Source organism: Paenibacillus sp. J31R109, from assembly GCF_059692055.1.
Genome location: NZ_JCAUAR010000001.1, coordinates 461374 through 517632 on the forward strand (window position 1 = coordinate 461374; position 56259 = coordinate 517632).

Annotated in this window: 61 protein-coding genes, 1 tRNA gene and 1 other annotated feature (2 of these 63 cut by a window edge); of the genes, 37 read left to right on the forward strand and 25 right to left on the reverse strand. The window is 43.6% G+C overall.

The annotated features are described in order from the left end of the window. Nucleotides 1–246, forward strand: the 3' end of a protein-coding gene (locus tag AC58QT_RS01970; protein ID WP_497407484.1) for an alpha/beta hydrolase family protein. Its footprint begins 585 nt before the window's first position; only the last 246 of its 831 coding nucleotides appear in the window; its start codon lies off the left edge, out of view; its stop codon occupies nucleotides 244–246. Between the two features lie 379 nt (nucleotides 247–625). Here AC58QT_RS01970 and AC58QT_RS01975 read toward each other — a convergent pair whose 3' ends face one another. From AC58QT_RS01975 to AC58QT_RS01985, 3 genes are all read right to left on the reverse strand, one after another. Next, a complete protein-coding gene (locus AC58QT_RS01975; protein ID WP_379304201.1) occupies nucleotides 626–712 on the reverse strand; it encodes a putative holin-like toxin in 87 nt (28 codons plus the stop codon). Between the two features lie 479 nt (nucleotides 713–1191). Beyond that, entirely contained in the window at nucleotides 1192–2352 is a 1161-nt protein-coding gene (locus AC58QT_RS01980) for a tyrosine-type recombinase/integrase (RefSeq protein ID WP_497407485.1), read from the reverse strand. Continuing rightward, on the reverse strand, nucleotides 2345–2782 hold the full coding sequence (locus AC58QT_RS01985; protein ID WP_497407486.1) for a helix-turn-helix domain-containing protein: 438 nt from the start codon (nucleotides 2780–2782) through the stop codon (nucleotides 2345–2347). Before AC58QT_RS01985 ends, AC58QT_RS01980 begins: the two co-directional genes overlap by 8 nt. Nucleotides 2783–2911: 129 nt before the next feature. On the opposite strand from AC58QT_RS01985, the gene AC58QT_RS01990 reads away from it, so the two are divergent. The 4 genes from AC58QT_RS01990 to AC58QT_RS02005 all read left to right on the forward strand — a co-directional run bounded on the left by AC58QT_RS01990 (nucleotide 2912) and on the right by AC58QT_RS02005 (nucleotide 5640). Beyond that, nucleotides 2912–3091, forward strand: coding sequence for a helix-turn-helix domain-containing protein (locus tag AC58QT_RS01990; RefSeq protein ID WP_497407487.1), 180 nt, complete (start codon nucleotides 2912–2914; stop codon nucleotides 3089–3091). A gap of 992 nt (nucleotides 3092–4083) precedes the next feature. Then, the gene (locus tag AC58QT_RS01995; protein WP_497407488.1) at nucleotides 4084–4308 is read left to right on the forward strand and encodes a hypothetical protein; all 225 of its coding nucleotides are present in this window, start codon (nucleotides 4084–4086) and stop codon (nucleotides 4306–4308) included. Then, a complete protein-coding gene (locus AC58QT_RS02000; RefSeq protein WP_497407489.1) occupies nucleotides 4305–4547 on the forward strand; it encodes a hypothetical protein in 243 nt (80 codons plus the stop codon). The genes AC58QT_RS01995 and AC58QT_RS02000 overlap by 4 nt, the downstream gene beginning before the upstream one ends. 61 nt (nucleotides 4548–4608) lie before the next feature. Continuing rightward, nucleotides 4609–5640, forward strand: coding sequence for an HNH endonuclease (locus tag AC58QT_RS02005; RefSeq protein WP_497407490.1), 1032 nt, complete (start codon nucleotides 4609–4611; stop codon nucleotides 5638–5640). Nucleotides 5641–5704: 64 nt separating this feature from the next. On the opposite strand, the gene AC58QT_RS02010 is transcribed toward AC58QT_RS02005, so the two are convergent. Then, nucleotides 5705–5953 carry a helix-turn-helix domain-containing protein gene (locus AC58QT_RS02010; protein WP_497407491.1) on the reverse strand — a complete coding sequence of 83 codons (249 nt, stop codon included), beginning with the start codon at nucleotides 5951–5953 and terminating at the stop codon, nucleotides 5705–5707. Between the two features lie 164 nt (nucleotides 5954–6117). Continuing rightward, nucleotides 6118–6190, reverse strand: a tRNA-Val gene (locus tag AC58QT_RS02015). A gap of 359 nt (nucleotides 6191–6549) precedes the next feature. On the opposite strand from AC58QT_RS02015, the gene AC58QT_RS02020 reads away from it, so the two are divergent. Further along, nucleotides 6550–6744, forward strand: coding sequence for a hypothetical protein (locus AC58QT_RS02020; protein ID WP_028558119.1), 195 nt, complete (start codon nucleotides 6550–6552; stop codon nucleotides 6742–6744). Between the two features lie 173 nt (nucleotides 6745–6917). Here the strand turns inward: AC58QT_RS02020 and AC58QT_RS02025 are convergent, their stop codons facing one another. Together AC58QT_RS02025 and AC58QT_RS02030 are read right to left on the reverse strand one after the other, a co-directional pair. Beyond that, on the reverse strand, nucleotides 6918–7127 hold the full coding sequence (locus AC58QT_RS02025; RefSeq protein WP_068670616.1) for an alpha/beta-type small acid-soluble spore protein: 210 nt from the start codon (nucleotides 7125–7127) through the stop codon (nucleotides 6918–6920). A gap of 189 nt (nucleotides 7128–7316) precedes the next feature. Then, on the reverse strand, nucleotides 7317–7487 hold the full coding sequence (locus AC58QT_RS02030; protein WP_310227127.1) for a hypothetical protein: 171 nt from the start codon (nucleotides 7485–7487) through the stop codon (nucleotides 7317–7319). A gap of 287 nt (nucleotides 7488–7774) precedes the next feature. Between AC58QT_RS02030 and AC58QT_RS02035 the strand changes: the two genes are divergently transcribed. The 3 genes from AC58QT_RS02035 to AC58QT_RS02045 all read left to right on the forward strand — a co-directional run bounded on the left by AC58QT_RS02035 (nucleotide 7775) and on the right by AC58QT_RS02045 (nucleotide 9422). Beyond that, entirely contained in the window at nucleotides 7775–8101 is a 327-nt protein-coding gene (locus AC58QT_RS02035; RefSeq protein WP_310227128.1) for a hypothetical protein, read from the forward strand. A gap of 172 nt (nucleotides 8102–8273) precedes the next feature. Continuing rightward, a complete protein-coding gene (locus AC58QT_RS02040; RefSeq protein WP_497407492.1) occupies nucleotides 8274–8825 on the forward strand; it encodes a superoxide dismutase family protein in 552 nt (183 codons plus the stop codon). Nucleotides 8826–8846: 21 nt separating this feature from the next. After that, the gene (locus AC58QT_RS02045; RefSeq protein ID WP_497407493.1) at nucleotides 8847–9422 is read left to right on the forward strand and encodes a hypothetical protein; all 576 of its coding nucleotides are present in this window, start codon (nucleotides 8847–8849) and stop codon (nucleotides 9420–9422) included. A gap of 74 nt (nucleotides 9423–9496) precedes the next feature. On the opposite strand, the gene AC58QT_RS02050 is transcribed toward AC58QT_RS02045, so the two are convergent. Next, nucleotides 9497–9922, reverse strand: a complete 426-nt coding sequence (locus tag AC58QT_RS02050; protein WP_497407494.1) for a CBS domain-containing protein — start codon at nucleotides 9920–9922, stop codon at nucleotides 9497–9499. Nucleotides 9923–10021: 99 nt separating this feature from the next. Between AC58QT_RS02050 and AC58QT_RS02055 the strand changes: the two genes are divergently transcribed. Together AC58QT_RS02055 and AC58QT_RS02060 are read left to right on the forward strand one after the other, a co-directional pair. Further along, a complete protein-coding gene (locus AC58QT_RS02055) occupies nucleotides 10022–10480 on the forward strand; it encodes a divergent PAP2 family protein (RefSeq protein ID WP_497286553.1) in 459 nt (152 codons plus the stop codon). 81 nt (nucleotides 10481–10561) lie between these two features. Then, on the forward strand, nucleotides 10562–10999 hold the full coding sequence (locus AC58QT_RS02060; RefSeq protein WP_497407495.1) for a GNAT family N-acetyltransferase: 438 nt from the start codon (nucleotides 10562–10564) through the stop codon (nucleotides 10997–10999). Here AC58QT_RS02060 and AC58QT_RS02065 read toward each other — a convergent pair. Both AC58QT_RS02065 and AC58QT_RS02070 read right to left on the reverse strand, forming a co-directional pair. Continuing rightward, a complete protein-coding gene (locus tag AC58QT_RS02065) occupies nucleotides 10996–12609 on the reverse strand; it encodes an ATP-binding protein (protein WP_497407496.1) in 1614 nt (537 codons plus the stop codon). The genes AC58QT_RS02060 and AC58QT_RS02065 overlap by 4 nt on opposite strands. Before the next feature lie 169 nt (nucleotides 12610–12778). Then, a complete protein-coding gene (locus AC58QT_RS02070) occupies nucleotides 12779–13531 on the reverse strand; it encodes an MBL fold metallo-hydrolase (RefSeq protein WP_497407497.1) in 753 nt (250 codons plus the stop codon). Nucleotides 13532–13664: 133 nt separating this feature from the next. Between AC58QT_RS02070 and AC58QT_RS02075 the strand changes: the two genes are divergently transcribed. The 3 genes from AC58QT_RS02075 (at nucleotide 13665) to AC58QT_RS02085 (ending at nucleotide 15667) form a co-directional block, all read left to right on the forward strand. Further along, nucleotides 13665–14564: an alpha/beta hydrolase gene (locus tag AC58QT_RS02075; RefSeq protein ID WP_497407498.1), complete on the forward strand. Its 900-nt coding sequence runs from the start codon at nucleotides 13665–13667 to the stop codon at nucleotides 14562–14564. An 80-nt stretch (nucleotides 14565–14644) separates the two neighbouring features. Further along, nucleotides 14645–15262, forward strand: a complete 618-nt coding sequence (locus tag AC58QT_RS02080) for a stalk domain-containing protein (protein WP_497407499.1) — start codon at nucleotides 14645–14647, stop codon at nucleotides 15260–15262. Between the two features lie 90 nt (nucleotides 15263–15352). Beyond that, complete coding sequence (locus AC58QT_RS02085; RefSeq protein ID WP_056612546.1) at nucleotides 15353–15667, forward strand: DUF1292 domain-containing protein; 315 nt, start codon at nucleotides 15353–15355, stop codon at nucleotides 15665–15667. A gap of 61 nt (nucleotides 15668–15728) precedes the next feature. Here the strand turns inward: AC58QT_RS02085 and AC58QT_RS02090 are convergent, their stop codons facing one another. Together AC58QT_RS02090 and AC58QT_RS02095 are read right to left on the reverse strand one after the other, a co-directional pair. Next, a complete protein-coding gene (locus AC58QT_RS02090) occupies nucleotides 15729–16148 on the reverse strand; it encodes a DUF1885 family protein (RefSeq protein ID WP_497286547.1) in 420 nt (139 codons plus the stop codon). Nucleotides 16149–16233: 85 nt separating this feature from the next. Continuing rightward, a complete protein-coding gene (locus tag AC58QT_RS02095) occupies nucleotides 16234–17703 on the reverse strand; it encodes an aminotransferase class I/II-fold pyridoxal phosphate-dependent enzyme (RefSeq protein ID WP_310227151.1) in 1470 nt (489 codons plus the stop codon). A 172-nt stretch (nucleotides 17704–17875) separates the two neighbouring features. Here AC58QT_RS02095 and AC58QT_RS02100 point away from each other — a divergent pair, with 172 nt between their 5' ends. Then, the gene (locus tag AC58QT_RS02100) at nucleotides 17876–19147 is read left to right on the forward strand and encodes an MFS transporter (protein ID WP_497407500.1); all 1272 of its coding nucleotides are present in this window, start codon (nucleotides 17876–17878) and stop codon (nucleotides 19145–19147) included. Between the two features lie 33 nt (nucleotides 19148–19180). After that, on the forward strand, nucleotides 19181–20350 hold the full coding sequence (locus tag AC58QT_RS02105) for an MFS transporter (RefSeq protein ID WP_497407501.1): 1170 nt from the start codon (nucleotides 19181–19183) through the stop codon (nucleotides 20348–20350). Between the two features lie 68 nt (nucleotides 20351–20418). On the opposite strand, the gene AC58QT_RS02110 is transcribed toward AC58QT_RS02105, so the two are convergent. The 5 genes from AC58QT_RS02110 to AC58QT_RS02130 all read right to left on the reverse strand — a co-directional run bounded on the left by AC58QT_RS02110 (nucleotide 20419) and on the right by AC58QT_RS02130 (nucleotide 24470). Continuing rightward, nucleotides 20419–21078 (reverse strand): TetR/AcrR family transcriptional regulator, encoded by a 660-nt coding sequence (locus tag AC58QT_RS02110; protein ID WP_497407502.1) that lies wholly within the window; start codon nucleotides 21076–21078, stop codon nucleotides 20419–20421. A 38-nt stretch (nucleotides 21079–21116) separates the two neighbouring features. Continuing rightward, complete coding sequence (locus AC58QT_RS02115; protein WP_497407503.1) at nucleotides 21117–22148, reverse strand: ABC transporter permease; 1032 nt, start codon at nucleotides 22146–22148, stop codon at nucleotides 21117–21119. Then, nucleotides 22145–22873, reverse strand: coding sequence for an ABC transporter ATP-binding protein (locus tag AC58QT_RS02120; protein ID WP_497407504.1), 729 nt, complete (start codon nucleotides 22871–22873; stop codon nucleotides 22145–22147). Before AC58QT_RS02120 ends, AC58QT_RS02115 begins: the two co-directional genes overlap by 4 nt. Before the next feature lie 164 nt (nucleotides 22874–23037). Beyond that, nucleotides 23038–23721: a hypothetical protein gene (locus AC58QT_RS02125; protein ID WP_497407505.1), complete on the reverse strand. Its 684-nt coding sequence runs from the start codon at nucleotides 23719–23721 to the stop codon at nucleotides 23038–23040. A gap of 110 nt (nucleotides 23722–23831) precedes the next feature. Next, the gene (locus AC58QT_RS02130) at nucleotides 23832–24470 is read right to left on the reverse strand and encodes a YktB family protein (RefSeq protein WP_497407506.1); all 639 of its coding nucleotides are present in this window, start codon (nucleotides 24468–24470) and stop codon (nucleotides 23832–23834) included. A gap of 194 nt (nucleotides 24471–24664) precedes the next feature. Here AC58QT_RS02130 and AC58QT_RS02135 point away from each other — a divergent pair, with 194 nt between their 5' ends. Further along, nucleotides 24665–25510 (forward strand): stalk domain-containing protein, encoded by an 846-nt coding sequence (locus tag AC58QT_RS02135; protein WP_397340616.1) that lies wholly within the window; start codon nucleotides 24665–24667, stop codon nucleotides 25508–25510. A gap of 73 nt (nucleotides 25511–25583) precedes the next feature. Here the strand turns inward: AC58QT_RS02135 and AC58QT_RS02140 are convergent, their stop codons facing one another. Further along, entirely contained in the window at nucleotides 25584–25703 is a 120-nt protein-coding gene (locus tag AC58QT_RS02140) for a YjcZ family sporulation protein (RefSeq protein ID WP_082595333.1), read from the reverse strand. A gap of 192 nt (nucleotides 25704–25895) precedes the next feature. Between AC58QT_RS02140 and AC58QT_RS02145 the strand changes: the two genes are divergently transcribed. The 7 genes from AC58QT_RS02145 to gnd all read left to right on the forward strand — a co-directional run bounded on the left by AC58QT_RS02145 (nucleotide 25896) and on the right by gnd (nucleotide 33239). Beyond that, nucleotides 25896–26126 (forward strand): DUF6953 family protein, encoded by a 231-nt coding sequence (locus AC58QT_RS02145; RefSeq protein WP_497407507.1) that lies wholly within the window; start codon nucleotides 25896–25898, stop codon nucleotides 26124–26126. A gap of 204 nt (nucleotides 26127–26330) precedes the next feature. After that, on the forward strand, nucleotides 26331–26927 hold the full coding sequence (locus AC58QT_RS02150; RefSeq protein ID WP_310227172.1) for a YkzI domain-containing protein: 597 nt from the start codon (nucleotides 26331–26333) through the stop codon (nucleotides 26925–26927). 201 nt (nucleotides 26928–27128) lie between these two features. After that, nucleotides 27129–28133 carry a LacI family DNA-binding transcriptional regulator gene (locus AC58QT_RS02155; protein ID WP_497407508.1) on the forward strand — a complete coding sequence of 335 codons (1005 nt, stop codon included), beginning with the start codon at nucleotides 27129–27131 and terminating at the stop codon, nucleotides 28131–28133. A gap of 17 nt (nucleotides 28134–28150) precedes the next feature. Then, nucleotides 28151–29422, forward strand: a complete 1272-nt coding sequence (locus tag AC58QT_RS02160; protein WP_497407509.1) for a nickel pincer cofactor-dependent isomerase, group 22 — start codon at nucleotides 28151–28153, stop codon at nucleotides 29420–29422. Further along, complete coding sequence (gene gntK, locus AC58QT_RS02165; protein WP_497407510.1) at nucleotides 29419–30981, forward strand: gluconokinase; 1563 nt, start codon at nucleotides 29419–29421, stop codon at nucleotides 30979–30981. The genes AC58QT_RS02160 and gntK overlap by 4 nt, the downstream gene beginning before the upstream one ends. A gap of 42 nt (nucleotides 30982–31023) precedes the next feature. After that, on the forward strand, nucleotides 31024–31791 hold the full coding sequence (locus AC58QT_RS02170; protein WP_310227179.1) for an SDR family oxidoreductase: 768 nt from the start codon (nucleotides 31024–31026) through the stop codon (nucleotides 31789–31791). Nucleotides 31792–31823: 32 nt separating this feature from the next. Beyond that, nucleotides 31824–33239, forward strand: a complete 1416-nt coding sequence (gnd, locus tag AC58QT_RS02175; RefSeq protein WP_310227181.1) for an NADP-dependent phosphogluconate dehydrogenase — start codon at nucleotides 31824–31826, stop codon at nucleotides 33237–33239. A gap of 3 nt (nucleotides 33240–33242) precedes the next feature. Here gnd and AC58QT_RS02180 read toward each other — a convergent pair whose 3' ends face one another. Further along, nucleotides 33243–33563, reverse strand: coding sequence for a hypothetical protein (locus tag AC58QT_RS02180; protein ID WP_497286532.1), 321 nt, complete (start codon nucleotides 33561–33563; stop codon nucleotides 33243–33245). A gap of 99 nt (nucleotides 33564–33662) precedes the next feature. Between AC58QT_RS02180 and AC58QT_RS02185 the strand changes: the two genes are divergently transcribed. Further along, nucleotides 33663–34241 carry a shikimate kinase gene (locus AC58QT_RS02185; protein ID WP_497407511.1) on the forward strand — a complete coding sequence of 193 codons (579 nt, stop codon included), beginning with the start codon at nucleotides 33663–33665 and terminating at the stop codon, nucleotides 34239–34241. A 23-nt stretch (nucleotides 34242–34264) separates the two neighbouring features. Here the strand turns inward: AC58QT_RS02185 and AC58QT_RS02190 are convergent, their stop codons facing one another. Further along, nucleotides 34265–34555 (reverse strand): rhodanese-like domain-containing protein, encoded by a 291-nt coding sequence (locus tag AC58QT_RS02190; protein ID WP_497407512.1) that lies wholly within the window; start codon nucleotides 34553–34555, stop codon nucleotides 34265–34267. A gap of 263 nt (nucleotides 34556–34818) precedes the next feature. On the opposite strand from AC58QT_RS02190, the gene aroA reads away from it, so the two are divergent. The 3 genes from aroA to AC58QT_RS02205 are packed head-to-tail and all read left to right on the forward strand — an operon-like array spanning nucleotide 34819 to nucleotide 37409. Next, nucleotides 34819–36117 carry a 3-phosphoshikimate 1-carboxyvinyltransferase gene (gene aroA / locus AC58QT_RS02195; protein ID WP_497407513.1) on the forward strand — a complete coding sequence of 433 codons (1299 nt, stop codon included), beginning with the start codon at nucleotides 34819–34821 and terminating at the stop codon, nucleotides 36115–36117. A gap of 31 nt (nucleotides 36118–36148) precedes the next feature. Further along, a complete protein-coding gene (locus tag AC58QT_RS02200; RefSeq protein ID WP_497407514.1) occupies nucleotides 36149–36970 on the forward strand; it encodes a C39 family peptidase in 822 nt (273 codons plus the stop codon). A gap of 13 nt (nucleotides 36971–36983) precedes the next feature. Next, complete coding sequence (locus AC58QT_RS02205) at nucleotides 36984–37409, forward strand: CoA-binding protein (protein WP_310227193.1); 426 nt, start codon at nucleotides 36984–36986, stop codon at nucleotides 37407–37409. A gap of 81 nt (nucleotides 37410–37490) precedes the next feature. On the opposite strand, the gene AC58QT_RS02210 is transcribed toward AC58QT_RS02205, so the two are convergent. Then, on the reverse strand, nucleotides 37491–38057 hold the full coding sequence (locus tag AC58QT_RS02210) for an NAD(P)/FAD-dependent oxidoreductase (RefSeq protein WP_310227194.1): 567 nt from the start codon (nucleotides 38055–38057) through the stop codon (nucleotides 37491–37493). 268 nt (nucleotides 38058–38325) lie between these two features. On the opposite strand from AC58QT_RS02210, the gene AC58QT_RS02215 reads away from it, so the two are divergent. From AC58QT_RS02215 to AC58QT_RS02240, 6 genes are all read left to right on the forward strand, one after another. Next, a complete protein-coding gene (locus tag AC58QT_RS02215) occupies nucleotides 38326–40215 on the forward strand; it encodes a glucose PTS transporter subunit IIA (RefSeq protein ID WP_497407515.1) in 1890 nt (629 codons plus the stop codon). Continuing rightward, entirely contained in the window at nucleotides 40212–41960 is a 1749-nt protein-coding gene (gene ptsP, locus AC58QT_RS02220; RefSeq protein ID WP_497407516.1) for a phosphoenolpyruvate--protein phosphotransferase, read from the forward strand. The genes AC58QT_RS02215 and ptsP overlap by 4 nt, the downstream gene beginning before the upstream one ends. Nucleotide 41961: 1 nt before the next feature. Then, complete coding sequence (locus tag AC58QT_RS02225; RefSeq protein WP_497407517.1) at nucleotides 41962–42504, forward strand: type 1 glutamine amidotransferase domain-containing protein; 543 nt, start codon at nucleotides 41962–41964, stop codon at nucleotides 42502–42504. A gap of 124 nt (nucleotides 42505–42628) precedes the next feature. Then, nucleotides 42629–43036, forward strand: a complete 408-nt coding sequence (locus AC58QT_RS02230; protein WP_310227202.1) for a hypothetical protein — start codon at nucleotides 42629–42631, stop codon at nucleotides 43034–43036. 179 nt (nucleotides 43037–43215) lie between these two features. Then, entirely contained in the window at nucleotides 43216–44217 is a 1002-nt protein-coding gene (gene ccpA, locus AC58QT_RS02235; RefSeq protein WP_310227204.1) for a catabolite control protein A, read from the forward strand. 88 nt (nucleotides 44218–44305) lie between these two features. Further along, complete coding sequence (locus AC58QT_RS02240; protein WP_497407518.1) at nucleotides 44306–45007, forward strand: 5'-methylthioadenosine/adenosylhomocysteine nucleosidase; 702 nt, start codon at nucleotides 44306–44308, stop codon at nucleotides 45005–45007. Between the two features lie 310 nt (nucleotides 45008–45317). Here the strand turns inward: AC58QT_RS02240 and AC58QT_RS02245 are convergent, their stop codons facing one another. Then, the gene (locus AC58QT_RS02245; protein ID WP_497407519.1) at nucleotides 45318–46505 is read right to left on the reverse strand and encodes an acetoin utilization protein AcuC; all 1188 of its coding nucleotides are present in this window, start codon (nucleotides 46503–46505) and stop codon (nucleotides 45318–45320) included. A gap of 68 nt (nucleotides 46506–46573) precedes the next feature. Further along, nucleotides 46574–47212, reverse strand: coding sequence for a GNAT family N-acetyltransferase (locus AC58QT_RS02250; RefSeq protein ID WP_497407520.1), 639 nt, complete (start codon nucleotides 47210–47212; stop codon nucleotides 46574–46576). Between the two features lie 221 nt (nucleotides 47213–47433). Between AC58QT_RS02250 and acsA the strand changes: the two genes are divergently transcribed. Continuing rightward, nucleotides 47434–49158: an acetate--CoA ligase gene (gene acsA / locus AC58QT_RS02255; RefSeq protein ID WP_497407521.1), complete on the forward strand. Its 1725-nt coding sequence runs from the start codon at nucleotides 47434–47436 to the stop codon at nucleotides 49156–49158. 103 nt (nucleotides 49159–49261) lie between these two features. On the opposite strand, the gene AC58QT_RS02260 is transcribed toward acsA, so the two are convergent. Beyond that, the gene (locus AC58QT_RS02260) at nucleotides 49262–52399 is read right to left on the reverse strand and encodes a transglycosylase domain-containing protein (RefSeq protein WP_497407522.1); all 3138 of its coding nucleotides are present in this window, start codon (nucleotides 52397–52399) and stop codon (nucleotides 49262–49264) included. A gap of 127 nt (nucleotides 52400–52526) precedes the next feature. After that, nucleotides 52527–52803, forward strand: a binding site (T-box leader). A 51-nt stretch (nucleotides 52804–52854) separates the two neighbouring features. On the opposite strand from AC58QT_RS02260, the gene tyrS reads away from it, so the two are divergent. Further along, nucleotides 52855–54114: a tyrosine--tRNA ligase gene (gene tyrS / locus AC58QT_RS02265; RefSeq protein ID WP_310227216.1), complete on the forward strand. Its 1260-nt coding sequence runs from the start codon at nucleotides 52855–52857 to the stop codon at nucleotides 54112–54114. 53 nt (nucleotides 54115–54167) lie between these two features. On the opposite strand, the gene rpsD is transcribed toward tyrS, so the two are convergent. Continuing rightward, nucleotides 54168–54767 carry a 30S ribosomal protein S4 gene (gene rpsD, locus AC58QT_RS02270; protein ID WP_310227218.1) on the reverse strand — a complete coding sequence of 200 codons (600 nt, stop codon included), beginning with the start codon at nucleotides 54765–54767 and terminating at the stop codon, nucleotides 54168–54170. Nucleotides 54768–55116: 349 nt separating this feature from the next. Between rpsD and AC58QT_RS02275 the strand changes: the two genes are divergently transcribed. Beyond that, a protein-coding gene (locus AC58QT_RS02275) for a diguanylate cyclase (protein WP_497407523.1) crosses the window boundary here: on the forward strand, nucleotides 55117–56259 show its 5' portion. The gene runs 843 nt beyond the window's last position; the window shows 1143 of its 1986 coding nt (coding positions 1–1143); it begins with the start codon at nucleotides 55117–55119; its stop codon lies off the right edge, out of view.

The window sequence follows — 56259 nt, forward strand, 5'->3', positions numbered from 1 at the left end:
GATATTATTGGAAGAATCAGCGGAGCTACTTTTCCAATCACGCTCATACAAGGCACAGCGGATGGAGAGCGGGGGATTCGTGGCTCTGAGCAGTTAGTTGCGAATCATACCGATATCGCGTGGGTGAGGATTCCTGATGGGAACCATACTTTTGGAAGTGTTCATCCTTTTCAGGGTGAGACCCAGCCTTTACGAGAAGCAATTGCTGAGACGAAGCGAGCGATTCGGGGGATGTTGGGGTTGTAGTGGGGGGATTTTGAAAAATAGACTCTGAAAAGAAAACCCGTGAAGCTATAAGCTTTACGGGCTCTTTTCGATGTTCGTTGAAGTATGAATAATTAGGTAACGAATTCTGTTATATCTACAATAAATTCGTTTGCTTTCTCTTTTCGAGATCAAATCCCCGACCTGGATAAGCGACTTTCGCTGCTTCCGCTGGCTCTGTTAAAAGCAGGTTTTGAGCCGTTTACAATCGAAAGTATTATTAGAACTGAACGGGACTCATAGTGGTTACATCTTTGCAAATGCAAAAAGTCAGATCAATGGATATGATCCGACTTGTACGGCGGCTTGTAATTGGCGGATTCTTAGAATGGTTTCAAACCAAACCTAGTGCCAATCTAGATCATTTCCTCTTGTCAATGTAGGTTAACAATGTGAGTATAAACAACCCAAAAGCAAACATGATTGAAAGAGATTGAAATATATCCATGTTCGCAGCTCCACCTTTCCAATAAGGTGTCCGCCTTGTACAAGTCGTCCTATCGTAAAGTTTATATTTAAATGGATAAATGTGGTAGTGTCAAAGGAACCATATATCTTTCTACATTTTTCGATTAGATTGGATAGTTCATTTTAAGAGGAGTACAATTGTGGATATTCGAAAAAAGTGAAATCGTTTGAAGTGGGAATAAATCAATCATTAAGTGGTAATTATTTGGTTGCGAAAAACAAAAAAAACCTTGCTACACAAGGCTTTCTTCATATGACCTGTAGTGGGCTCGAACCACTGACCCCTACCCTGTCAAGATAGGTATATGAGTTTTGTCTAAGCTGTTATAGTGCGGAAAAACTCAGTATTTATAAGGGTTTATATGTTTGCGAGTTGTGGTTAAAAGCGTTGAGCTGTATGTGATTTGCAACAGATTTGCAACTGAATTTGCAACAAAAAAACCGCCCTAAATGGACGGCTTACCCTTGCTTCGAAAACAGACTATCAAATGAGTTTGCCGCTTTCTGATCTGCTTCGGCTAGAACATGTGAATAGATGTTTAATGTTGTTTGAATATTCGAGTGACCGAGTCGCTCGGAAATTATTTTGGCATGGACACCTTCATTCAGAAGTAATGTAGCCGAAGTATGACGTAGTCCATGAAATTTAATGCGTCCGATATTAGGGTGACGCTTATGGAACCTCGCCCACCATGTTTTGACACTGTATGGGTTAAGCGGCTTGCCGTTCCAACCGCTGAACAAGAAAAAGTGTTCTCCATCAGCCCACAAGTCAGCGGCTGCTAGTCGTTCTTTATTGCAAAGCACTTTGTACTTCCGCAATTCCTCAATAACGTGTGAGGGAAGAGATAACTTTCGAACGGACTTACGTGTTTTCAGTTCCTTTATTTCGTAACCCTCTTTAGTAAATGAAACCTGCTGTTTCACATGAATTGTAGCGGCTTCTAAATCAACATGCTTCCATTCGAGCCCTAGCAATTCTCCTCTTCGCAGTCCGCCTGTAAATGCGAGCAAGACAATCATTCGCCACATAGGGTCTTCATGTTCAAGCGCCATGAGTAACAATTGTGTTTGTTCTTTGTTGTAAGCGTCTGCTTCTGATGTTTCCACCTTCGGTTTTTTCAGTCCGATCATTGGATTTGATTTAATTAAGCCCCATTCTGTCGCACGGTTAAATATGGACTTTACTGCCTTGTGAATAGAGGAAATTGTACCGCTCGATATTGTGCCATCTTTACCGTCTAGTCGTTTCCCAGTCTTGATCTCATCAAAAAGTGTTACAAGATGAAATGTTTTGAAACTATCAAGCCGCAAATGACCGATTGAAGGAAAAACTCTGTTTTTGAGATGCGTCATGTACATTTCTAACGTGCCTTTTCCGAGATGCTCCTTTGCGTACTTCGTACGCCAATCCTCAGCGAATTGTTCAAACGTCATTCGCATAGGCTCGAAGAATTTGCCATTTTGGACTTCCTCCGAAAACTTTGCCCATTCCGCCTCTGCTTCTCTTTTAGTACGGCAGCTAACTGTTTTTGTCTTTTTGGGATATTTGCCGTTTGCATCCCTTCCAAGGCTTACAGTTAAAAGCCAACTGTTACCCCTTTTTTGTACGTTAGCCATTGTGATGATTTCTCCTCTTCTCCGATATCAATTCGATTGCAGTCAAAAGGTACTGACGCTCGTCAACAGTTAGCGGCTCACCATATAATGTAAATTTCGTATCATCATTGAACAGTCCGTCCAGTTCAAGCGACACATAAACAGCAGGAGGCGAAGTCTTATCTAACAAGGATTTAACAGCGTGGAATTCTGATGCTGTTATACGCTTCATATAGCCTGCCTTATCCATCAAAACAGCAGGGTGAACACCATAGGCTGTCGCTAATTTCTCCAACAATTCCACTGATGGTTTGATTTCTTTGCCTGTTTTAGGATTAAATCCTTTTTCCAATAGCCTTACATGCTCGTAACTAACTCCTGAAATTGCTTCAATCTCACGCAGTGTGCGCTTTCCTCTTAGGTTCTTCAAATATTCTCCGAACGTTACCATCTCTCATCGCTCTCCTCCAAGGTTCACCGAATCAAATCGATTTGACAACAGCTTATCACTAGTGTACGATAGCAGTCAAGCTTAAAAATCAAATCGATTTGACAAAATAATAGAGGAGCGTTGAATTCAATGCAACAATACGAAACACAAAGAATTGCGTTGGACGCTAGAGGGGTTTCCAAAATGCTTGGTATTTCAATATCGGAAGTATGGAGAAGGACAAGGGAAGGGCAATTGCCACATGTGAAGTTAGGCAGAAGAACCTTGTTCCATAGGGAGGCTCTCGAAGCATGGCTGCGTGGCGAGTAAGTCTCGCACCCTCGTTTAACTTCATTGAGGAAAGTGGTCTGAATTATGACAAAAGGAAAAAAGAAAGACTACGGCTTCAAGCCATGGCAAAAAGCGATTGGAGCAACTGACAAAGGATTCGTCCGATATCATTACTCCCTCATGGATACAGAATTGTATTGGGGCATGAGTTCGAGCGCAAGGGACGTTTATCAGGTAATGTTACGGAAATACAACGGTAGAAACGATGATGAATTGACGTTCCCATTCGATTGTGTAAAGAAAATCATGTCAAAGCCCACGTTCCATAAATGCATAAAGGAATTAATACGGTACGGATTTATTGAATATGTGCAACACAACAAGTTTACAAGGAAATCTAATATATATAAGTTCAGCTCTCAATGGAGAGAGAAAGCAGGGAAATTAATGAAGTTTTAATTATTTAAGGGTGAAAAATCTTTACTCGCAAGAGTCAATAAATTTTACTCAATACGATGGTTTTGGATGTTTTCAGCCTCATTTGAGCCAAAAGTTTTTACTCGAAAAATCAGTGCGAAAAGTGACATAAAGCCTTGCTGTACAAGGAATTTAACGTGCTGATTTTTGAGAAAATATATATTGATTTTTGAGTAAAGCTTTTTTACCCCTTTATATATTTAGCCATACCATAGAGAATTTTAGGGGGCATTCAACATCATCTTCAAAGGGCATCCAAGAAAGGGAGATTCCTTTCATCCCACTATCTGACAGGGCTTCACCAAGCGAAGGTGTAATAACAAAGCACAACAACACATCGCCAGAGGGGTAAAATGGGTTGTTCTAGGCCACTAGTTACGAAATAGGGTTAACTATGGTGATAAATACATAATGCTTTAAATGGGCTTATAGGGGAGTTGTCTTGTTCGAATATATCTAAGTTGTAATATTGAAGAGCATTTAAAGACGTATTTTGTCAATCAAAAAATTAGTTGATGCTAACAAAATCAAAGGAACTCGAAGGAGGGGTCAGTTTGGCAGACACAGAAAAGAATATCCGTATCCATAAGCCACAGCATATTAGGCGGTTACTAAATGAAGTGATTAACGAAATCAGGCATGAGGATTCAATGGATAAAGAGAAACGTGCGAGGGTGCTTGGCTATTTAGCGAATATCACCTTGACTAGCCTTAAGGATGGCGAATTAGAGGAGCGGATAACGAAGTTGGAAGAAAAAACAAAGGAAAGCACAAGATGACACTGTTGAGAAGAATATCGGAACTTGAAAAAATCACCAAGAAGCCTAACGCAGAAAAGACGTTAATGACGATTCCCATTTCTGCCGATGATGTTAGGAGAATATTTTGGTTGAAACATGAAGCAACAGTAAAGGCGAAGGTGGAAATTGAAAATATTTTAGCCAAATATGATAAGCTTCCGTTGATCACAATGAATGACTGGGAATTGAATTTGATTTCAGAATTAAATCGACAATAGGTGATTAATTTATTGAACACCAACTAAGAGTTTTCAATGCGTTCAGAAGAGGAACAATAAGTTGGATGTCGAACACTTCGTATATGCCATTCTTGAGGTGAGAATTATGTATAAATGTATTTATTGTTTAGAAGAAAAACCAAAAGATGCTTACAAGAAAGTAGAGCATGTTTTGCCGCAATCGTTTGGCAGATATAGAAATAATCTTACATTAAAAAATTCAGTATGTGATTCATGTAATAAATTTTTCGGTGACAATCTAGAACCATTTCTTGCTAGAGACACATTTGAGGGATTCACTAGATACAAGCTTAACTTGAAGGAACCCAATGAATTTAAAAATATGGGGAAGAAGAGCAAATCAATAATTCGTTTAAATGAGAGTAAATTTAAGGGGGCATATTCATATCTAAGCTATAACGAGGATAAAAATGAACTTAGCCTCGAACCGCTAAAGCAGATTGGATTCAAGAAAGATTACTTACAAAATTTTGATTTTTTCTTGTTTCCTGATATACCCACTATATCGCAGCTAAAGTCATTAGGGTATAAATTAGAGTATGAAAATTCTATAATAATACTTGGCTGTACACAAGAAGAGGTGCAGCATATATTAAATCAAAAAGGATACGATTTTAAAACAACAGTTATAGACTCCGATTTCATTCAAGAATTGGATGTAGAAATTGAGCGCCAAATAGATACTGATCTACAAAGAGCTATTTCGAAAATTGCTTTTAATTATTTGTGTTATTTTGAAGGTGCAGAATATGTTATGGATAAAAACTTTAATGAGATAAGAAATTTTATCTTACATGGGGTTATTCCTAATCGACCTTACTTCAGTATGAGTGGTGATGACATATTAGGAGATGAGGGCAAGTTAGGTAAAAAGAGGGTTGGACACATTCTGAATATTGATTACGATAGAAATGGGATTTTTGTAGTTGCACAAGTTTCTTTGTATAATATTGCGAAATACTTAGTGATATTTGGAGCTATTCCACAAGGATTGTATAAAACCATAACACGAGGTCATTTCTTTAACCCATATGACGGCATGATACTTCTTCTTCAAAAAGGAAGAAAATAGACTGCATTTCACAGACCACGAAAGTAGTCTGTTTTTTATATATTTAGAAGTTTGTCTGTAGGGCTTAACGAGGTACCAAGTCATTCAAAATTTCCATTAATCGATTTTTGGCTTGTTTTTTAGCCTCTGGGGAAAATTCCGCATTATAAAGTCGTATTAGTTCTTCCTTAGGGACGTAATATCTGCCTTTGTTTTTTTGTTGTGATATCAAATTATTTCGACAATAAAAACGGACAGTTTCAATTTCACAATTTAAATACTCAGCGGCTTCCTTAGATGTGAAATAAAGCTTAATAATTTCTCCATTGCTCATGTGAATTCCCTCTCTATCTTGAAGTCTTAGATATAAGTGCTGTGCTCATTTGCAACAGATTTGCAACAAGACCTTCGAAACGCTGTCTGTACTACAAGTTTCAGCAACCTGTACTAATAAAGAAAAGCCGCATCCCATAAGGGTTTGCGGCTTTCTGTGTTATATGACCTGTAGTGGGCTCGAACCACTGACCCCTACCCTGTCAAGATAGTGCTCTCCCAGCTGAGCTAACAAGTCGTTTATGGATACAGGTAGTAATATACCAAGAAATCGTGAGATTGTCAATTGTTGGAGAGCTTACTTCCGCCAGAAAAAGAGGAGTTTTTTAAAGTTTGAATCAGCTTTTCTCTTCTTTTTGGACCGTGGAAGAAAAGCAGTAGGATCGCTTTCTGCAGTTGGTGAATCGATGGTTTTTCCGAGCAAAAGGGATCGCTCTTCTTCAGTAACACCAAGAGTTGTCATTGCACGTTGTCAGCCTTTCTGGTAATGATTATGAAGTAAATGTAACATATCTATCCGATGTTTCCTAGTATAGCTTTCTTCTTGCGTGAATTTATGGTAACTTGAGATCATTAGAGTTTGGGAGGACTAAGGTTATGACGAAACAACAGCATCGTTGGAATTTGCGTTTGAAGAGTAGTAATGTATATCTAGGAACTGTGTATTTGGGGGATCCGCTTCCGGAAGTGGAAGATGTGATTATGATTGGTGAGAAGAAATATACGATTCTTGAGCTCGGAAGTACACGAGATGCAAGTGACGTATTTGTAGAGGAAGTTAAGAAGAAATAAGGAAGTCATATAGGAAAATAACGAAGGAGCTGATCATTAATGATCAGCTCTTTCTTTTGTAAGGTCAGATCAGTCAGGGAACAATCACAGAGAATAGAAAAAAAGACTGAGGTTCACTCTAAGGAGGATCGAGTGAATCAGTCTTTTTTTGAGCTTGCTCCTACATCAAAGGATTAGCGTTTGTAGCCGCCTAAAGATTGTTCAGCCATTTGCACTAATCTTTTTGTGATGGTGCCACCGATTGAGCCAGCATCACGGGATAACAAATTACCGTTGTAACCAGAAGGGGAGAGAGGAACACCAATTTCCTGAGCGACTTCATACTTCATTTGATCTAGTGCTGCCTTTGCTTGTTGGACAACTAACGTGTTAGATCTAGCCATTCATAATCATCTCCTTTTTTATGGTACACCAGTATTATTTGAATGTTCAGAATATTTATTCGCGAAATTTTAAAAAAACGAAGAAATTTTTCATGCCAATATTTTCTATATAAAATTAGTCATAAAAATCAATAAACCCCCAACGGTTAAGTTGAGGGTGATATGTGATCAGTTATGATAACGGTTTCATTATTCTTCGGATTGTTCAGCTTCTTCAGCTTGTTCCTCTGCAGCAGCTGCTTCTTCAATCGCTTCAGCGATTACTTCCTCAGCTTCAGCCTCTTGACTCACCACTTCTTCAGTGGATTCAGCAGAGATTTCTTCTTCATTTTGTGAAACTACTTCTTCTTCTTGGCTCATTTTTGTCACCTCCTCTGATACGTATAGTAACATTGTAGCACTTCTAATAGGTTATACAAGTAGCTTGGACACCTAACTATCAGATTTAATGTGGAATTGATTGATTTGTCACTTTATAGGCGAAATACGATGCGAAACGCGTCGGATAAGGGTGAGAAAACCACTGTTTTCGCGGCTTTCAGCGATTGTGCATGTTTTATTTTTCTATGAATATAATTGAGCCTAAGCAACAATATTTGTTGAATTACTATGCTGAGTTTCTAGGAAAACTCATAGGGGGAATCCGAATGAATCGGTCGGATGTAATTTTGGAGCTACAACTTGTACCAGAGTTATTGAAACAAGCGGAAGCGATTTATGTGGATGCCGTGTCAGAATTGAATTGGGCTAAACATATGCTTCTAACAAAAGAGTATGAAATCATTGGTGAAGGTCTCGTAACAGGGAAGAATGAGCTTCAACGGCAAGCAGAATTATGGCCACATACGAAGGACTTGCAGAAGCAGGTATTACAAATGGAAGATGCGGTTGAACATACGAAAGTTGAGTTTAACTTTTACAAACGTAAATTAGAAAACCTCCAAATTATTGCCAAGCTCATGACGATTTTATAATCCTAAAGGACGATGATGAAAATGCCTGTGATCGAAAGATTGCAGGCATTTTCTTTGTTGAAACGGAAGTTTTTTTAAATTTAATAGCTGTCACGCGGTTATCAGTAAGGGCAGTTGTGCATCCTAAGGGTAGAATATACCAATGTGTGGTTTTACAGGAGGATTGTACACGATGAAATCAATGCAAATTATGGTGACAGCGAGCTTGGGTCTAATGCTATTGTCTGGTTGCCAAACCGTCAGGAGTACGTCAGTTGCTGAACCCACTGCGCCCCCTGAGACGGTTCGTGTTACGCTCATAGGTGCCGACAATCAATCTGTTGGTTCAGCGCAATTAACCGCTGTCAGTGACGGTGTACAAATGGATGTGCAGGTTAGTGGGCTTTCACCCGGTGTTCATGGTCTCCACATTCATGAGAAAGCGATATGTGAAGCGCCGACGTTTGATTCTGCAGGTAGTCATTTCAATCCCCATCAGAAGGAGCATGGCTTTTTAAATCCGAAAGGAGCACATGCGGGTGATCTGCCCAATCTCGTTGTGGATGCCCAAGGCAATGGACGATTTAGTGGTGTTACAAAGGTAGTAGTCCTAGACAGAGGAAAGCCTAATTCGCTGTTTAAGCCTGATGGGACAAGCTTAGTCATTCATGAGAAGGCTGACGATTTAAAAACGGATCCATCAGGCAACTCGGGTAAACGGATTGCTTGCGGTGCTGTGAAATAAAGGAAGGAAGGTTTCGACAACATGATCAAAACACAGGATCTCAAGCTCCAAATGGATGAATTAACGAAACAAAACGATATGGTACTTATTGAATTAGAATCAGTGAAGAAAATGTTGATGTCAAGTAGCCAGGGCTCTCAAGACACGCAGGGGCATCAACAGGCTTCTTCGAGTAATGGGAATAACACACAGCAGGGATCAGCAATGAATAGTACGCAAAGTCAAGGTCAAAGTCAAGATCAAGATAATGGCCAAAATCAATCACAAGCTCAAAGCCAAAATCAAGATCAGGGGCAGCAAACAAGCAATGGTCAAAATAATAATCAAGATCAATCACAGCAAACGAAAGCTGGTCAAGGAAATGCAGGCAACTCGAATAACCAGCAAGTAACTGATTTAGCGAATGAGCTTTTGAAAATTAAAGATTTAGTTGTAAAGCTGGAGCAAAAGACGTCGCAGTATGTCAGCAGTCAGTCAAATGGCTCGTTAACGGAAAAAGATGCGGTTAATCTGGTTTTGACGCTAATGAACGGGATGGTAGACTGGGCAAGCGAATTTGTCTCATCCAAAGCCTCCTCTAATGGTCAAGTGCAATAACGTCGCCCCCATAATAAAAAGCAAAAAGGCTGATATCAATCAGCCTTTTTGCTTTTTATGAAAAGGTATATCAATTAGGGCTGTACAGCTTCAGTTTTAAAATTCATTTGCTTAGCACAATATTCAATGATTTCACTCCGCCGCACGATACCAATAAATTTATCAGAATCATCCACGACAGGTACGAAGTTTTGTACTTTTGCTAAATCAATGAGATCGATCATTTCTGCATGAATATGAACGGGTTTATTTTTAACGCGAAGAGGAACCTCGTCGAGCACATGCCGGTGAGCATTCTCGAAGCCGATATGCTCGGAATTTTTAAGAAACCACAAGAGGTCACCTTCCGTTACAGTTCCAACATAATGGCCATCATCCGAAAGAATAGGGACAGCCGTATATCGATGATACTCCATTCGTTCCAGTGTTTGGCGAAGGGTAGCTTGTGGAGTCGCGGTAATAACTTCGGATTTAGGTAAAAGGAAAAAAGCGATGTTCATCAGTTACACTCCTTACATAAGAATCAATGTGTCTAGTATAACAAACTTTGCGCATAGAATCTAAACCTGTGTTGGATGCTAGTAGTGAGGTGAACGGAAATGAATCGAGCATTAACTACAGCGTTGGTCGGTATCGGCGCTGCTCAAGCCATCAAATTACCATTAACTTATGTGTTCAGTAAAAAATGGGACTGGTCGCAATTGGTTCAAACAGGCGGAATGCCAAGTTCCCATTCTTCCGGTGTTACAGCATTAGCTACCTATATCGGAATGAAAAGAGGCTTTTCAGCCATCGATTTTGCTGTGAGCTCCGTATTCGGGGCTGTCGTCATGTATGATGCGATGGGCATTCGAAGATCAGCTGGCGAGATTGCAGTGGAAGTGAATGATTTAGACGAGCAGGTCGAACGAATCGCTAGAGAGCACCCCGGACTCTACCATGCCAGAAGAAGAAAGGCATTGAAAGAACGATTAGGTCATTTGCCACGTGAAGTTGCGGCCGGCGCATTGTTAGGGCTTGCCATCGGGACATGCAGTTATTTACTGGAGAGAAAATAAAGCCGAGATCATTGTAAATGTGGACAACATTTCCGGAATGGGATAAGATCAAGAAACGATCTTAGAGAGGAAGAAGCCCACATGGAAACGATTCGTGTTACGACAATGGAACAATTGAAAGCTTGTTTTGCTGTGCGATTTAATGTGTTTGTTGATGAACAACAAGTACCCGCACACTTGGAGATGGATGAGAAGGATGAGTCCCCAGAAGCCTGTCATCATTTACTCATCATGGACGATGCAAGACCCATTGCTACATCCAGATGGTATGAATATCAAGAAGCAACAGCCAAACTACAGCGTGTTGCTGTCTTGAAGGACTACAGAGGACGCTCATTAGGGAAACAACTTATTCTAGCTATGGAACAACAGGCCTTTGAGCTTGGTTGTAAATATGCCATTCTAGACGCCCAATGCCAAGCAGAAGGTTTTTATAGCCAGTTAGGTTACCAAGTGATTTCCGATGAGCCATTCTACGACGCTGGCATTCTTCATGTCAGAATGAAAAAAACACTTTAACTCACAGAGACACTGTCATGTGCAGTAGTCACTGCTGCCGCGAGTGGGAAAGTAAGAATAAATCGGGTGCCAATCCCGAGCTCACTTTCGACTTCTAGTGTGCCATGATGATCCTGTACAATTTTATAGCAAATGGATAATCCTAGACCTGTACCCGTTTCCTTGGTTGTGAAGAATGGATGGAAAATCTTATCCAACTGATCACTCGGAATACCAGGACCATTATCCGCAATGATTAAAGTCGCGTTCTTCTGATCGCGGCTTAATTTCATGTGGATAGAGCCGTTTGCTTCCATCGCCTCGCAAGCATTTTTCATCATGTTAAGTAAGAGTTGAATCATCTTATCTTGATCCATTAGCATATGAACCCCATAGGCAGCTTCATGAAAATGAATCTCATGTCCAGAGCTGGTAGCTTCGGATTCAATAAGGGAAATGACTTTGAGAACGCATTCATTTAACGAGTGATTTTGAAAGACGGTTTGGTGCGGCTTAGAGAATTGAAGAAACTCACCGGTCAAATCACTCATCCGATCAATCTCATCCATAATTAGTCCATACCAATTCTCAATGTTGTAATCGCTTGCTTTTGATAATTGCAAAAAACCTTTCACCGTTGTTAAGGGATTGCGAATTTCATGTGCCATGCCAGAGGCAAGTTCACCGACAACACGGAGTTTCTCTGAGCGTTGCATTTGTTCCTCGCGTTTTAACCAAGATTCACGTTTCTTCATAAATAGGTTATGCTCCGCGTGCAAAATAAGATCATCTTTCGTCAAAGCATCTTGTGGAAATATCGCTATACCATATGTATTTTGTATACCAGTCAGCTTGGGAAGTTCAGAATCGAGCTTTTGTTGATACGACGCGGTAGTCAGAAAATCTTTATGAAGAGGCATGACCACTGCAAATTCATCACCGCCATATCGAGCTATGAACAGTGCATCTTTAAATAGAATTTGAATGAGATCCGCCATTTGCTTGAGTACGAAATTACCTGCCTGGAACCCGCCAGAGGTATTCATTGCTTTTAGATCCGTACAGTCTATAAGAAACAGTACAAGGGGCTGATGATGCTTGATTTGTTGTTCGAGTCTGCGATGACATTCTTCATAATTATAAAGACCAGTAAGGGAGTCTTTTTGCGTTAGTAGATGGCGTTCGTTGCGATTGCGATCCATTTTACCAGTACGAAGATGGGCAGTTCTTGTAAGCCAAGTAACAGCAGAGAAGTCAAGGATACTCATGAATCCATACATCGTGCTTTGAGAGGCAGAATGGGTAATGAAATTAACCGTAGTCACATAAGTAATCATGGAAGCAAAAGTCATGGCCCATGATTTGATCTTGTCTTCTTCCTTGTAAGCATGATGTGAGAGTGCTAATAAGTATAAGGGATAGCAGAGACTAGATTGTCCAAGCGCATGAAGCGAAGCAATGAGGAGAAGTTGAACCCAAGGCATAGCAGGATGAAGATTGGCAAAGCGAACAGCTAAAGCAAAAAGAATGATGGCTAGAACGAATGAAGGGATGTTCAATACTGACTGCAGATAAATTGTATATAGGCCATATAATAGTACATAAACATAATAAACCCCATTAATAATCACCGTATCAGCTCCCGATTGGAATTTCCGCCGTTCACCTACTCATGTGACAATTTCTATACCTGTCATAAAATCCCTGCTGTTGCTCAAAAAAAAATGAGAAAAATAGGGACTTTTGTATGAAAAGAAGCCTTGAGAAGGAGCACTCAAAGGCTTCAGATTAACAGATCGTCTAATCGGGGATTTGGATGATATCATGTTTGTGGATAAAGGTCATCTGACCTGTATGGCCTATGTAATCAGGCATGTGATCGTCGTAATGCATTAAATAAATGAGTTTTTGAATAGGGTCGGGTAATGTAAGAAGGTCATCTAACGTGGTATGCACATATCCCGGACCACTTAATTGACAATCGTGGAAAATGGTGTGACAATCTCTTGTATCTATAACTTCATCAAGGAGCAAGTCTTTATTAAATTGCAAATCTGCACTATAAAACGTTCTGTGATTAATAAAAATGGAATAGTTGAGCTTATGAGCAATATGTAGTGTTGGGATAATTTCGAGCGTTAACGCAGGTGAAACGGCAAAGGGCTGTCGTTCTTGGAGATAGACGATTTCGAAGTAATCCTGAAGTTGATGAAAGCTTTCATCTGGATTATAGAGACCACCTTTAAGACTGTTCTCCCAAAGCGTATCTGCTAATGCTTCCGTCACATAAAGTTTTACGCGCTTGCGGTTATATTGATAGAATAAACGAAAAGCAACTTCTTCAAGCCCGCCTACATGGTCAGCATGAATATGTGATATGAGAATACCATCGATTTGATCGAGCTCTATACCGAGTTCATGAAGTGATTTAGGCGTTGTAGGCCCGCAATCAATTAATATATGGGCATCCGCTGATCGGACTAATGCACTTGTATTGTAATATAATTTGGAAAAGGCACTGCCGGTTCCCAACATTTGAATTTGCAAACTCATTCAGCTGCCTCCATTTTTCGACAAATTCCATCTTTTTCTAATGTATCATGGAGGTTGCCGACTTTCAACCACTTATGTTGAAATAAAGATTCAGCAAGCTTAAAGTATCGAATAAGAAGGTGTTGATTTCATAATGAATTGGTTAGTAGCATGTATCCTTTTTTTGCTTATTTTGTTTTGTTTAGTTGGGATTTCGACCTATGTTGGTTGGCAGTTAACGCACCCAGAGCGGAAATTAGTCGATGACACGCCAAAGAATTATCAGCTTGAACACGTGGATGTGACGTTCCCAAGTCGAACAGCAGGAGTGCTGTTAGATGGCTGGTACTTGAAGTCGCCTAACGCGCCATCCACGTCCATGGCAACGACGGTAATTATGTCTCATGGCTATGCGGGCACAAGGCTGGAAAAGGGACTACCCGCACTATCATTAGCTCAGCAGCTGGTGCAGGCAGGTCACCATGTTCTCATGTACGATTTTCGAAATTCAGGGCGCTCAGAAGGGAATACAACAACAATAGGATTCCTAGAAAAGGAAGACATTCTTGGTGCCATTGATTGGGTGAAGTCCTCAACTAGTCATCCGACGAAGATTATATTACTAGGATTCTCAATGGGAGGAACTTCATCCCTATTAGCGGCTGCTGAAGAGAAAGCGGTGGCTGGCGTCATTACAGACAGTGCGTTTGGTCAATTAATTCCTTATCTAAAGGAAAATCTGCCTGTATGGTCTAAGTTGCCTCGGATACCTTTTACGCCACTGATTCTATTTATTTTGCCAAAAATAATAGGTGTAAATCCTTATGCAGTTGATGCGTTAGCTGCTGTTGATCGGATTGCACCAAGGCCAATTTTGTTCATCCACAGTAAAGCTGATCAAGCTATCCCTTATACCAATAGTGTAGAAATGTATGAGCGGCATCCGGAACAATTTGAGATATGGCTAACAGAACGTGGGGGGCATGTTGGCTCCTATCAGTTGGAAGCAGATGTGTATGTGCAGCGTGTTCTAAAATTTATTGCAAAAAGTTAAATTCATCGCAACTCTTCTAAACCAACGGCGTATAATGATGCAGACAAACAGATGACTAACGAGGTTGGAGGCTAAGAGTGATGAAAGTTCAGCGCATTTTTATGTTGATGGTGATGTTTTTTGTTTTAAGTACGGCTGCGGTGGTAGCCTCTTCGATATGGGGGGAATATAAAGGATTTAATATCGCTAGATTGGTCGTAAACAATGAAACGAAGGAATTCCCAGATTCAGAAGTACCACCACTTATTGTAGATGGCAAGACAGTTTTGCCTTTACGTGCAATGAGCGATGCTTTACAGGCATTACTGAAGTGGGACGATGCAAGTAAAACGGCCTACTTATTCAAGCCCAATGTACATATGTTTTTTACATCGGAAGTTCGTAAAGATTCGTCTATTATCCCTTTCAGCGTTGTAGCACGCGGAGATGAAGTGAACTTTACCGTATTCACGCAGGTGGACAATTTGAAAACGAGCATTAATTCGGTTCGCGTGTCCGTTGTTTCTCCTAGTGGACGCAATGTGATCACACCAATTGAGAAATCAATTGCAGATTCCAAAGAATCGTTTTGGTTAAAAGTACCTTTATATGGCGTGTCATTTTCGGAATCAGGTACATATGTCGTGAAATTTGCGATGCAGCAAAGTGGCAGCGCCGATTATACGGTTGTTTCGGAGAAACAAATTCAAGCGGAATAAGCCATGTGGTAATGAACTGGTTTGACCTCTTATAACGAAAATGTTAGGATATTCAAGTAACTTATTACTTTATGAAATGAGGTTCTGCCTGTGAGCGATGAGAAGCATGATCATGTGCACGGCCCGGACTGTGACCACGATCACGACGAGCAAGGGGAAGACGTTTTTATCGTAACGGACGAGAACGGTGTAGAACATGAAATGGTCATGGTATATACCTTCCAATCTCAGGAGCAAGCTTACGCTGTTCTACTAGATCGAAATGATCCTGAAGCAGACGGTGTCATTTTCCGTGTTGAAGAAGAGGACGAAGATGCATTCCTTGTCAACATTGAAGATGAAGAAGAGTGGGAACGTGTCGTAACGATTTACAATGAAATCGTGGCTCAAGAAGGCGAAGAATAAGAGCTATACATAAGAACCCCCTAGCAGAGTGATCTGTTAGGGGGTTTCTGTTTGTGTTGATTCATTTTCTAGGATTGAAATACATGATTCTACCGTTAAATAGATGAAGTTCAGCTTTCAGAAGTTTGCCCAAATATTTGCAGAATTCATTGCCTTTGCTCTTGTCACCATGTGTGGCATTGTCAGGTAATACGAATTGTACGAACTGGCGTTCTTGCTCTTGGTTTTGTTCAGAACCGACCCCAACGACGATCGTATGATATAAAGCGTTGGTGCCTTTCAGATAAAACCATTTGCCTTCGCCTTCCGGTTTCGTCTCAATCGTATAAGGGAATCCGGCTTCATCATACTCCCAACCAAGTTGTTTGGCTGTTTGGCTGAGTTGATCGCGATAATGCAACAGCTTGTCCTTGATTTCATCCAAGGTAAGTGAGGCAACAGCCGATCCTGTTACGAATTTAATATAAGCGCTTTGAGCCATTCCTTGATCACCTCATTCGCAAAACATCACCCATATCATAGCATCATGTAAACGGTTTTACAATATATCCCTACGGGTGAAACTACTAGAAGATAGCTTGTGTTTCTACGATGACTTTCACTTGTTGGACACTACGATCCTCAGGTCCTTTGACAGGTAATCCAACTTCCACATGCTCAACAATATAGTCGATTAATTCTTGTGTGATGACTTCGCCAGGGAGCAAAATAGGAATGCCAGGCGGGTATACATAAATGAACTCAGCAATAATTCGATCAGCGGAGTCTTTAAACGGCAGAATTTCCGTTTCTCCGTAGAAAGCGTCACGCGGTGTTAACGTTAATTGCGGTATCGCCGGAACCTTGATGACAACTTCTTTAACTTCTACAACATCATCATTGATGTGGGATAGTTCTCGTAACGCTGTTAGCAAGATTTCCACATTCTCTGGCGTATCTCCTGGTGTGAAGAGACAGAGGATGTTGTACATGTCACTCATCTCGACTTCGATATTGTAGTGATCACGCAGCCAGTTCTCTACTTCAAAGCCCGTGATGCCTAGCTTACGGACGTGAACGCAGATTTTGGTAGGATCATAGGCATAAGTAGCTTCATCCCCGAGAATTTCTTCGCCGAAGCAGTACAGGTTAGGGATCTCGTTGATTTGCTTTCTCGCATAGTGAGCAAGCTCAATTGTGCGTTCAGCCATCTCACGTCCATTCAAAGCGAGATGGCGACGAGATGTATCCAAGGAGCCGAGTAAAATGTACGAAGTCGACGTCGTAGTCAGCATCGAGATAATCGTCTGAATACGTTTCGGATTGACACGATTTCCTTTGACATTGAGGACCGAACTTTGCGTCATGGAACCGCCAAGCTTATGTACACTCGTAGCCGCCATATCAGCGCCAGCTTCCATAGCAGACATCGGCAGCTTTTCGTGGAAATGGATGAGCACACCATGCGCTTCATCAACAAGTACTGGCATGTTGTAGCTATGAACCAGATCGACGATTTCTTTGAGGTTCGTACATACGCCATAATACGTAGGGTTGATGACAAGCACGGCTTTCGCATCAGGATGCTTCTCAAGTGCTCGACGAACGGAGCGGGTAGGGATGCCGTGGTCAATTCCCAGATTTTTATCACGTGCAGGTTGGATAAAGACGGGTTTAGCGCCAACGAAAATAATCGCGGCTAGGACGGATTTATGAACATTCCGAGGAACGATAATTTTATCCCCCTCGGAACAGACTGTCATGATCATCGTCATAATGGCGCCACTGGTCCCTTGTACAGAGAAGAATGTATGATCCGCGCCAAACGCATGTGCAGCCAGTTTCTGGGCTTCTTCAATGACCCCCATTGGTTGGTGGAGATCATCTAGCGGTGCTATATTGATGAGATCGATGGAAAGGGCGTTGTCGCCAATGAAAGCACGAAACTCCGGGTCCATGCCGACTCCTTTTTTATGGCCAGGAATATGAAACTGAATAGGATTTCTTTCCGCATGCGCTAGCAATGCAGAGAACAGGGGTGTACGGGTATGATCCACCTGATTATCGCTTCCCTTCTATCGTGGATTGCTTGTGCTATAGTTGCAACAAACAAAATGAGTATATCAAACTAGAGATTTGATGCAAGTTAATTTTTTCAAAATAGTTTGCACAAAATGGGGTCAAACTAACACTATGATGAATAAATAGGCAAAATAAAGGAGAAATCGGATGATTTGGCTGCAAAAATGGCGGAAAAACCGGTTGTTTTCCCCATTTGTGATGGAACTGTTAATTATTATGTTTGTTGTCGAATTTGTAAAGGGCGCATTGCTTTTAACCATTTTGCCGGTATATATGACAACAGCGTTAGGAGCTTCTGCATTTGTGATCGGATGGACATTAGCTGCTCAATATATTGGCGATAATGTATTACGTACACCTGTTGGGTGGATTATCGATCGGCTAGGTTATCGTGTGACGATGCTAACAGGGGTATTGCTGACGTTCCTATCGGTTATCATTATGGCGATTACAACACAATACCTGTGGATGATAGTCGGGTGTGCGCTGCTTGGCTTTGGGACAGCTCCTTTGTGGCCTTGTGTCATTACGGGAACGACAGAGGTAGCAGGTGATGAGGGAAAAGCAACAATCATGAGTGTCGTGTATATGGCTTGGCTGTCAGGGGTAGGACTAGGTCCTGTTGTGATTAATTTTTTCGTTGGTGAAGATAGTTATACGTTTGCTTTCCGATTGTTAATCGGCTGCATGACGGTAGTTGTGCTCGTTGCGCTTATGCTTCCACGTAAAGAAAAGGGGAGTATAGTCAAAAGTGGTGGAGAAAAGGAGAGTGTCAATGTTCACTCGCAATCTCAGCCAATGAAAAGGCGCAATTGGTTGCAGAGTGTTTCTACCTATTTAAGCGAAGTTCGGAAGTCGATGTCCGTGAGTCCGCTGATGTTTCCAGCTATGTTCGCACAAACATTTGCACTTGGCATATTAACGCCGATTCTAACGCTCTATGCCAAGGAAGTCTTGCTGCTGTCTTCTTTTCAATACAGCCTCTTTTTGGTTGCTGGAGGAGCGGTTACGGTGCTGTGTCTGGTTCCCATGGGGAAAATGGTGGACCGTCTGGGAATTCGCCCGTTCCTGTTCATCGGGTTTTCACTTAGTGCAGCATCGCTGCTGCTCTTTACATTTGTGAAATCAATGGGGCTGCTGTATATCTTGGTCGTGATACTTGGCGTGGGCTATGCGTTTATTATCCCTTCGTGGAATGCGTTAATTGCTTCAGCGATTCCACCAGAGAAAAGGGGGGCAGTCTGGGGGTTTTTCCTCACGATTGAAGGGTTCGGAATGATTGTTGGCCCCATTGTTTCTGGGAAGCTCTGGGATGTATACGGGTATCACGCGCCATTCCTGACAAGTGGATTTGTGCTTATCGGTCTACTTGTTCTTCAAATGTTCATTTCCATCCCCAAAAAAGGTATGGTACGATAAGGAAAAAGAATTGGTTTGGAGGCTTAACGCATCATGAATAAACAGATTGGAATCATCATGTTGTTGCTGATGACGATCTTTATCGGATTCGGAATTATCATTCCTGTGTTGCCCGAAGTAGTGAATGGAGCAGGAGCGAAGTTTCATAACGCCTTACTATTGTCGGTGTATTCCGCCGCTTCCTTCTTGATGTCTCCCATATGGGGAGGCCTATCGGATCGCATCGGTCGTAGACCGATTATCCTAATCGGACTTCTGGGATTTAGTATTAGTTTCTTGATTTTCGGCTTTGCTAATGATGAATTATGGATTATGTACGTATCCCGTATCCTAGGCGGTTTATTCTCAGGAGCAGCTACGGCATGTGCTGTCGCTTATGTTGCGGATATTACAACCGCAGAGAATCGAACGAAGGGCATGGGCATGGTCGGAATGTCCATTGGCCTAGGTTTTATCTTTGGACCCGCAGTAGGCGGAATTGTTAGCAAATGGGGAACGTACACGCCATTCTTCGTAGCCGCTGCGATATCCTTTGCTTCATTCTTACTTGCTGCAGCGATTCTTAAAGAATCCCTAACAGCGGACAAGCGCAGATCCTCGATAGAAAAAGCGCCTTCGCGTTGGAGCGCTTTCGATGGAGCTTCGAAATATTTGTACGTGCTATCGTTTTTCGTCTCGTTCACGTTGGCAGGACTTGAAGCCACGCTGCAGTATTATCAAATGGACAAAATCGGCGCTACGCCCTTTGACATTGGCATGATGTTCCTCGCCAGCGGCATCGTCGGGGCTTTGATCCAAGGAGGCGTCGTACGCCGCCTAGTGAAACAAGGTGCCGAACAGTTCGTCATCGGCATCGGTTTATTGCTTTCAGCAGCTGGCTTCTTCCTGCTGCTGTACTCCAGCAGCGTCGTAACCGCTGCGATTTACTTATCGGTCTTCGGCGCAGGGAATGCGCTGATCAGACCGTGTGTGACGTCGCTGATTACGCAGCGCACGAAGGTTGGACAAGGCGTCGCGACAGGACTCAGCTCCTCCATGGACAGCTTGGGCCGCATCGCAGGCCCATTGCTTGGCGGAGCGGTGTTCGCGATCGCGCACTCGCTGCCGTTCATCATCGGCGGCGTGCTCTGCCTAGCTGCGATCTTGCTGCTGCAGCGCTTCATTTTGGTTGATCGCCAAACTTCCGCGCAACGAGCGGCTTAGCATAACGTAAAAAGCTGCACATCCATTTCTCCAGAAGGAGAAGGATGTGCAGCTTTTTTTGTTACGACTTATGGACGAGGCGTTAAGCCGTACAAGATGAAATTGATCGTGTAGTCAACTTCTTTCTCTTCCTGCCAATCGCCATCTGGAATTAGCAGAAAACGGGTGATCAGAAACCCCATAATGGTAGAAATAATCATCCGTAAGGCTGCGGGAGGAGGGAGGTCTATGATCTGACCTTGCTCTTGAAAATGTCGTATGGCTTTATAAGCCTTTTCCAACACTTGAACGGCAACCTTCTCTTTAAATTGTTCCCGCAGCTCGTTGTGAAAAGGGATCTCGTGAATAAAGATTTTAATAATGGGGAAATGCTTGCGAGCAAATTCCAAGCGGTTCAAAGTAACCGCGCGTAAGAAGGTCTCCACACTGGGGTAATCAGCTTCCAATACCTTAGTAAAATCTTTGACAGCAAACGGAGCAATGAGTTTGGTCATCATGGGTGCTACGATCGAAAGGAGGAGCTCCTTTTTCGTTTTGTAATGACGGAATATCGTCCCCTCGGCTACGCCAGCTTTCTGCGCAATCTCACTCGTAGAGGAGCCTGCAAAACCTTTCTCAGAGAAAATCTCCACAGCGGCCTGAACAATCTTTATCTGTTTATCGGTCATTTTCTCTTCTTCGTCGTTCAGACGCAGCAGCTCAGTTAACCATGGCTCGATTTCGGACATTGCATTCACCTCTTTATCCCTTCCTTGACATCCATCCATTATAACTTACGATGCTTCTTCAATGCCACAATATTCAAGAACATAAAGACGATTGTAAATGCCGCTAATACGAGCACATCAAGCCAGATGCGATCCCAACCAGCGCCGCGAATCATTATATTTCGCAAGGCGTCAGCTCCGTAATATAGCGGCATCAAATGACCGATCCACCGAAGATAAACCGACATCGTATCCAAGCTGAACAATCCAGAGAAGAATACTTGCGGAACAATGATGAGAGGGATGAACTGAATCATTTGGAATTCATTGTTGGCGAATGCAGAAATGAGTGTACCTAAGGATAAGGCGGCTAACGCAAGCAATAATGTTATTAGAAGGACATACCAGAAGGAGCCGACCATCATCAGACCAAGGACACTCGTTGCGAACCAAGCAATGAGCGTTGCTTGCAAAGTAGTGAAGATCCCGAAGCCGAGGATGTAGCCAACGACGATCTCCCAACGGCGAAGCGGCGTTGCAAGTAAGCGTTCCAAAGTACCTCCCGTCCGTTCTCTGAGGAAAGAAACCCCCGAAAGCAGGAATACGAAAAAGAAGACGAAAAACCCAATGAGTACTGGTCCGAAATTATCAAAAGCAGCCATATCAGCCGCGCCGTGTAAATATGTGATGGCAGGTGTCTGAGCAGGTGCAGTGCCTGCGGGGGCAGCACTTTGTAACGCCTTTTGCAATAAGAAGAGGACAGCTTTGTTTTTACTTGGATCACTACCTTCTAAGGTCAATTGCGGTGTGGTTCCGTTCATCACCAGTACTGCATCTAATTGTACATTTTCTAGCTTCGTTTGAGCCTCCTCGGCGGTGTATACCGTGACCTCGGCATTCAAATCTTGTAATTTCTGAATGAGCGGGGCAGGGACATTGACGGCTCCGAGTTTAGGGGTATAGGTATTGCCATTGAAAACTAACGACATCATAAACAAGATGAGCATGGGAGCAATAAGCATCATCATTAGCGTGCGTTTATCATGAAAAAATTGGCGAAGGATACGAATGACTATGGCTCGAATTCTCATGCTTCAGCACCTCCATAAACTAGGAATGCTTCTTCAATCGTGGAGGAGGAGGTTGCACTCTTTAACTCCTCTGGTGTACCCATTGCGGTGAGTTGACCATCACGAATCATGCCAAGCTGATGGCATTTGTCTGCTTCATCCATGACATGTGTCGTCAGAAGAATGGTGGTTCCCTTAAGGCTCAGATTGGTCAGTTCCTGCCAAATGGATTTGCGCAAGACAGGATCTATTCCGACTGTAGGCTCATCGAGAATGAGAATGCTGGGTTCATGCAGCAAGGAGATGGCCAATGATAAACGCCGTTTCATTCCTCCTGAATAATTGCTAACTTGCTTCTTCAAGTGGTCAGTTAAATCAACGAGTTCCATGACGGCCTGAATCCGCTGCTTGCATTTGGCTCCTTGGAGTCCATACAAGGCTGCGAAGAATGCCAGGTTCTCGTACGCAGTTAATTCGGTGTATAAGGCGTCTGATTGTGCCATGTAGCCGATCTGAGAGAGCATCGCAAGCTGTGGCATCTTTTGGCCAAGTACGTGCACCTGACCGGTTGTAGGGGCTTCAATGCCTGCAATCATGCGAACGAGAGTCGTCTTACCCGAGCCGGATGGACCTAGCAGACCGAATATCTTTGCGCTAGGTACAGCAAGCGTAATGTCTTTCAGCACGGTTTTATCACCAAATTGTTTACTGACCCCTTGCACGTGAATCGATGTGTTGGACGTCATAGCTTGCACCTCTTTCTGATTTTAAAAGTGAGTAATCACTCATTATTGAATCTAGACTTATCATACGTCATATGTATGAGATTGAGAAGTGAGTAATCACTCATTTTTCTAAAAAAATAAAAAAGAGACATTCAAATGAATGCCCCTCTTGTAATGCCACATCGTTACTTCTTCGCCTTCGGTTCCATTTTATGATCTACCCATTTCTCGATGGAAGGGGTTAATTGATCCTTAATGGATACCACTAGCTTGTCTTTGGAAATACCTTTTGCTTGGGCAATTTCAGTTAACGACTTCCCTGCATGCAGTTGTGTGCGAAGCTCGTCTTTACTCATGCCGAGTGATTGTGCGAGTTTTTCAGTATCGGGTTTTAGACCGAATTTGTGTTTACCGTGACCCGCAGGGTGGTGAGCCAGCAAGTTCTTCTCGTTGAGGATGAACTTGAGATGTTCGCCAAGCTTTTGCTTCATGTGATCGCCTTGGTCAGCAGTTAGCTTGCCGTCTTTCACGGCTGTTTCGATCTTCGTTGTCCGCAGTTGTTGGAGTTTTGCTGTTAGATCAGCTTCCGAGATGCCTTTTTCGGCTGCGACTTCAACAATGCTTTTACCGCTCTTCAGCGATTTGAAGAGAACTTCTTTGTCTACACCAATAACAGTGGCTGATTCTTCAATAATCGGCCATTTCCGTTTATGATGTCCGCCTTGTCCCTTCTCATCAGCTTGTTGCCACCCTACGGTAGGCTGTTCGTCCAAATCAGGATTCTGCGCGAGGGCAGTTAGGCTTCCACCTAAGATGCAGGAGAGTGCGATCGAGCTGATGAGAAGCTTTCTAAGTTTCGTTGTTTCCAATGGTTTCGAGGCCTCCTTCCTGTGTGATTGGGAATTACAGGATTAGTCTGCGCAGGAAAGCCTCGTTTTAGTTGAAATCAACCTTAATTTAACATAAATTTTTCATGAAATTAGAGCGATGGCGTGTCTACGGCAAGCTTGTACAAAGGAAGCAGCTGCTGGAAGGTTTCCTCAATCAGTTGTTCCAATGCAGCAGGATTCGCTAATACAGGATCATTGAAGCTGAGATTGCGACCGATAAGCAGCTCCGCCTTTTTGACATCACGGAATCGGATAAGTGCGTCATTCCAACCCGTGGTGTCGAGGGAAGACACAGGTGTTGTATCTTTTTTCATATGGTCAAAAGAGATCAGGAAGTCTTTCGGGATTTCAGCCTGAATTTTTTTCAAATTGTTCATGTACGTTGTCGCAATGTTTCCTTTGTTCGGTAGTTCATAGATAAGGGCAAGCCAGATGAATACACGATCATCGAAAAGTCCAACTTGGAAATGGGGGACTTGCTTATAGCCACGTTTATAAGGGCAAATCGCCATCCAAGTGTCGACTGGCGGATTGATTGTACGTCGTAAATGTTTGGCAATATGTAGGTACATCTCAGTTCCAGATTGAACGGATAAGTCAGCAGCTAATTTGTCGCCTAACGCTTTGAATTTAGGTTGAATCCGTTCGCGAATGGCAGCCATACGCCCATCTAAGCCGTCAATAGCAAAGGTATCAAAATCATGTTGTGTAAATCCAGTAAAACTCATGGTATATGGTCCTCATTTCAATCCTATTTTTCAACTATTCTAAAGTAATTTTCTACTTCTCGCAATAAATCGCAAGTTTCTTCGATGTTTGCGTATAGGTCCTAAGATCGATATTGTCGAAATAAGCAGGGAAAATTAGACATTTGTCGAAAGTTATAGTTACAAGCACGGAAGGTACAGGAGGAAGAAATTTTATGAAGAAAATGCCGAAGTGGTCAAAAATAACAATCATCGGAACGTTGATGGGAACTTGCTTTGGGGCAGGTGTATACGCACAGGATGTGCTTCAGCGTGTCGATGCGTATCTGAGAAGTGATTATAAGGTTGTTGTGAATGGACAAGCCGTTCAGTTAGCGAATCCGCCATTAATCTATAATAATTCGAGTTATTTGCCAGTCAAAGAATTAGGCGGTCATTTGGGTGCTATTGTTAATTGGGAGGAAAGTACGAAAACAATCTTTATTAATCCACGTGTGAATGCCAATCAACCTGCGGAGGGAACGGCAACGAATTACCTGGACATTAAGCTGCAATTTCCCTATGCGCAATATATGGATTACCGTGGGGCTACCTATCCCATGCTAATAAATAATACAGATCAAGCGTATTACCGCTTAATTGATGTGGAGCGAATGGGGATCCGCACAGATGGCTTGCGTAAGGCGAAAGATAAATTTACTGGTCAACTGTACGTAAGTGAGGCCGAATTGAAAAATGTATGGGGGAACGAACCACCGCAAATCTCCTATACGAATTACGAAACCATCGTGATAACCGAAGAGAAGGATCCGCTCAAACTCGAGGAATTAAGGAAATATGTAAATGATTTTCAATACTTACCGATTAATGGCGTTATCATAGCTTCAAATCCGATCATCATCGATAAATTACCTGAAGAAAATACATATAGCTATTTGACCAATGATAATGGTCATTTCTATCGAACTAAACTTACCTTGACCCAATCAACAGGATGGAATAATAAAATTCTTTATTTCGTTGGAAGTTCTTCAAAAGAAGACATTGAGGCTGGGAAGTAAACGAGGATAGTTATAAAAAAGGCAGCTCCCGCAAATGAATGCAGAGGGGCTGCCTTTTCTTATCTGGAGAAGATTAGATTACAAAAGCGCTAGTGATAATAACCAACAAGATGAAAAGAACCAAGATTGCTGCAGAAGATCCATAACCGCCGCCACAACCAACTCCACCAACACCTGCTACGCCATAACCCATTTGATTCACCCTCTCTTTCTAAGACCTGTCATTGACTTTCGACATAGCATATGGAGCAGGGAGCCTTATGGCATGGGCTAAAAGAGGCAACTTGAATGATTGTGCTGGTGTCCCTAGTCAGGTGCGGATTTTACATGTATTTATGGTATAATAATGAGATGGACAAGGATTGAAAAGGAGAATGGTTAGAGGATGAAAGAGAATGAAATTGCAGAGTGGATGCTGAATGAATTGAAATCGGCAGGTATTTTGTATCAAAAAGATGCTGTTGACTATATTCTTAACAATTTTGGGGAATCCTTTATTTATGTGAACGAGAATGGTAATCAAGCCATTTCCAAAGAGGTTAAAAAAATCTTCAAGAAATTGCATGCTGGAAGAGCAGCCTGGGAGCGCGATGGATTTTTCTGGGGTTGGCATTAATTAATGAATTAATTATAGACTGGCCGATTCATGGACTGTAGCTGATGGCAAACAGGCATCGGCTTTTTTTGTACGCTTTCTTTTAAAAAAATATCCATAATCCAAGTTGCTAAAACATAGAATTCATAATAAGATAACTGTAAGAACACAAGTTGTCTGAATATTTAAATAAATGATTATGCACCAATTATGGAGGGGATTGCCGTGAGTAAGAGTCATGAAGTGGAGTATTGCAACCTAGAGTTACGATTTGATCGCCGGCTAATCCGGAACTTCATTAAAGCGCTCATTCAAGAAGGATACTCACTCTATTGGAATGAAAGTGAACTGCAGTTTATCATTTCTATTCGAACAGGCCGCAAGCTGATTAAGCTGAAATTTGAACGGATTGGCGAGAAGTATAAGATTGTTGGCAATTATTCATTTAAGGATGAGAAACTCGCTGAAATGATGGAGAAGCTGATCGGGGATACACGCGGTCATGCAGTAGTTAAAAGATTTAAGGATCGGCAAATTCTCATTGAGAATATTATGTTCGGAGAGATCATCCGCATGGTAGAGATTAGCGGAATTGAACATAAGGTGCTGTATCAGAAGGAGCCTGCTGTGACCGTAGAAGAAGTCATGCAAGCACTAAGATCGAAGAGGACGGATGAACGCATCCCTATTTTGCGAATGGAGCTTGATTATGAATTAGCTACGCTGCAAGATGCAATCGCGTCTGGGGATACCAAAGCCGCGATGGAAAGTAAAGCGAAATTGATCGAGCTGAGACAAGAAATGCTTCTATTGGAGATGTGAGAATGAATAGTGTGCTGGGATGAAAGAGAGCCTGTATGAACGTATACGGGACTCTCTTTTGTGTGTTTAGAGGGGGATATTCGAGATGAAATATACAAAAAATAAGTGAAAGACTCCTGGAGAAGGGAGTTTTTTTGCCCTATAAAAAGAGTATTGTTAACGTGTGCATAGATGTGATATGCTTCAGATAGAGGTGATGGCATGAGCGTAACGATTAAGGATATTGCGAAGCTCGCAGGTGTATCGCATACCACCGTTTCCAGAGCGCTGAACAACAGTCCGCTCATCCAAGAGGAGACCAAGGAGCGCATTCGCATCATCGCTAATCAACTGGATTACACGCCGAATTATAATGCGAAGAGCTTAGTTTTGGATCGCTCGTATAACTTGGGGCTATTTTTCACCACACTAAGCAATGGTACTTCCGCAGGATTCTTTTACGAAGCTATTCGTGGGGTTAACTCCGTGATAAGAGATCGCTATCAGCTGATCGTCAAGGGAATTGATGATTACACGAGCTTTCATTCCATTACGAAGAAAAGCTTCGACGGCATCATCATTGTTAGTCAAAGTGATGACGATCAACCGATTATTGAACACATTGCACAAAAGGGGATTCCCTTGGTTGTGCTGAATCGCCCTGTGGACACCGCTGGTGTACTGAATGTGTTGTCCGATGAGGAGCAAGGTGCTTTTCATGCAGGCGCTTACCTTGTGAAGCAAGGACATAAGAAAATTGCACTAATTGAAGGACGTAAAGGATTCAAATCCGCACAAAATCGGAAAGATGGTTTTGAACGAGCTATGGCTCATTACGGGATCTCGGTTCCAGCAGCCTATCGCTTGCCAGGATTGTATGATCTTGAAAGCGGTCATAAAGCGATGCAGCAGTTTCTGAGTCTGAATGAGAAGCCGACAGCTGTATTTTGCTGTAATGATGAGATGGCGTTAGGTGCCATTAAAGCTGTATTTGAAGCGGGTTTACAAGTCCCTAAAGACATATCCGTAGTTGGCTTTGACGATACGGTTTTCGCAGGGTATGTTACGCCGTCCTTGACGACTGTACGAAGACCCATTGAACAAATTAGCAAAGAAGGCGCATTGCGTCTCTTAGGTAATATAGAGAACAAATTGCATGCCACAGAGCAAGTGCTTTTGCGAACGGAACTGATTATTCGTGAGTCCGTGCAACCATTACAAGACTAAGAAAGTGGGAGAAGTCGATGAGTATTCTAAGAGAGCTGTTACAAGATATTCCGATTCCGCAAATGGTCAAGATTCGCCAGAAATTTGATCGCACAATTTTGGAGAATCCTTTGCAGGAACTTGCCGATAAGCTGGAAAGCAGTGGCGTTATGCCGAGCATCCTTCCCGGTCAACAAGTTGCAGTTGCTGTAGGAAGCAGAGGTATTGCCAATATCGCTGGTTTCACGAAAACAACTTTGGATGCGATTAAGGCTAGAGGCGCGCATCCATTCATCGTACCTTGTATGGGCAGTCACGGCGGAGCAACCGCAGAAGGTCAGACTGAGGTACTGCAGCACTTTGGGATAACGGAAGAAACAATGGGAGCACCAATTCGTTCTTCGATGGACGTCGTCAAAATCGATCAACTGCCGAACGGTTTGCCGGTTTACGTAGATCGCATTGCTTCAGAGGCAGATGCCATTGTCGTTATTAATCGTGTGAAGCCGCATACGGCATTCCGTGGACGTATTGAGAGCGGCATCATGAAGATGATCGCGATTGGTCTGGGTAAGCAGAAGGGCGCTGAAGCTTGTCATCAGCTAGGCTTTAAGTATATGGCTGAGAACGTGCCAGCGATGGCGAATCTCATGATTGAGAAGTTGCCGATCGTTTTCGGTGTTGCGCTCGTTGAGAATGCTTACGATGAAACATGTCAGGTCGAAGTCCTGCCAGCCGCGGAGATCGAGGCTCGCGAGGAAGTTTTACTTGTCGAAGCGAAGTCCCGCTTGCCCAAAATTCTATTTGATGAAATCGATGTCCTTGTTATTGATTATATCGGTAAAAACATCAGCGGTGATGGCATGGATCCAAACGTAACTGGGCGTTATCCTACACCGTATGCACATGGTGGCCCAGAGGTGTCGAAGATGGTAGTCCTTGATTTGACCCATGAAACAAAAGGGAATGCCAACGGCGTAGGTACAGCTGATTTTACGACGCAACGCCTTGTAGATAAAACAAACCTGGAGTTCACGTATGCCAATGGTTTGACTTCAACGGTATGTGCGCCTACGAAAATTGCAACGACATTAGAGAATGATTTCTACGCAATTAAAGCGGCTGTCAAAACGTGTAACATCTTAGATTACACGACCTGCAAACTTGTTCGCATTCAAGATACATTGCACCTAGGTGAAATTGAAATTTCAGTTAATCTCCTTGATGCTGCTCGTCAACATCCAGATATCGAGATTTTATCGGAGCCATTTGAGCTATCATTTGATGCAGAGGGGAATATTAGCCCATGACGGAAAGTCAGAAGCCATATATCATAGCAGCCGATATTGGAACAACGAGTACCAAAACGCTTGTCATCGATCGGGATGGGCGCGTTCTTGCCTCTCATTCCATCGAGTATCCGTTATTTACACCTGCATCTGATCGCGCAGAGCAGGATCCAGATCAAATATTTGATGCTGTGGTGCAAGGGATCGGCGCAGTCGTTCGCAAGCAAGGCGTCAAGCCTGATCAAGTACTTTGCGTGTCATTTAGTTCCGCAATGCATTCGCTAATTGCTGTTGATGAGCATAATAATCCACTTACGCAATGCATTACTTGGGCTGACAATCGCAGCAGTCAATATGCTGAGGAGTTGAAGCTCAGCGGACTCGGACAACAGATTTATGCGAGAACAGGTACACCAATTCACCCGATGTCGCCGCTTTTGAAGCTAAAGTGGTTTAGCCACTATGAACCAGAGCTTGTTCGAAACACACATAAATTTATCGGAATTAAAGAGTATGTGTTTGCGAAATTGTTTGGTGATTATCTCATCGACCATTCACTGGCAAGTGCTACTGGCTTATTCAATTTAGAGCAATTAGATTGGGATGCAGGTGCATTGGATTACGCAGGAGTAACGCCTAAGCAGTTATCCAAACTAGTTCCGACGACGCATCGCGTTGAAGGATTAAGCCAAGCGGATGCAGCAACAATGGGCTTGTCCACGGATACACCTTTTATTGTTGGTGCATCGGATGGTGTCCTTGCCAACCTTGGCGTGGGCGCGTTTGAGCCTGGCGTAGTCGCTGTTACGATCGGTACGAGCGGTGCTGTTCGGAGTGTTGTTAGTAAACCTCAAACAGATCCTGAAGGGAAATTATTCTGTTACGCATTAACCGAAAATTTCTGGGTCGTGGGTGGTCCCATTAATAACGGGGGTATTGTCTTCCGCTGGGTAAGAGATCAGATTGCGACAGCAGAAGCAGAGGAAGCACGCCGAATGGGCATGGATCCTTACGACCATTTGACAGCACTTGCTGCCGAGGTCGGAGCCGGCTCCGATGGGTTACTCTTCTTGCCGTTACTGTCGGGTGAACGAGCTCCTTATTGGAATGCCAATGCACGCGGTGTGTATTTCGGTCTTTCACTCAGCCACCAGAAGAAGCATATGATTCGTGCAGCCCTTGAGGGTGTCATGTTTTCCATTCAAGCCGTTGCCACTTCGTTGGAACGGATGATGGGACCTGCTACGGTGATTCGCGCTTCTGGCGGTTTCGCTCGTTCAGAGTTTTGGCGTCAGATGATGACCGATATGCTTGGGACCGCCGTTACCGTTCCGGACTCTATTGAGAGTTCAGGAATCGGTGCTGCCTTACTAGGTCTACTAGCGATGGGCGAAATTGAAGATTTATCACATGCACACAAATGGATTCGTGTAGGCAAGGCTCACGAGGTGAATGAAAACGATTATCGCATATATCAACAATTGACATCTATTTATACGAGCGTATATCATCAGTTAAAAGATCAATTCGACGCGATCACCGCTTTTCAAAGTCAGCACCTACGGAGTCCTCAACTATAATTTATTAGAGACAAATCACTAGTATTCGAGAGGATGACGACAATGAACTTATTCGATCTTTCTGGGAAAACAGCAGTAATTATTGGCGGTAATAGTACACTTGGTGGTTCCATGGCTCTTGCTCTAGCTGGACATGGTGCTAAAGTCGCGATCGTCGGGCGCAATCAAGAGAAATGCGAAGAGGTTCGTGAGAGTATTGCAGCAATTGGCGGAGAAGCGAAGTCGTTTCAAGCGGATGCAACTAAACGTGAGGATGTAGAGCAAGTTCTCCAAGATGTTGTTGCTTGGTCGGGCAGTGCGGATATTCTTATGAATTGTCCAGGTAAAAATAGTGCGACGCCTTTCTTTGACATTTCCATGGAAGAATGGGATTCTATTATGGAGGTCAATTTGAAAAGTGTCGTGATAGCCTGCCAAGTGTTCGGGAAATACATGGTTGAACGAGGTGAAGGCGGAAGCATTATCAATATTTCATCCGTTTCCTCGGATCCACCACTTTCCCGTGTGTTCACTTACTCCGCTTCCAAAGCAGCTGTGAATAACATCACACAGAACCTAGCTCGTGAGTTTGCTCCAAGTCGCGTGCGCGTGAATGCTATTATTCCTGGCTTTTTCCCAGCAGAGCAGAATCGTAAGATTTTGTCGCCTGAGCGTATCGAATCCATTATGCGTCATACGCCAATGAATCGATTTGGTGAAGCTGCAGAGCTTCAAGGTGCTGCGGTGTACCTGGCTTCAGAGAAAGCTTCAAGCTTTGTGACAGGAACAGTTTTGAGAGTAGACGGCGGTTTTGGCGCGATGACGATTTAAACATTTATATATCGGAAGGGTGTATGAGAGACATGTCTAAGCAACAAATAGGTGTAGTAGGTTTAGCAGTTATGGGGAAAAACTTAGCATTAAACATTGAAAGCAGAGGCTTTACGGTATCCGTATTCAACCGTTCTGCTGAGAAAACGAAGGAGCTTCTTCAAGAAGCACCAGGGAAACAACTAGTTGGTACATACACGGTCGAAGAATTTGTTCAATCCCTTGAAGTGCCGCGCAAGATTTTGATCATGGTCAAAGCTGGCGGACCTACAGACGACACAATTAACCAATTGCTTCCGCATTTGGATAAAGGCGATATCTTGATCGATGGCGGAAATGCTTTCTTCCCTGACACACAACGTCGTAACAAAGAGCTTGAAGCTCATGGCATTCGTTTCGTTGGAACAGGTGTTTCAGGCGGTGAAGAAGGCGCACTTAAAGGACCTGCGATCATGCCAGGTGGACAAGAAGACGCTTATAAATTGGTAGAACCTATTCTAACAGCAATTTCTGCTAAAGTTGGCGAAGATGCTTGCTGTACGTATATCGGACCAGATGGTGCAGGTCACTATGTGAAAATGGTGCACAACGGCATCGAGTACGGAGATATGCAGTTGATTTGTGAAGCTTACCAATTGCTGAAAGATGTACTTAACGTTAGCACAGAAGAACTTCATGAGATTTTCACAGAGTGGAACAATGGGGAGCTAGATAGCTACCTAATCGAAATCACGCGTGATATCTTTACGAAATACGATGCTGAAACAGGCAAACCAATGGTTGACGTGATTCTAGATTCCGCTGGTCAAAAGGGAACAGGAAAATGGACCAGTCAAAGTGCTCTGGACCTTGGCGTGCCGCTTTCCATCATCACAGAATCCGTATTCTCCCGTTTCATCTCCGCGATGAAGGAAGAGCGCGTAGCAGCAAGCAAAGTACTCAAAGGACCTGATGCTCCAGCATTTACAGGCGATCGCAAAGCGTTTATCGAGGCTGTTCGTCAAGCTCTTTACGCCAGCAAAATTTGTTCTTACGCTCAAGGCTTTGCTCAAATGAGAGCAGCTTCCGAAGAATATAAATGGGATTTGAAATACGGCAGCATCGCTATGATCTTCCGTGGCGGTTGTATTATCCGTGCTCGTTTCCTTCAAAATATCAAGGATGCGTATGATCGCAATCCTGAATTGAAAAACCTATTGTTGGATTCTTACTTCACAGACGTAGTGGATAACTACCAAGGTTCATGGAGAAAAGTGGTAGCAGAGGCGGTTACTCGCGGTATCGCAGTTCCTTCCTTCGCATCTGCACTTGCTTACTATGACAGCTACCGCACAGAAAGATTGCCGGCTAACCTGTTGCAAGCGCAACGTGACTACTTCGGTGCTCATACGTTCCAACGTGTGGACAAAGAAGGATCTTTCCACTTCAACTGGATGGGTAACGAGTAGTCGTTAAGCCTCTTCTTGTAAGCCGTAGGCAGCTTCTCGAAGCCACATCTTCAATCGGTCAGCGTCTTGATCGAAGCCATTGCGGCGGTGGATGAGCATGAGAGAAACCTCGGCGAAATAACGGAAATTTCTTAATAATCGTGGTTGAGTAAGACCTTGCACAAGCGGGTCTTCTTCAGCCACTTTTTTCTTAATAAATTCTAGAATCCAGACGACATCCTCTTTGCATAACGTATAGCTTGGGTGCAAAATCTGCTCTAGTTTGCGCTGTGTGCGATTCGTAAAGGCAATCGTGTGGTTCGTGTTCAGAACAGTTGGGTTCAAAGCTCCATCTCTCCTTATCGGCGTGGTCTCTCTCCAATCTTAACTGTTTGTGCTAGAATTTATTCACACTACTATATGATTTTTAGATGGATTGTATTCATGCTGAAAGAGCTATGGTATGATGTTGGGAAAGTTTGTATGACTAGCTCATGGGAAAAGGGGATTAGTGTGACAGTTAGAAATATTGTACTTGTTGGATTCATGGGGACAGGGAAATCAACGGTAGGTAGGAAGCTAGCAGAGCGTTTAGGATGGAGTTTTTGTGATTCTGACACTGTGTTAGAAGAAATTCAACAGACCAGTATTCCTGAATTATTTCGCAATCATGGCGAAGCTCATTTTCGTGCTTTAGAGACAGAGACGTTGGCACGGATTTTAGATAGTGAAGGGCAAGTTGTAGCAACTGGTGGAGGGGCTGTATTAGCGGCATCCAATAGAGATTGCATGCTTCAGCATGGCTTTGTCGTTGCCTTGGAAGCAACAGCAGCAACGATTATAGAGCGAGTTAGTGCAGATACGAATCGCCCTTTGCTGCAAGGTAATTTGGAGGAACGTGTACACACACTTATGGAACAAAGAAAACATGCCTATGATTTTGCGCATGCGTCCATTAATACAACAGAACTATCAGAGGATGAAATTGTTGATCTGATCATTCAACATGCCGGTCGCCATTAAAAGGAGAAGACAAGCTCTACAGCTTAGTCTTCCCATTCCAACATGCCGCCGGACATGTTCTTAAGTCCTTTATAGCCATTGGCTTCTAAATATCCAAGTGCGCGTCCGCTGCGATTTCCACTGCGACATACGAGAATGACTTCATCTGCTTGTGGAATCTCGCTAAGGCGCTCTGGTAATTGGGCTAATGGAATATGTATAGCGCCTTGAATCATACCTTCTGCTACTTCTTCATCTTCGCGAACGTCGATAAGTATTAAATGTACACCTTGTGCAAGTCTTGCTTTGACTTCGGATGGTAGAATCGTATCCATGATGCGCCTCCATGTTCGTATTTACGGAAGAAATCTCCCTACTTAGTATGATAGAAATTTAACGCCGAGATGTCAAACGAAGCGTTACTTTATCTAGCTTTTTCGCGAGCAGCCTGTAAGGGGAGAAGGTTTCCAAGTTACATTTCGTATGATACACTGTCAATAAATATTTGATCTCTATCATCCTGCTGAAGCGTGTTTTCTTTGCATTCATTCTGCTGGATATACATATAAAACTACTTGCGAAGGAGTTAACAAACGACATGAAAGCCATCGTAAAACCAACTTCCCATCTCCAAGGGGAAATTAATGCATTATCCTCCAAAAACTATACTACACGCTACTTGCTTATCGGTGCACTCGCGAATGGGACAAGCACAATTTATTACCCAGCTCATAGTGAAGACAGTGATGCGATGAGACGCTGCGTACGTGATTTGGGAGCGATTATAGAAGAAGATGATGAGAAAATTGTCATCACAGGCTTTGGTAAGAACCCTAAGCATGTGTCTGAATTGAATGTTGGTAATGCTGGAGCTGTGCTTCGCTTTTTGATGTCTACCGCTGCTTTTTGTCCGGAAGTAACATTCGTAAATACGTATCCGGAATCGTTGGGGAAACGTCCTCATGATGATTTAATCGATACTTTGCAACAAATGGGTATAGAAGTACTACATAATAACGGTCGTTTGCCGATAACTATTAAAGGGGGACAACCTCGCGGTGGCAAAATCACTGTTTCTGGAAATGTGAGTTCACAGTTTTTGAGCTCCCTCTTGTTCATGACGCCGTTACTTGAAGAAGATACTGAAATTGAAGTTTTGCATGATTTGAAGTCCAAAATTATTGTGGGTCAAACGCTTGAAGTTTTGGCGCAAGCAGGTATTGTCGTACATGCAAGTGAAGATTTGATGCACTATCGTATACCCGGCAGACAATCCTATGAAGCCAAAGAATACGTCATCCAAGGTGACTACCCAGGCTCTGCAGCGATTCTTGCTGCTGCTGCAGTGACAAACTCGGATGTTCGTGTGCTTCGTCTAGAAGAGAATAGCAAGCAAGGCGAGAAAGCGTGTGTCGATGTTCTGAAGGCTATGGGCGTAGATCTAACACACGACAATGGCGTTGTACATGTTCGTGGAAATCAGCGCCTAGTTGCTGGAGAATTCGATGGCGATCATTTCACAGATGCAGTTCTTGCTATGGTTGCTGCGGCTGTGTTTGCAGAAGGTACATCGCGGTTCTACAATGTTGAGAACTTGCGGTATAAAGAGTGTGATCGTATCACAGATTACTTGAATGAGCTCCGTAAAGCTGGAGCTGATGTAGAAGAACGTCAGAGTGAAATTATTGTTCATGGGAAGCCACAAGGTGTTGAAGGCGGCGTGGAAATTAATGCGCATTTCGATCACCGGGTCATCATGGCATTAACGGTGGTAGGTCTTCGCTCTGAGAAGGGATTAACGATTCGGGATGCCCACCACGTGGCTAAGTCGTACCCACAATACTTCGATCACTTGCGCTCGATTGGCGCACAGGTTGAGCTTGTGAGTGAGTCCTAGAATCTCAATTACAATGAATGGGTGAGTCAGCATGAGGATTATTTGGCAAGGATTGAAGGTGACGTTTGGATTATTTCTCGTAGCTGGTCTTACATTTGCAAGCAGTGTATTTGCTGTCCTGCTCTATGCGAAGGCAACCGGGAAAGAACCAGCCTTATTCGCGTCTGGCCCAGTAGTCTTAGCAGTTGATAAGCCCGCCGCTACGGTTAAGGCCACTGTGAAGCCATCACCGTCGCCCGCTGTTGAACAAGCGAAATCAGCGATGCTGGATGTTCCTATCCTTGGTCAGCTGCCAGAGCTGCCGGCTGGTTGTGAGATCACCAGCCTCACGATGCTGCTACAGTTCTATGGCGTGAACAAAACGAAGATGGAGTTAGTCGCCGAAATGCCAAGGGATTCCACGCCAGCCACACTGGATGCCAATGGTAACATCACGTATTGGGGCAATCCCAATAGCGGCTTCGTTGGTGATGTAACCCGCAAGAAGAGAGGTTTCGGCATTTATGCTGCAGGATTGTTCCCTCTTTTGAAAACGTATATCCCTCAAGCTATAAATATAACGGGGGAACCTTTTGAGCTATACGAGCAGCAAGTGGCGCATGGTATTCCGGTTATTGTCTGGACGACGATTGATTACAATCTACCGTACAAATGGGTCACTTGGGATACCCCGATCGGTCCACTAAAGACGACATACTCGGAGCACGCTGTTGTTCTTGTTGGATTCGATGAGTCCAATGTATACTTGAATGATCCATTGAATGGTAAGAAGCAAATACAAGTAAACAAAGCCCAGTTTGTGGAGACATGGTCTGCCATGGGTAAACAAGGTCTAACTTACTTGAATAAATAGGAGAGTGTTGGATATGACATTTGAGAATCCGTCCAGGGAACACATCAAAGAAATACTTGCTAATGCAGGGAACATTGCTGTAGTTGGCTTATCGGATAAACCAGATCGCACGTCCTATATGGTAGCAGCAGCTATGCAAAGCCGCGGCTATCGGATTATCCCCGTCAATCCGAATGCTGAAGAAATTCTTGGTGAAAAATGTTACGCCTCTTTATCTGACATCCCAGAACCTGTGGATATCGTAAATGTGTTCCGTCGTGCCGAAACAGTCGTGCCTGTGGCCGAAGAAGCTGTTAAGATTGGCGCAAAAGTATTTTGGCTGCAATTAGAAATCATAAACGAAGAAGCTGCACGTATTGCTAGTGAGGCAGGCTTAGAAGTCATAATGGATCGTTGTATCAAAGTGGAAGATGCCATTTTGAATCCACGTAACAATTAAGGCAAGCTTTATAAACCAAATAAACCGCTAATTGATACGCCTGAGAAGGCAATCGATTAGCGGTTTTCTTATCAATGGAAATTAAGCTTTCAGAACGTCGTGATCAACATAACGAGCGCCATTAAGCTCACTGATGACGTTGATAGCGACTTTAGCGCCGTCACCTGCCGTAATAATGGTATGCATGCTGACACCAGCTGTCGTTCCCGCTGCCCATACACCTTTTAGGCTTGTGTTCCCTTGTGCATCGCAATCAACGATGGATTTGATACGAGGTTCTGTTCCGGCTTTTGTAGTGATTCCTGCTGCTTCAGCTAGCTCAACGGATAAGCCAGTTGCTAGAATGACATGTTTCCCTGCATAAGTGCCGTTTTCCGTGGAGACTTGGAAACCATCATCGCTTTTAACAAGCTGCGTTGCTTGTCCAGTGACGAATTCGGTTCCAAATTTAGCGGCTTGCTTTTTACCGATTTCAACTAAATCAGGTCCGGCAATGGCCTCTACACCATAGTGATTCTCGATCCATGCACGCTTCGTAACGCTTTGCTCATTGTCGATCACGAGCGTCTTCTTGCCAGCCTTTGAAGTGAAAAGTGCGGCACTTGCACCAGTAGGTCCAGCTCCAATAATAATAACATCGTAAGACATAAGTGTGTTTCCTCCTTGGATCTTGAAATAGGGTACAGGTAAAGTATGACAGCTTTCAGGGGACATAGTCAACTTTTGCGTTTACTATGTTGAAAAAGCTAGTAGGAACCCATGATTTGCTTATTTTTTTTGACAAAAGGACGAACAAGCTTTACGATTTGATAAGAGAATCTTATGATTAAGAGGGAGATACTCTTTTGAATTTATTCATGGAAGATGCTTGCGAAGTCAGTTTTCTGACGAAAACTTTTAGGAGGTTAGCATTCGTTTGAACTGGATGGGGAACTTACAACAGCTTGGCCGCTCCTTAATGCTGCCTACCATTGCGCTTCCTATTGCTGCTGTGCTGCTTTGTCTAGGGGATTTACCTTGGGATGTCATACATGCTTCAAGTTTTGGGGATATGCTGTCATTGGCTGGAAATACAATCTTTGATTATATACCTATTATCTTCGCTGTGGGTGTGGCATTGGGCTTAACAGAAAGTGCCGGAATTGCTGGTCTATCTGCGATGCTAGGGTATTTTATGTTTACCCGACTTATCGAGCATGGGCTGGGTACGCAGTTTCAATTAGGCGTTTCTGGCGGGATCTTGATCGGCTTACTGGCCGCAATCATCTATCATCGCTGCAAAGAAATTAAGCTTCCAGAGTACATACAATTTTTCGGTGGACCCCGTATGGTTCCGCTCGTTATGGGACTCGCAACGCTCATCGTCTCTTATATAATGATCGGGATTGGACCTTATTTAGAGACATTAATGGGTAAAATATCAAGTGGATTACTGGGGTTAGGCGGCTTTGGTGCTTTTATTTATGGCATTGCGCATCGTCTGTTGGTGCCCTCTGGTTTGCATCATATTTTAAATAACTTTTTTTGGTTTCAGGTGGGTGCTTATGAAACGCCGAATGGCCAATATGCCTACGGTGATTTACCGCGATATTTTGCAGGTGATCCGACGGCAGGCATGTATATGGCAGGTTTGTATCCGATCATGATGTTTGCCTTGCCTGCCATTGCATTCGCGATCATCGGAGAAGCTAGGGAGGATTTGAAGCCGAAAATCAAGGCTACATTCCTAACAGCTGCGTTGGCTTCCTTCTTAACGGGTGTAACAGAGCCGATCGAATTTGCCTTTCTTTTTGTGGCTCCATATTTATTTGTTATCCATGCCATCCTTTCGGGGGTTGCTATGTGGATTGCCTATGAGTTGAATATCCACCACGGGTTTTCTTATTCAGCTGGGGCGATTGACTACATTATTAATCTGCATTTGTCTACGAATGGCTTATTGTTGATTCCGATTGGGCTAGTGTACGGTTTACTTTATTATTTCTTATTTCGATGGGCGATACAGAAGTTCCGTATACCTACACCCGGCAGGGAAGAAGGTTCTTCTTTAGAAGAGTGGGCAGGAGACATTCCTTATCGTTCTCCGTTAATTTTGCAGGCACTTGGTGGGAAAGACAATATTAAGAAGATTGAGGCCTGTATTACCCGATTGCGACTGACACTTGTCAATGATCGTCTGATGGACATCACGGCATTACGACACTTAGGAGCAGCAGGCGTCATACGTCTTGGAGGAGGCAATGTTCAAGTCGTGTTTGGAACATTTTCAGAGCTTATACGTGAAGAAATTATGAAAGTACTGCGCAAAGATATTCATGTCGTCTTGTTTACTTCCCCTATGCAGGGACGTATGATCCCGATTGAAGAAGTACCAGATCGCATCTTTGCCTCGCGACTAGTCGGAAATGGTGTTGCTTTTATTCCTGAAAAAGGAGAGTTGGTTTCTCCGGTTGCAGGTACCATCATGCATATTTACCCGACGATGCATGCGCTAGGTATTTTGACGGAAGAAGGACTGGAAGTTCTGCTGCATATCGGTATCGATACATCCAGCTTGCCTGGTAAGTGCTTTAATGCGGTGGTGAAGGAAGGCGATCGTGTGGAAGCAGGGCAACTGTTGGTCAAATTCAATTATAACAAAGTGAAGAAATTCGCTTCTTCCTTGGCCACACCGATGATTATTACGAATCCAGATATTGTGAAATCGTGGAGCTTTGCTCCGTTTAAACCAGTTAAGAAAGGCCAAGGCTCTGTTATGTCCGTAGTCCTTAAGCCAACTAAATCCGAGGGGGGGACAAACGGATGATTAGAGGTGTAGGTGCGTCTTCGGGAATCGCGATGGGGCAGGCTTTTGTAATTCCTACGTGGGAATGGGATTTTCCAGAGAAAATGATTGATGTGACGGATTTAGCTTATGAATTCGAGCGATTATACGATGGGATTCGCCATTCCAAGGATGAGTTAGAGCTAATCAAGCAAGAGATCAAAGAGGTTGTTGGGCAAGAACAAGCCTATATTTTTGATGCGCATTTGGCGATCTTGGAAGATCCTATTTTTATGAATGAGATTCAAGGGATTATTGAATTGCAGTACAAAGCCGCAGAAGTTGCGGTGAAAGAAGTCATCGATAAATTCGTAGGTATGTTTAATCTGATTGATGATGAATACATGAAAGAACGTGCACTGGATATTAAAGATGTAGGTAATCGTCTGCTGAAGCATTTATTAGGAGATACGAGCACAACAGTGCCGCCAATTGATCATCCCTACATTTTAGTTGCGAAGGAGCTTACACCTTCCCAGCTTGCGCACCTGGATCCAACGAATGTATTAGGACTTCTGACTATTCTAGGTGGCACGCATTCGCATGTTTCCATCATGGCGAGAGCCATGTCTGTTCCTTATGTACTAGGGCTAGAAGGGAAGCTGCTTCGTCCTATTCAAAATGGTGACTTTCTAATTATTGATGGGCAAGAAGGGACTTTGTACATTAATCCGGATAAGCTCACCATCGAGCGTTATCAGGCCAGGAAGAAAAACTGGCTGGATTTCAAAGAAAGTTTGCAAGAAATTGCGGATGTGGCTCCGCTGACATTGGATAAAAGCTTAGTTCATTTACATGCGAATATTAATTCGGTCATGGAAATTGATCAAGTGCTGCGAAATGGTGCTTCCGGTGTAGGGCTGTTCCGAACAGAATACCTATACATGGATCGGGATTCGTTGCCTAGTGAAGATGAACAATTTGAAGTCTATCGTCACGCCGCGATGTCACTGAAAGGTCGTCCTATTGTAATTCGAACACTGGATATTGGCGGCGATAAGAAGCTTGACTACATGCCGCTTGCCAAAGAGGATAATCCATTCCTGGGCTATCGGGCGATTCGAATCTCGCTGGATCGAACAGATCTCTTCATGACGCAGCTAAGAGCGATCTTACGAGCTAGTTATTATGGCAATGTGAAGATCATGTATCCGATGGTGACGTCCATTGAAGAGGTGCGTCAAGCGAAAGCGCACTTAGAAAGAGCAAAGTTGGAATTAAGTTCGCTTGGTGTGCCTTTTAATCCTAATATTGAGGTTGGTCTTACAATTGAAGTGCCTGCTGCTGCGATTATTGCGGATGTGCTTGCAAGTGAAGTGAATTTCATGAGTATCGGTACGAATGATTTAGTTCAATATGTTTTGGCAGTCGATCGAATGAACGAGAATATCGCGCACTTATATAATCCTTATCATCCGGCCGTTATTCGATTACTCAAATCAGTGATCGATGCAGGCAAACGTGTTGGCATTCCTGTAGGCGTGTGCGGAGAAATGGCAGGAGATATTCGAGCGTTGCCGATTTGGCTAGGTCTTGGTATTGAAGAGCTCAGCATATCCGTCCAGACGCTCTTACAGGTTAAGCACCGCTTGCTTTCCAGTGATGCCGCGACATGTAAAGCATTAGTGGATCGCATTTTAGTATGCAAAACCAGTGACGAAATCTTAGAGCTACTTGCTCAAACCGAACAAATCGAACAAACCGAATCTATTGTAGGAGGTAATTAGTATGGAACTAGCGGGCCTGAAGGTGCTTGCGTTTGTAGATGAAGAATTTGAAGATTTAGAAATGTGGTACCCGGTCTATCGTTTGCGCGAAGCAGGAGCCATTGTAGATATCGTTGGTCCAAAAGCCAAAACGGTATACCACGGGAAATATGGTGTGCCAATTACGACGGATTATGCTTTCGATGAAGTGAAATCTTCCGATTACATCGGACTTTACGTACCAGGCGGTTGGGCGCCTGATAAACTTCGTCGGTATGCGGATGTACTTCGATTGACACAGGAGTTTCACGCGGATGTGAAGCCTATTGCGCAAATTTGTCATGCAGGCTGGGTATTAATTTCAGCGAAAATCGTGAATGGCTATACAATGACGTCAACACCAGGAATTCGCGATGATATTGAAAATGCCAGCGCAACATGGGTCGATGAAGAAGTGGTTGTTGATCGCAATATCATTTCTGGGCGTAGACCACCAGATCTTCCAGCGTTTTCTAAACGTTTCGTAGAAGAAGTTATCGCTTACAGTAAACAACAAGCAAAGTAAGACTCCGTTTCCAAAGGTGGCAAAAACTACTATGCGATATTCAGAAGGAAATCTGAAGGCATCGTAGAATAACTTAGTACAAGCAACTAATGTACATGCCGCCTGTCAGTGAAGGAGTGTTAGAATGCAAAAGTATTGTAAGTGCGGACGCACGATGAACCTTCGTCTGCGCACGGTTATTTATCAAAGTAAAGTAGATATTGAGAATGTTCCTATCTATTCCTGTGAGGCCTGTGGACGGAGTGAGGTTGTGCCTCATGTTAAACCTGAACTGACCGGTCTGATCGGCAGATTGGGAAGTAAACCAGAAAAGCAACAATTCTTCTTTCATGAAGTATCGGAGATTGCCTTTCTGCTATTGAAGGTAACAGAAAAAGAGCGTATGAATGATTCGATGGAGAAAATTGTTGAGGAACGAATTAATGAGCTATTGGACATCCTGTTGCTAGCTCAATCGCTAGGCGACGAACCTTGGGCTGATGAAATTCGTAAACGGTTATCACAAATCACTCAAAGCGCAATTTCTACTTAAAAAATGGCGGCCAATCTCGATTCGAGGTTGGCTTTTATTCTATTTGTGTCTCTTTTGAAAATAAAATGAAATTTTTTTCAAAGCATTTTCATTTTGCATTGCAAGATGGATTAATTTGTCGTATCATAACGATAATATACTAGGTTCGCAGAATACTTTGTGGAGTGGAGAGAGCAACCGTGACCGTAACCATTTATGATGTAGCGAGAGAAGCAGGCGTTTCCATGGCAACCGTTTCTCGGGTCGTCAACAATAACCCCAACGTGAAGCCGCAAACCCGTAAGAAGGTTTTTGAAGCCATTGAACGATTAGGTTACCGCCCAAATGCGGTAGCAAGAGGTCTAGCAAGCAAGAAGACAACAACTGTCGGTGTAGTAATTCCCGATATCTCCAATTCCATTTTTGCTGAAGTAGCGCGTGGTATTGAGGATATTGCGAATATGTACCATTACAATATTATTTTGTGTAATGCGGACAAGAAGAAAGAGAAAGAAATTCGTGTTATCAATACGTTGCTCGAAAAACAAGTAGACGGACTGCTCTTCATGGGCGGTGTTGTTACGGAAGAGCATATTCAAGCTTTCCGCACTTCGTCTGTACCAGTTGTACTATGTGGAACGAAGGACGAGAACCAAGCGATGGCTTCCGTTGATATCGATCATGAGGCGGCAGCATTTGATGCTGTGAACGTGCTGATTGAAGCAGGACATCGTGACATTGCTATGATTTCAGGAACGCTGCAGGATCCTGCGAATGGTTTCGCTAGATATCAAGGCTATAAGCGTGCACTTGAAACGGCTGGCATCCCATTGCGAGATGAGTATGTACGCATTGGTAATTATCGATATGAGTCAAGCGTGGATGCGGTGAACTACTTCCTGGAACTTTCGCCAAAACCTTCCGCGATTTTCTCGGCAACAGATGAAATGGCCATTGGTGCCATACATACCATTCAAGATAATGGTCTTCGTGTTCCTGAAGATATTGCCGTAATCAGTGTGGATAACATCCGTATGGCATCCATGGTAAGACCGACATTGACGACGGTAGCTCAACCGATGTATGATATCGGAGCTGTGTCGATGCGTCTTTTGACCAAATTGATGAATAAAGAATCAACAGATAATATGCAAGTTATTTTGCCGCATGAAATTATTAACCGTCATTCGGTTAAAGCTTAAATGAAAAATGAACCTCTAATCGTGTGCTTCCACTCTGGAAGCAGCGCGGTAGAGGTTTTCTCATGTAGAAGAGAGAGAGGATACACATATGACTTGGAATAAAATCGCCCTAATTGGCGCAATGAATGAAGAAATTGAGCTGCTCGTTGCTCACATGACAGATATCAAAGAAACGGTGAAAGCCGGCATTACGTTCCGTGAAGGTTCTTATTTTGGCAAAAATGTCGTCGTATGTCGCACAGGTGTGGGTAAAGTAAATGCTGCGGTTACTACGCAAATCCTGATTGACCAGTTTGGTGTTGAGGCGGTGATTTTTACTGGCGTAGCTGGTGCGCTTGATCCTGACTTGCAAATCGGAGATCTTGTTATTTCGACCGAATGCGTTCAGCATGATATGGACGTAACAGCACTTGGATTTCCACGTGGTGTCATTCCTTATGCAGAGAATTCCGTATATGCAGCTGATCGCAGGCTAGTAGATCTTGCTGTTGCATCTGGCGAGAAATTGTTTGCAGGCAAAGTGAAGCTAGGAAGAGTGCTTTCCGGTGATCAATTCATTGCAAGCAGAGATGTTGTTGCTAGCCTCTATCAAGAATTGAATGGGGTTTGTGTCGAGATGGAAGGTTCATCCGTTGCTCAAGTATGTGCCATGAACAGCATTCCATATGTCGTATTACGCTCCATGTCTGATAAAGCGGATGGCTCTGCACATGTGAATTTCGCGGAATTTACGGTGATTGCCTCGGAGAATTCGTATAAAATGGTTGAAGATATGGTAAAGCAGCTGTAAGTTCCCGTAAGTGAAAAAAGCTCAGAGCAACGCCGAATGGCGGGTTCTGAGCTTTTTTTCAAGCATTTCGATAGGAGCAGAGAACTGCAAACATACATCTTTTTCAAAGAGATTAGAGCGATTATCGAAGAATTACTGCGAAAATACATCCTTTTTTACCGAAATCCCTTAAAAAGGATAAATGCGGTGGAACAAGATGCATATTCGCATCTTTCCTAATAGACCGTGACTTCTTTAGCAAAAAAAGATGCGTATGCGCATCTTTTTTTAGCTTCTGAGGACGGAGCATCCGTTGCTCATGATATACGTGTTATTTCAAATACATCATGGCTAATTCTTTCGTTTGCCGATTCTTTTCGGTGATCACCTGGCGCCTTGGAATCGGCGCCCAGGCTTCAACCGGGTCGAGCCACGTCTCCACGAGTGGGACGGGGCTCTTACCCTGCCAGGCGTCCAGCCACGCCTGGGGCAGCCTCAGCTGGGGCTCCGCCTCCAGCTGACTCAAGACCGCCTGCTCGCTCATGACGAGCCAGAGCAGGCTCCAAGCGCGCGGTACGACACGCCAGATGTCGTACCCACCGCCGCCGAGCGCGACCCACCGACCTTCGCACCACTGGTGCGCAAGTCGATGGATAAGCTCGGGCATGGCCTTGTACACGCGCATCGAGCAATGCACATGCGCGAGCGGGTCGAAAGCATGGGCATCGCAGCCATGCTGAGAGATAATGACGTCCGGCTGGAAGCGGGCGATCAGCTCGGTCAACACCTCGCTGAAGCATTCCAGCCAGGAATCATCCTCGGTGTAGGGCTCCACCGGGATGTTCACGCTAGTCCCGAAGGCGTCGCCTTCTCCGCGCTCATTCACAGCCCCTGTGCCGGGGAATAAATATTTCCCCGTCTCATGAATGGACAGCGTGCCGACCTGTGGATCGGCGTAGAAACTCCACTGCACACCATCGCCGTGATGCACGTCCGTGTCGATGTAGAGCACCTTAGCGCCGTACTTCTCTTTGGCGTAAGCGATTGCCGCAGATGCGTCGTTATAGACGCAGAAGCCCGCACCTTTGCTCTGCAGGGCGTGATGGAGGCCGCCGCCTAAGTGTAAGGCATGTGGTGCTTGGCCAGACATCACGAGGTCTACAGCCAGGATAGAACCGCCTACGACCTTTGCTGTAATGTCATGCATTTGTGGGAAGTATGGTGTATCGTCGGTGTCGAGCCCAAAGCGAGTTGCCTCCCGGACCCATCGTTCTTCTGGAGCAGGATCACTTAGTGCTTTCACTGCCTCGATATAAGTAGCTGAATGCACCCGCAAGAGTTCTGCATCCGTCGCTGAGCGAGACGTGAGTACCGCATTGTCTGGAAGCGCGCCAGACTTACGCAGCAGATCAACTGTCATAATGAGACGGTCCTGATTGAAGGGATGCGTATCATTAAATTTGTACTGAATTTCTTGATCATCATAGATAAACACAGGATGCGTAAACTTCATATTCATTTTCCAAATTCCCCCGAATTGGTTAACAATTTCGTTTGAAGTACTGCTGCTGTTTACATCTCCTTGAGTTAATACATAAAACGCTGCTGAAACCGCACCCGATCGAATTGCTCGATCGAGGAGATCGGTACTTGTTTCCCGATTCTAACCATGAGACAGTTGGCGGGATGTGAGCATATTTCAGGATCATCAGTAGCGAACCAAATCATATCGACGCTTTTCATAAGCTTCTCCATCATTTGACGATATTCCCAAACTGTTAATTTACTCGTTTCCAAATCCCAATGCCAATAATATTCTGTTGTGAAGCAGATGACATTTTCCATTTGCTCGCCTTCAAAAGCGAGTTGGATCATCTTTTTACCTAAACCAATCGATCTATAATCATCCGCAACCTCAATGGCGCCGAGTTCAATGAGATCTTTCATGTTTCCTTGCGACCATCGCTCAATTTCATCTGCATAATGGAAAGTGACGTAACCAACAATCGTAGATCCGTCCCTTGCTAGAATGATCCGCCCTTCTGGTAATCCGGCTATCTCAATAAGGGCTTCGAGCTGTTCTTTGGGACGACGGAAAGCATCGAGCTTCTCGTGCATGATAAGTTCCTGCAGTTTTTCAGGTGGAACGGGGCCCTCAATAATAATTTCAGGTTGATCGGGAGCACTGCGCAAGCTTTGTGAGTGATAAATTTTGATATGCTGCATAACCTTGGCTCTCCTTCTAAAAAACAGCATGATGGGCGTTTCCTTTACTAGGTTTCATAGTATTTTTATACCAAACTTTTGTTTGAAATCATAGCAAAACTTAAACATAGGCGAAATATTCTGAGTGTGTTATAATAGAACATGTCAAAAATCGATCACATTTTGCTCGAATTCATCAGTAAAGTGAAAGCGGTTTATTTCGTGAGGAGGGTTTTACGTTTATGGATCAAACTAAAGATGAACTCATTAAATCAGTATCCCTTAATCCAAACATGGCTAATTACGAAGAAACACATGCGACATTTAATTGGGCAGACATCGAGAAAAACTTTTCCTGGTACGAAACAGGCAAAGTGAATATGGCATATGAAGCCATTGACCGCCATGCGGAAGGCGCGAAGAAGGATAAAATTGCCCTGTATTACAGCGACAGCACGCGTGACGAGGCCATTACATTTGGTCAAATGAAAGAGAGATCGAATCAATTTGGTAATGTCCTGAGAAATCTAGGTATCGGCAAAGGCGAGAGAGTGTTCATTTTCATGCCGCGGACACCTGAACTGTATTATTCTTTACTTGGATCGCTAAAAGTAGGCGCTGTAGTTGGACCGCTTTTTGAAGCGTTCATGGAAACCGCGGTTAGAGATCGTTTGGCAGACAGCGAAGCTGTTGCTATTATCACGACTCCTAGCCAACTTTCACGAGTGCCTTACGATGAGCTTCCTCATTTGAAGCATGTAATCCTTGTTGGGGAAAACATTGAGCTTGGCGAAGGACAAGTTGATTATCATAAAGAAATGGCAAGTGCTTCAACAGAACTTGAAATTGAATGGTTGGACCGTGAAGATGGCTTAATTATTCATTATACATCTGGATCGACAGGAAAGCCGAAAGGCGTATTCCACGTTCAAAATGCCATGCTTCAGCACTATTATACAGGTCAAATTGTTCTTGATCTTAAAGAAGATGATATCTACTGGTGTACGGCTGATCCAGGTTGGGTAACAGGAACTTCCTATGGCATTTTTGCCCCATGGTTGAACGGCGCAACGAATGTGATTCGTGGAGGACGTTTCAGTCCACAGGACTGGTACAATACACTTCAGAAATATAAAGTAACGGTTTGGTACAGTGCGCCAACGGCTTTCCGTATGTTGATGGGGGCTGGTGACGATGTTTCGGCTGCGTACGATTTGTCAGCGCTTCGCCACGTATTGAGCGTTGGTGAGCCATTGAATCCAGAAGTAGTCAGATGGGGAATGAAGGTCTACAACCAACGTATTCACGATACGTGGTGGATGACAGAGACAGGCGGTCAGTTAATCTGTAATTATCCGTCCATGACGATTAAACCAGGTTCCATGGGACGTCCAATTCCAGGTGTTGATGCAGCTATTATTGATGATGCGGGTAACGTTCTGCCTCCTAATCGGATGGGGAACCTTGCTATCAAAACATCTTGGCCTTCAATGATGCGTAAAATTTGGAACAATCCTGCCAAATACGAAGAGTATTTCCGTTTGACAGGCTGGTACGTTTCTGGAGACTCCGCTTATCAAGACGAGGATGGTTACTTCTGGTTCCAAGGTCGTGTTGATGACGTTATTAACACAGCCGGCGAACGTGTGGGTCCATTCGAAGTAGAAAGTAAGCTTGTTGAGCATCCAGCGGTAGCAGAAGCAGGGGTTATTGGGAAGCCAGACCCTATGCGTGGGGAAATCATTAAAGCATTTATCGCATTGCGTGAAGGTTTTGTTCCTTCCGACGAACTAAAAGCAGAAATTTCTAAGTTCGTGAAGGAAGGCCTATCAGCGCATGCTGCACCACGCGAGATTGAATTCAAAGACAAACTTCCAAAAACACGCAGTGGAAAAATCATGCGTCGTGTTCTTAAAGCGTGGGAGTTAAACCTACCGACAGGTGACCTGTCAACGATTGAAGATTAATTTGTTTTATTGGAAGCTTCCTCCGTGCCTAGTTTGGTTCGGAGGAAGCTTTTTGTGTACGCGAAAAAAAGAAGAACCTGACGGCTGTCAAGTTCTTCTTTTGCTATTTGTTATAAGCGATGGTAGCTGAGAATTTAGATTCTCCAGCTTCATTAATGGCTGTTACTTTGTAAAACCCATTGAAAGCAGCTGCGTAGTAATGAAATTCAGTGCCGTTTTCAACCGTGCCTAGCTTCGTGAACGTACCTTTTTCTTTATCGCTAAAATACACGACATATTGTTTGACCTTGTCTTTGGCCTCATTGGCTTTCCAGGTCAGGACGAGTGAAGCTTCTTCAGCCTTGGCCTTAATGCCCGTTGGGGCAGCAGGAGCATCCTTAGCTGTTGGTTTGCCCGTGCTTGTGCCTGCTCCGCCATTCGTTGGTCCTGGCGAAGGCGAGGATAGATCTTTCAAAGGATTGCCATTGCTATCGACTCCAGGAAGGATTAAGGAATCGAGGGTGCTTCCGTCCGTATAAGAGGAACGGCTTGGTGGCGACTCTTTGCCAGCTACATCCATAGCTGTCACGTAGTATCCTGTAATTGCAGCAGTTTGAAGTTGATCTACAAACTTCGCCTCACCACCAGCGAACACGACTTTACCACCCATGAGCTGGAACTTACCTTGATTATCCGAACGATAAATACGATAACCTACGATATCTGCATCTGCGTTAGGTTGGAACGTAATTGTCGCTGTGTCACCGGATTTGACTGTCACAACGTTCTGAGGTGCAGGAGGTACTTTCCCGTCGTCAACCCTTGGATCGACTTCGGAAGGAGCATCTACGTCATAATCAGTTGGCTTATAGAAATCGATAGGCTTTCTGCTTTTCTCGGGAAGCTTTTGCATCGCATCTTCGATTTCTTTTAACAATTGCGTGATCGATTTTTGGCGCTTAATCACAACTTTCTCTGATACGAAATCAGCAGGTGTCGTTTCTTGAGCGACATAATTGAGCCCATTTAGCGATGTGATTTTCATTTTAACCATCACATTATCTGTTTGAGTAGGCAAATACTTTTTGTTGAAAATATCGGTGACCAGATGCTCTGAGCCGGTAGTTAATTCACTAGGCAGCATGCCAGATAAGCTGGAGACCGTTGCCGAAACGATGCCATCAGGCTTTGCAAACGTTTTGTTCGGGAATAACTCTGGTTTTTGTTCGATGGTTTTGTTCAAAATGAGAGCCCAGATATCTTTGGCGTGATTGGTTTGCCCTGTTTTGGATGATAGCTTATTAATCGGCTGATCATACCCAATCCAGACACCGACTGTGACATCAGGGGTAAAGCCCATGAACCAAGCATCGGCATCATCTTGTGTGGAACCTGTTTTTCCTGAGATTTCAATTTTGCCATACGATTTAAACTTTTTCATAAGATCAGTAGCCGTACCTTGGCTAGCGTTACTGATGACCGTTTTCATCATATCTGTAATGAGATAAGCACTTTGCGGTGAGTATACCGTTTGCGGCTTCTGTTCATGTGCGTAAATTGTCTTGCCATTCGAATCTTTGATTTCACGAATTAAGTACGGGGCGTTGAACACGCCTTTGTTCGGAATGGAGGCATAAGCACCTGCTAATTCTTTGACCGAGGTCCCGCGACTTAAACCGCCAATAACCCCTGTCTGTGCGGCATTGTCTTCTTTGGTTAACGAAGTAATACCGAGCTTTTTAGCGAAGTCCCATGCTTGTGTAATTCCCACTTTATTAAGAAACACATCAATGGCTGGAATGTTATAGGATTGATTCAAGGCTCTTCTAGCTGTCATCAGTCCATGGAACTTATGATCCCAGTTCTCTGGTAAATGGAAGCCTTTCACGCCATCTTTTAAAATAATAGGAATATCATCCACAATCGTAGCTGGCTGCAGGACACCTTTCTCGAGAGCAGGGATGTAAGCCGCAATTGGCTTCATCGTAGATCCAGGCTGTCTATAGGCTTGTGTCGCATGATTCAGCTGCTCGTCAAAGAAATCGCGGCCTTCAATCATGCCCTTAATGGCTCCGGTTTTGGAATCGAGCATGATGGCGCCGACTTGTTCGATGCCGCCTTTTTTCTCATCCGTTGGCGCGAAATTCTTATCATTGCTCGAAATTTCATGCATGGAGTCATAGATTGTTTTGTCAATGGTGGTGTAGATCTGATACCCGCCGCGCAATAGTTGTGTATGTATGTTTTTGAGTGCTTCATTATATGCGGCTTGGTTCGTCTTCGAATCAAGTTCAGGATGTTGAATCTTCAATAAGATTTCGGCTGCTTCCTGTTCGGTCTCGATCATCAGATAAGGGTAGGTTGTATAGGCCTTCTGTGCTGCTGCGGGCATGGAAGCTTTGAGATCAAATTTCAAGGCATCTTGATATTGATCATTCGTAATTTTGTTTTCTTCCATCATTCGTTTCAATACGAGTTGCTGGCGTATCACGGCTTTTTTGAAGCCTTCTTCATCGAAGGTTGGCTTACTTGTAAATGCTGAGTATTGCGATGGAGATTGTGGTAATCCTGCTAAATAAGCAGCTTGTGCAATATTTAATTTGTTTAAGTCATCGATGTTGAACAGACCTTTGGCAGCGGCTTTAATGCCATATAGGTTATAGCCAGTCGCTCCATTGCCATAAGGGATTTTGTTGAGATAAGCAAGTAAAATTTCGTCCTTCGACATGATGCGTTCCATCCGAAGTGCAAGCAGCAGCTCTCTTGCTTTACGGCCGTCATCGCGATCTAGTGTAAGGAAAACACGTCTAGCTAGCTGTTGCGTGATTGTACTTCCACCGGTTTGCACATCTTCATTAAGAAGTTTTTGCGTGACCGCGCGGTAGAGTCCGCGAAAATCGATACCGCGATGGTTGTAGAAATCCTTGTCCTCAATGGCGAGGACTGCGTCTAGCAGGTTTTGCGGGATATCGGCAAGTTGTGCAAGACGACGATCTTCTTCTGTTCGTAATTGGCCAATGACAGCATCATCATTGAAATAGGCGAATCCCGTGATCGCATTTTCTTGCATTTGCTGACGGATCGCTTCTTCGCTACGAACAGGATCTTTCTTGACAAGTGCACTGACATATCCGAAAGCGGCGGATCCACCTAACAAGCCAGCCAAAAAGACACAGATGATGGCCCATTTTAAGGTAATACCTGTTACTTTTAACGTTGTTCTAACCCAGGGGCGATTCCATTTCGCGAAAAAATTGCGCATAAGTTCCAATATCCTCCTTACATGAACCCTAATAGTATACCATAATTGCACCTTTTGCGGTAATGCTGAAGGGAGAAAGCTTCGGTTCTAGGTTTGACAAGCATCGGAATCCTGTGTTATAACAAGAACAAATGCGTCGATGGATCAGCAGTAGGTAGCTTGTGGATGCTTTCAGAGAGCCGGTGGTTGGTGTGAATCGGTACCTGCAGGTTAGTGAATTACGGTCTTGAGCAGTAAATGGGAACCTGCAGGAATGTGCCTGCACAAGTAGTATTTACCGATTAAACCTCGTTATCGGTTGTTGAGTGAAAATAGCACATCGTGTCTACGACTTATGTCATAGAAGTACGCAGCTGCTATTTTAATTAGGGTGGTACCGCGAGTCAAGTCTTCTCGTCCCTTTGGGATTAGAAGGCTTTTTTTGTTTTTCATTTTATAACAAAGGATGGTTTTACATGAGTATTCTGAAGGATTTAGAGTTTCGCGGGTTGCTGCATCAAATTACAGACAGAGAAGGTTTGGACAAAAAGCTAAGCGAAGAACGTGTTGTCCTCTATTGCGGTTTTGATCCAACAGCGGATAGTTTGCATATCGGCAGTTTGCTTCCGATTTTGACCTTGAGACGCTTCCAGCTTGCTGGGCATGTTCCATTGGCGTTGGTTGGTGGTGGAACAGGACTTATTGGTGATCCGAGTGGTAAAGCCAATGAGCGTACTTTGAATGGGCCTGAGGTTGTTGAAGCGTGGTCGCAAAGTATTAAAGATCAACTGTCACGTTTCCTTGATTTCTCAACGGACATTGAAAATAGTGCGGAACTGGTAAACAATTACGATTGGTTAGGTTCTTTGAACGTGATTGAATTCCTGCGAGATGTAGGGAAGAACTTTACTGTGAATTACATGTTGGCGAAGGATTCGGTGGACTCGCGTATCACGAAAGGGATTTCGTTCACAGAATTCAGTTACATGATCCTTCAATCCTATGATTTCTTGAAATTAAATGAAACGAAAAATTGTTCCGTGCAAATTGGTGGAAGTGACCAATGGGGGAATATTACGGCAGGGCTTGAGCTAATTGGGAAATCAAGTGATCGTCGTGCTTTCGGTGTGACTTTGCCATTAGTTACGAAAAGTGATGGGCAGAAGTTTGGTAAAACAGAAGGCGGAGCTATTTGGCTGGATGCTAACAAAACATCACCATACCAGTTCTACCAATTTTGGTTGGGGACAGCGGACAATGATGTTATCCGGTTCCTGAAGTATTTTACATTTGAATCCCAGGAAGAAATTGAACGACTTGAAGCTGAAGTGGCAGCGGAGCCAGGGAAGAGAGAAGCTCAGAAAGTGCTGGCACGAGAAGTTACGAAGTTGGTACATGGCGGAGAAGCGCTGGAGAGTGCACTTAACATTACAGCAGCTTTGTTCAGTGGTGATATCCAAGCGCTATCGCGCAAAGAAATCGAAGAGGCTTTCAAGGATGTACCTTCAACGACGCTAGAGCAAGAAGATGTTGCGTTGATTGACCTTCTCATTTCTGTAGGTGCTTCGCCGTCCAAGCGCCAATCACGTCAAGACATTGAAAGTGGAGCTGTTACGGTGAATGGTGTGAAGGTGACGGATCTTGAAGCGACTACGCAGCAACTGGGTCGACTTGGTGATTCTTATCTCATTATTCGCCGCGGTAAAAAGAATTACTTCCTTGTGAAATTTGCTTAAGTTCAGGCAACAAAATAACCCCCTTAGGGAAATCCCTAAGGGGGTTGCTTTTATTAACGGCTGTAGAACTCGACGATTTGTTTCTCGTCAATTTCTTGTGGAAGCTCGGAACGTTCTGGTAAACGGATGTATTTACCTTCTAGACCTGCGTCGTTAAACTCAAGGTAAGTAGGAAGGTAGTTACGGTTAGCAAGAGCTTCTTTCACTGTGGAAAGGCCTTTGCTTCTTTCACGAAGTGAAATTACATCACCAGTGGATACGATGTAAGAAGCGATGTCAACTTTTTTGCCGTTCACAGTTACGTGACCATGAGCAACGAGTTGACGTGCACCTGCACGGGAATTGGAAAGACCAAGACGGTAAACTAAGTTGTCTAGGCGGCTTTCAAGCAATACCATGAAGTTTTCACCGGCAATACCTTTAAGCTTGGAAGCTTTGTCGAAAAGGTTGCGGAATTGTTTTTCGTTCAAACCGTACATATGACGAAGTTTTTGCTTTTCGTTCAATTGTACACCGTAACCGCTCATTTTTTTACGTTGTCCTGGGCCATGTTGACCTGGAGGGAATGGGCGTTTCAAGTCTTTTCCGTTACCGCTCAAGGAAATACCAACGCGGCGGCTTAGTTTAAATTTAGGTCCTGTATAACGTGACATTTAGGGAAAACTCCTTCTCATGACAATTAGTTTAGTAATAGCATCTAGATGTCAGGGTGAAGTCATGTGCCCGATTTTGCTAATGAATCATAATGTGATTCCCTGTCAAGAGAGTTCAGCCGCTGTCTTGTCAGGAGCAAAAGCAGTGAGGGTGACACATTGGGCATTCACCGAAATCATGGTGTTACTCGACTTCTAATTTTATTAAAAACAGGGGCAAGTGTCAAGTCTCTCATCATCCCAAAGAGAGGAAAATATCGTGCAATAGATGAAAAAAAATAGTATGATAGAAGAAAGTCAGTTTTAATTTGGTACTTGAGGACTATTGTTAGTGAGTGAAGGAGAGCCTATGAGTGAACTTCGCAGTATACAAAAGCATAGTCGAGCAGAACATTTTGATGTTTTTCTTCGGCAAGGCTTTATACTTTCTGGCAACTTTTCTAACGAGGGTTTGCAGGTAACCTTCAACTTACATCAAGCATTTGAGAACTGGTATCAACAGTTCGGTCCAATCATGCTTCCTTCGCAAACGGCGCTGTTATGCGTAAATGAGCAGCTCTGCGTGGTCGACTCGTGCTCGAATGATATGCCTTCAATGGTTAACTATCTGCAGCCAGGTACTTCTTGGCGTGCTGAAGTTCGTGGAGATAATCCACTTGCTCGGTGTGAAAGTGCAGGTCATTTACAGTTGTCAGCTGGTGATGACTGTCACATAGGCGAGCTTGCGGGTCATTTTATTGCGGTTACACCTGTATTGGATAATTATAGGAAAATTCATTTCTATTTAGGTCTTTTTACCCAATCTCTTCTAAATATGGAAAATTTGACACAATTGTTATATAGTCTAGCACTTTCTTTTCAAAGTTCCTTACTGTATGTAGAGGAACGTAGACAATACGATCGTTTAAATAGTCTTCACCATATGAAGGAATTGGAAGCCAAGAAGCACGTGGTTCTGTTCGAAGCTTCGAAGAAGCTCCTTGCGAAGAATGACGTACACTCCGTATTGACTGAAGTAATTGATTGCATGGGTCGGGTATATCCTAATACGCGTGTTGATTTACTCCTATCCCAGGATAATGACTCTACGAATGTATCCGTCAAACCCTTAAATTTTCAACGGACAGAGTCGGATATTCGAACACGGGCGTTCATGGAGGGCCAAGTCATTTTTGAACCATCCACAAGCGGCAGCGCTTCGGGTTCAGGCAATATCGCGGCACCATTGTCGGGGAAACAAGGCGTGTATGGCGTTTTGTACATGGAGTTCACAGATCAATTGATCGATACGTCGGATTTGCAATTCATATCGCTGTTGGCAGACTCGGCGGGCACCGCTTTTGAGAATGCGAAGCTATACGAACAGTCGAATCTTATGATCAACGAACTTCGCCTCATTAATGAAATTACAAAACAACTTAATCAAAGTTTACGTCTAAATGAAATTTTCAATTCAGCTTCAAGTGAAATTTTAAGCATCTTTGATGCTGAT

Excerpts from the sequence above, each read along its gene's own strand:
- acsA (WP_497407521.1), top strand. The coding sequence starts at position 47,434 with ATGGATCAAACTAAAGATGAACTCATTAAATCAGTATCCCTTAATCCA.
- tyrS (WP_310227216.1), top strand. The coding sequence starts at position 52,855 with ATGAGTATTCTGAAGGATTTAGAGTTTCGCGGGTTGCTGCATCAAATT.
- AC58QT_RS02245 (WP_497407519.1), bottom strand. The coding sequence starts at position 46,505 with ATGAATATGAAGTTTACGCATCCTGTGTTTATCTATGATGATCAAGAA.
- AC58QT_RS01980 (WP_497407485.1), bottom strand. The coding sequence starts at position 2,352 with ATGGCTAACGTACAAAAAAGGGGTAACAGTTGGCTTTTAACTGTAAGC.
- AC58QT_RS02070 (WP_497407497.1), bottom strand. The coding sequence starts at position 13,531 with ATGAGTTTGCAAATTCAAATGTTGGGAACCGGCAGTGCCTTTTCCAAA.
- AC58QT_RS02230 (WP_310227202.1), top strand. The coding sequence starts at position 42,629 with ATGCAAAAGTATTGTAAGTGCGGACGCACGATGAACCTTCGTCTGCGC.
- AC58QT_RS02050 (WP_497407494.1), bottom strand. The coding sequence starts at position 9,922 with ATGAACATCGCTTTTTTCCTTTTACCTAAATCCGAAGTTATTACCGCG.
- AC58QT_RS02205 (WP_310227193.1), top strand. The coding sequence starts at position 36,984 with ATGACATTTGAGAATCCGTCCAGGGAACACATCAAAGAAATACTTGCT.
- AC58QT_RS02210 (WP_310227194.1), bottom strand. The coding sequence starts at position 38,057 with ATGTCTTACGATGTTATTATTATTGGAGCTGGACCTACTGGTGCAAGT.
- AC58QT_RS02185 (WP_497407511.1), top strand. The coding sequence starts at position 33,663 with ATGCTGAAAGAGCTATGGTATGATGTTGGGAAAGTTTGTATGACTAGC.
- AC58QT_RS02080 (WP_497407499.1), top strand. The coding sequence starts at position 14,645 with ATGAAAGTTCAGCGCATTTTTATGTTGATGGTGATGTTTTTTGTTTTA.
- AC58QT_RS02120 (WP_497407504.1), bottom strand. The coding sequence starts at position 22,873 with ATGACGTCCAACACATCGATTCACGTGCAAGGGGTCAGTAAACAATTT.
- AC58QT_RS02240 (WP_497407518.1), top strand. The coding sequence starts at position 44,306 with ATGACTTGGAATAAAATCGCCCTAATTGGCGCAATGAATGAAGAAATT.
- AC58QT_RS02160 (WP_497407509.1), top strand. The coding sequence starts at position 28,151 with ATGAGTATTCTAAGAGAGCTGTTACAAGATATTCCGATTCCGCAAATG.
- AC58QT_RS02000 (WP_497407489.1), top strand. The coding sequence starts at position 4,305 with ATGACACTGTTGAGAAGAATATCGGAACTTGAAAAAATCACCAAGAAG.
- AC58QT_RS01985 (WP_497407486.1), bottom strand. The coding sequence starts at position 2,782 with ATGGTAACGTTCGGAGAATATTTGAAGAACCTAAGAGGAAAGCGCACA.
- AC58QT_RS02250 (WP_497407520.1), bottom strand. The coding sequence starts at position 47,212 with ATGCAGCATATCAAAATTTATCACTCACAAAGCTTGCGCAGTGCTCCC.
- AC58QT_RS02110 (WP_497407502.1), bottom strand. The coding sequence starts at position 21,078 with ATGTCCGAAATCGAGCCATGGTTAACTGAGCTGCTGCGTCTGAACGAC.
- AC58QT_RS01975 (WP_379304201.1), bottom strand. The coding sequence starts at position 712 with ATGGATATATTTCAATCTCTTTCAATCATGTTTGCTTTTGGGTTGTTT.
- AC58QT_RS02090 (WP_497286547.1), bottom strand. The coding sequence starts at position 16,148 with ATGGCTCAAAGCGCTTATATTAAATTCGTAACAGGATCGGCTGTTGCC.
- AC58QT_RS02010 (WP_497407491.1), bottom strand. The coding sequence starts at position 5,953 with ATGAGCAATGGAGAAATTATTAAGCTTTATTTCACATCTAAGGAAGCC.
- gnd (WP_310227181.1), top strand. The coding sequence starts at position 31,824 with ATGTCTAAGCAACAAATAGGTGTAGTAGGTTTAGCAGTTATGGGGAAA.
- AC58QT_RS02055 (WP_497286553.1), top strand. The coding sequence starts at position 10,022 with ATGAATCGAGCATTAACTACAGCGTTGGTCGGTATCGGCGCTGCTCAA.
- AC58QT_RS02135 (WP_397340616.1), top strand. The coding sequence starts at position 24,665 with ATGAAGAAAATGCCGAAGTGGTCAAAAATAACAATCATCGGAACGTTG.
- aroA (WP_497407513.1), top strand. The coding sequence starts at position 34,819 with ATGAAAGCCATCGTAAAACCAACTTCCCATCTCCAAGGGGAAATTAAT.
- AC58QT_RS02260 (WP_497407522.1), bottom strand. The coding sequence starts at position 52,399 with ATGCGCAATTTTTTCGCGAAATGGAATCGCCCCTGGGTTAGAACAACG.
- AC58QT_RS02130 (WP_497407506.1), bottom strand. The coding sequence starts at position 24,470 with ATGAGTTTTACTGGATTTACACAACATGATTTTGATACCTTTGCTATT.
- AC58QT_RS02030 (WP_310227127.1), bottom strand. The coding sequence starts at position 7,487 with ATGAGCCAAGAAGAAGAAGTAGTTTCACAAAATGAAGAAGAAATCTCT.
- AC58QT_RS02200 (WP_497407514.1), top strand. The coding sequence starts at position 36,149 with ATGAGGATTATTTGGCAAGGATTGAAGGTGACGTTTGGATTATTTCTC.
- AC58QT_RS02190 (WP_497407512.1), bottom strand. The coding sequence starts at position 34,555 with ATGGATACGATTCTACCATCCGAAGTCAAAGCAAGACTTGCACAAGGT.
- AC58QT_RS02105 (WP_497407501.1), top strand. The coding sequence starts at position 19,181 with ATGAATAAACAGATTGGAATCATCATGTTGTTGCTGATGACGATCTTT.
- AC58QT_RS01990 (WP_497407487.1), top strand. The coding sequence starts at position 2,912 with ATGCAACAATACGAAACACAAAGAATTGCGTTGGACGCTAGAGGGGTT.
- AC58QT_RS02115 (WP_497407503.1), bottom strand. The coding sequence starts at position 22,148 with ATGAGAATTCGAGCCATAGTCATTCGTATCCTTCGCCAATTTTTTCAT.
- AC58QT_RS02140 (WP_082595333.1), bottom strand. The coding sequence starts at position 25,703 with ATGGGTTATGGCGTAGCAGGTGTTGGTGGAGTTGGTTGTGGCGGCGGT.
- AC58QT_RS02020 (WP_028558119.1), top strand. The coding sequence starts at position 6,550 with ATGACGAAACAACAGCATCGTTGGAATTTGCGTTTGAAGAGTAGTAAT.
- AC58QT_RS02170 (WP_310227179.1), top strand. The coding sequence starts at position 31,024 with ATGAACTTATTCGATCTTTCTGGGAAAACAGCAGTAATTATTGGCGGT.
- AC58QT_RS02075 (WP_497407498.1), top strand. The coding sequence starts at position 13,665 with ATGAATTGGTTAGTAGCATGTATCCTTTTTTTGCTTATTTTGTTTTGT.
- gntK (WP_497407510.1), top strand. The coding sequence starts at position 29,419 with ATGACGGAAAGTCAGAAGCCATATATCATAGCAGCCGATATTGGAACA.
- AC58QT_RS02225 (WP_497407517.1), top strand. The coding sequence starts at position 41,962 with ATGGAACTAGCGGGCCTGAAGGTGCTTGCGTTTGTAGATGAAGAATTT.
- AC58QT_RS02100 (WP_497407500.1), top strand. The coding sequence starts at position 17,876 with ATGATTTGGCTGCAAAAATGGCGGAAAAACCGGTTGTTTTCCCCATTT.
- AC58QT_RS02145 (WP_497407507.1), top strand. The coding sequence starts at position 25,896 with ATGAAAGAGAATGAAATTGCAGAGTGGATGCTGAATGAATTGAAATCG.
- ptsP (WP_497407516.1), top strand. The coding sequence starts at position 40,212 with ATGATTAGAGGTGTAGGTGCGTCTTCGGGAATCGCGATGGGGCAGGCT.
- AC58QT_RS02155 (WP_497407508.1), top strand. The coding sequence starts at position 27,129 with ATGAGCGTAACGATTAAGGATATTGCGAAGCTCGCAGGTGTATCGCAT.
- AC58QT_RS02025 (WP_068670616.1), bottom strand. The coding sequence starts at position 7,127 with ATGGCTAGATCTAACACGTTAGTTGTCCAACAAGCAAAGGCAGCACTA.
- AC58QT_RS02040 (WP_497407492.1), top strand. The coding sequence starts at position 8,274 with ATGAAATCAATGCAAATTATGGTGACAGCGAGCTTGGGTCTAATGCTA.
- AC58QT_RS02045 (WP_497407493.1), top strand. The coding sequence starts at position 8,847 with ATGATCAAAACACAGGATCTCAAGCTCCAAATGGATGAATTAACGAAA.
- AC58QT_RS02035 (WP_310227128.1), top strand. The coding sequence starts at position 7,775 with ATGAATCGGTCGGATGTAATTTTGGAGCTACAACTTGTACCAGAGTTA.
- AC58QT_RS02060 (WP_497407495.1), top strand. The coding sequence starts at position 10,562 with ATGGAAACGATTCGTGTTACGACAATGGAACAATTGAAAGCTTGTTTT.
- rpsD (WP_310227218.1), bottom strand. The coding sequence starts at position 54,767 with ATGTCACGTTATACAGGACCTAAATTTAAACTAAGCCGCCGCGTTGGT.